Here is a 56,714-nt window from a genome sequence, read left to right as displayed (position 1 = left end):
CCCGCACCGGGCCGCTCTACGACCACGTGGACACCATCAGCGCCGCCCGCGACCTGGACGCGATCCGCGCCGCGCTCGGCGAGCGGCAGTTGACCTTCCATGGCAGCTCGTACGGCACCCTGCTCGGTGAGCAGTACGCCGAACTGTTCCCGCACCGGGTCCGGGCCATGGTGCTGGAGGCCGCGGTGGACCACAGCGTCGGCACCCGCGCGTTCCTGGACACCCAGGCCGTCACCTCGCAGGACGCGTTCGACGAGTTCGTCGCCTGGTGTGACAGGTCCACCGCCTGCGCCCTGCACGGCCGGGACTTCCGGGCGCTCTGGGAGGGATTGCGCGGCCGCGCCGAGGCAGGCACGCTCACCGACCCGAAACGGCCCGGGGTCGTGCTGACCCCGTTCGAGTTGAGCCGGCTCACCCACCGGGAGTTCTACGACACCTCGCGGTGGCCGGGGCTCGCCGAGTGGTTGCAAGACCTGGAAGCCCCAACCACCGGGCGAAGCGCCGGACCGTCGACCGGCGACGCCGTGGCGGCGTACCCCTTCGCGGTCTTCTGCCAGGACTGGAGCCTGCCCGTCCGGGACTACCGGGAGTACGACGGACACCTGCGCCGGGTGGCCCGGCTCGCGCCCGACCTGCGGTATCCGACGGCGGTGTTCGCCCTCGCGACCTGCCTGGGCACCCCGACGCCGGTCGCCAACCCGCAGCACCGCCTGCGGGTACGCACCGACGTGCCGCTGCTGATCGCCGCCACCGTGCACGACCCGGCCAGCGGGTACAACTGGGCCACGAACGTGGCGCGGCAGTTGGGCCGGCACGGCGTGCTGCTCACCTACGAAGGGTGGGGGCACGGCAGCTACACCACCAGCCCGTGTGTCGAGCGGGCCGTCGACGCCTACCTGATCGACCAGAAGGTGCCGGCCCGGGGCACCACCTGCCCGGCCGTCGACCCCGACGAGTGACCGCGCCGCCGCCGGCCGCCGGGGTCAGAGCTGCCCGGCGGTCGGCGGCCGTCGCACTCCCGCCAGTCGAGCGGCCTTCAGCTCCAGGTACCGCTGCTCGGGCCGACTCGTGGTGCCCCGGGCCGCCGCCAGGTACGCGTTCCGCGCCGCGCCAGCCTCCCCGGCCAGCTCCAGCAGGTGCGCCCGGACGGCGGCGAGCCGGTGGTGCCCGGCGGTGCGGTCGTCGGCGTCCAGGGACGTGAGCAGGGCCAACCCGGCCCGGGGCCCGTCCACCATGGCAACCGCCACCGCCTGGTTGAGGGTGACAAGTGGGTTCGGCGAGATCCGGGCCAACAGCCGGTAGAGGGCGACGATCTGCCGCCAGTCCGTCTCCGCCGCCGTCGGCGCCTCGGCGTGCACCGCGGCGATCGCGGCCTGGAATTGGTACGGGCCGGGCGGCGACCAGGTCAACGCATCGGTGATCAACGCGATCCCCTCCGCGCTGGCGGCGGCGTCCCACCGGCTGCGGTCCTGCTCGGCGAGCGGCACCAACTCACCGTCCGGGCCCAGCCGAGCCGCCCGGTGCGCATCGGTGAGCAGCATCAACGCCAGCAACCCGGCCACCTCGCCGTCGTCGGGCAGCAGCCCGTGCAGGACGCGCGTCAGCCGGATCGCCTCGCCGGTCAGCTCGGCCCGGTGCAGGTCCGGGCCGCTGGACGCGGTGTAGCCCTCATTGAAGATCAGGTAGAGCACCCGGAGCACCGTGCGCAGCCGCTCGTCCCGCTCGGCCGGCCCCGGCATGGTGAACCGGGCCCCCGCGGCCTCGATCCGCTGCTTCGCCCGGCGGATCCGTTGACTCATCGTCGCCTCCGGCAGCAGGTGCGCCCGGGCGATCTGGGCGGTGCTGAGACCGCCGACCGCCCGCAGGGTGAGCGCCACCTGCGCCGACCCGGTCAACGCCGGGTGGCAGCAGAGGAACAGCAGGGTGAGGGTGTCGTCGGCGTCCGCCGCCGCGGGCTCCGCGTCGGCCGGTGGCGCCACCGCGGCGTACGCCGGCTCGCGCAGCGCCACCGCCAGCTCGCGGTCGCGGCGGGCGCTCTCGCTGCGCCACTCGTCGGTGAGCCGGCGGGTGGCCACGGTGAGCAGCCACGCGCGCGGACTGTCCGGTACGCCCTGCGCGGGCCACTGTGTCGCGGCGGCGAGCAGCGCCTCCTGGACCGCGTCCTCGCACCTGTCGAACTGGCCGTGCCGGCGGACCAGCAGGCCGAGGACCTGCGGCGCGACAGTGCGCAGCAGATCCTCGACCGTCCGGTCGTCTGTCACATCTCTGCTCCGGCCTCGTCCATGATCGGGCGGACCTCCATCGCGCCGCCGAAGCGCACGTCCGGCCAACGGGCGGCGATCTCGGCGGCCCGCTGCGGGCTGTCGCAGTCGACAGCCAGGTAACCGGCGAACTGCTCCTTGCTCTCCATGAACGGCCCGTCGATGACCTCGGCCCGGCCGTCGACGGCCCGGACCGTCAACGTCTGCGACGGATTGGCCAGCGCCTGGCCGCCGATCAACTCGCCGGTCTCGGTCAACTCCTTCATGATCTCGTCGACCTCCCCGAACAGGGCGGTGCGGTCCTGCTCGGAAAGCTCCTCGGTGAAGCCGGGCCGGTTCCAGATCAGCAGCATGTACTTCACGGCGACGCTCCTCAGGCTCTGGTCGCACCCCGGTCGGGGCGGGACTCACCGGAGGGTCGGAGCCGACAACCCGATCCCTACGGCGTACCGAAGGAAATCGCAGATATCTCCGCCGGTGGCGGTCCCACGCCGGGTGGCTCGGCGCCGATCGGTTCGGCGCGAGGTGGCTCAGCGCCGATCGGGTCGGCCGGGCACCTGGCGGGGCTTGCGCCCGCCGCCGACGTCCAACGACGCCCGGTCGGCGGCCGAGGTGCCCGACGACCAGCCCTCGGCGTCGCGCACGCTGAGTCGGTGCCGGGTGACGCCCGGGAAGAGCGTGTCCAGCCGCTCCCGGACCGCCTCGCCCCGGGCGGCGAGCACCGGCAACAGCCGCTCCGCCCCGGCCGTCTCGGCCGCCGCCCGGTCCGCCGCGTCGGTGGCCGCCTCGGTTGCCGCGCGAAACCGCTCGCCGATCCGCAGCGCGAACGCGTTGAGGAACGACTCGTCCCAGACCTTCGTCCGCCGCCCCGACCCCGCCCGCCGCTCGGCCCGACCCCGCAACATGGCCGCGGTGGCCTGCACCAGCAGCGAGGTGTAGAGCAACTCCACCGCCACCAGATCGGCCGGCCAGCCCAGCACGGTGGCGAAGCCGAGATCGTCGGACCAGACCGCCTCACACCTGTTCGCCGCCGCCACCTCCTGCACCAGCAGTGCCTTCGCGCCCGCGTACGGGGTGTCGGTGCTCAGGCGTACCCCGCCGGGCACGTCGCCGCGCTCCGACCCGGCGGCCAGCAGCGCCTCGTCGATGCTGTGCCGGGCGATCAGCTCCTGCGCCTTACCGGTCAGCGCCTCCGCCTCGGCCGGGAAGGTCGTCGACTCGGCCTTGGCCAGCAGCGCCCGTACCCGGTCCAGCATCGGCGACCCGCTGCGCGCCGTACCGGCCGTGCGGGGGAGCGCCGCCCCGCTCGACCCGGGTGGCGGGCGCAGCACCGCGATCGGCGGCAGGCTCTCCACGAGCGCGAGGACGTCCACGGCCGCGCGGAGCGCGTCGACCCGGTCCAGCGCCTCGCGGGCGGACCAGCCGGACAGCACCTTTTCGTCGTCCGCCCGCACCTCGGCGGCCAACGCCCGCAACTGCTCGTCGAACCAGGCCGGGACCGGATCCGACTGCGCGCGCCGCTGCACGGCCATCGCGTCGCGGACCAGCCGCGCCGCGCGGGCGTCGAGCCGCCGCGCGGTGATCCGGTCCACGTCGACCGGCTGCCAGCCGCGCGGCCAGAGCCGCGCCAGGCCGCGGACCAGGCGACGCACCAGCGCCGCGTCCACCGCCGTGGTGCCGTCCGCCGCGCCGGTGCCGACCATCAGCTGGTCCAGCTGCCGTTCGGCCTGCCGTACGTCGGTGCCGCGCACCGCCGCGAGTGCGTTGGCGACAAGTTCGTCCGCGTCCGGCACGGGCACCTCCTTCTCGGGTTCCGCTGCCGGCGAGGCTGCCCGACCCGCCCCAGCTCCATGATCATGCCGCGCGAGGCCCCGGAAGCACGAAACGGCGATGTTGCCGCCGCGCCCGCCGCGTGCTTGATCAACACGGGTTTCTTGAAACCGGGGCATCCGGCGGGGCTGGACACCCCGGTTTTGCCAATCTCGTGTTGACCTTGGCGTGGGCACGTCGCCACGCGGGCCGTGGTGGCCGCGACTCGTCGGTTTGGGGTATTTTGGGCCTTGGCTGGCGGATGTGAGGTGTGTGGTGGTCGGTTCGAGCCTGCCGAGTGGGCGCACCGCCGACGTGCCGGACGTACGTGCCTCGGCGCTCGCCGGCGTCCTGCTCGGCATCGCGACCATGGCGGCGGTGGACGAGATCGTCTTCCACCAGTTGCTGGCCTGGCACCACTTCTACGACCGGTCGACCCCCGCGGTGGCGCTGCTCTCGGACGGGCTGCTGCACGCCGCCGAGGTGATCGCCCTGGTCGGTGGGTTCTTCTGGTTCGCCGACCTGCGCCGGCGGCACGCCCTGTCGGCCCGGCTCGCCTGGGGTGGCTTCCTGCTCGGCGCCGGCGGGTTCCAGCTCTTCGACGGGCTGATCGACCACAAGGTCCTGCGGCTGCACCAGATCCGTTACGGGGTGCACCTCGTGCCGTACGACGTGGTGTGGAACGTGGCCGGCGCGGCGCTGTTGCTGGCCGGCGCCCTGCTGGTCCGGCGCGCCCGAAGGCGCGAGCGCCGCCGATGACGGTGGCCGTGCCGCCCGCGCTCGCGCACGGCGGGCACGCGGCGGGTGGGCCGGCCTGGCTCCCGCTGTTCCCGGTCGCCTTGCTGGCCGGCGGCTACCTGCTGGCCGCCGTGCGTGACCCCCGGGGTTGGGACCACCGGCGTACCGCCGCCTGGCTGGTCGGGTGCACAATGCTGGCGGTCGCCGTCGGGCCGTTGGCGCAGCTCCCGGACGACCCGCGCGGGCACGTGACGCAGCATCTGCTGCTCGGCATGCTGGCCCCGCTCGGGCTGGTGCTCGGCGCCCCGGTCACCCTGCTGCTGCGGGTCGCGCCCACACCGGTACGCCGGACGGTGGGCCGGTCGCTGCGCGCTCGCCCGCTGCACCTGATCGCGCACCCGGTGACCGCAGCGCTGCTCAGCACGGGTGGGCTGGCGCTGGTGCTGCTCACCCCGCTGTACGCGGCGGCCGAGCGGCAGCCCGTGCTGCACCACGCCGTACACCTGCACTACCTGGCCGCCGGCTACCTCTTCGCCTGGTCCCTGGCCGGGCCGGATCCGGCGCCGCGCCGGCCGGGGCTGGCGGTACGGGTCGGCGCGTTACTCGGTGCGGCGGCCGGCCACGCCGTGCTGGCCAAGTACCTGTACGCGCGGGCCGGCATCCTTCCGCCCGGCCTCGACAACCCGGATCCGGAGGCGTTGCGGGCCGCCGCCCAGCTCATGTACTACGGCGGTGACCTGGCTGAGCTGCTCCTGGCGGTAGCCCTCTTCGCCACCTGGTACCACCAGCACCCGCACCGCCTCCGTCCGTTGGCCAAGAGGTTTGCGGGAAGCTCTTGATCAACGGGGCCGGGGGTCGGAGATGCGCGATTGGAGGGCGGCGGAGAGGCGCTGGATGAACGTGCGGATGCTCTCCTCGCTGTGCCGGGTTTCGATCTCGTCGTTGAGCGGGACCTCCGAGCGCAGCGCCTGGTCCAGTGCGTCCAGCGTCGCGGTCCGGTCGCCCGGGTAGCGCCCGTCGATCACGCCACGGGCGACCCAGGCCACCACCGAGTCGTCGAGCACCTGCTCGAACTGGATTCCGTAGAGGATTCCGTTGATGTGGCCCTTCCACAGGTCCGTGGCCATGCTCGTCGACTCCCTGGAAGAGGTGGCTGCCGTCCCGGCCGGGATCCGGCTCTGCCGAGCCTGCCATCACTTTCCGGGACCTGCAGAGCCGTCAGGTCCGTCGCGGCCAGGTGTCGAGAATCGCCGCCGCCGGCTGGACGTCCCTCGCCGGGTCCGGAGCCGGGGTTGGTCGGTCGGCCGGCGTACGGTCGAAGCGAGGTGCCGGGGCCGGTTGGATCTCGCCGCCGACCTCGACGAAGGTGCCCCGCGCGGCGTTGTGCGGGTGTTGGTGCGCCGCACCGGGGGCGAGCACCGGCGCGACGCAGGCGTCCAGGTCGGTGAAGACCGCCGTCCACTCGTCCCGGGTCCGCTCGGCGAACCGTTCGGTGAAGCGCCGGCGCAGCTCGTTCCAGCCGCTCGGGTCGTACTGGGCGGGCAGGTCCGGGTCGTCGGCGAGGTCGAGGCCACTGAGGAGTACGGCGTAGAAGGCCGGTTCCACCGCGCCGACGGCCATGAATCCACCGTCGGCGGTGGCGTACGTGTCGTAGAACGGCGCGCCGCCGTCGAACAGGTTGCGCCCGCGCGGCGCGGACCACAGGCCACTGCCGAGCAGCCCGTGCAGGAACGACGTGAGCAGCGCCGACCCGTCCACCATGGCCGCGTCGATCACCTGGCCGACGCCGGAGCGTTCCCGTTCCAGCAGCGCGGCCAACACGCCGACGGCGAGCAGCATGCCCCCTCCGGCGAAGTCGGCGAGGAGGTTCATCGGCGGGTACGGGCGCTCGCCGACCCGACCCAGCGGCTCCAACGCCCCCGCCACCGCGATGTAGTCGATGTCGTGCCCGGCGCGGGCCGCCAGCGGGCCGTCCTGACCCCAGCCGGTCATCCGCGCGTACACCAGTCGGGGGTTGCGGGCCTGGCAGACCTCCGGGCCGAAGCCGAGCCGTTCGGCGACCCCCGGCCGGTACGCCTCGACCAGCACGTCCGCGCGCTCGGCGAGGCGCAGCAGGTCCGCCACGCCGGCCGGGGACTTCAGGTCCAGTGCGGTCACCCGCCGGCCGCGTTGCAACGGCCCACCGGTCGGCGCGGCCAGCCGCCCCGCACCCGGGCCTCCCGGTCGGTCCACCCGCACCACGTCCGCGCCGAGGTCGGCGAGCACCATGCAGCCGAACGGCGCCGGCGCGAGGCTGGCCAACTCCACCACCCGCACCCCGGCCAACGGCCCACCGCGCGCCGCCGTCACGCGACGCCCACCGGTTCGACGGGGTGGGCCGCGAGTCGGTCGACCAGGTCGGCCGGGGGCGTGAACCGGTCACCGTACCGTTCGGCCAGCTCGGCGGCGCGGGCCGCGAAACCGGCGGGACCGCCCGCGTACTGCCGGACGTAGCGGATGACCCCGCCGGTCCAGGCGGGGAAGCCGATGCCGAAGAGCGAGCCGATGTTGGCGTCGGTCTCGGTGCGCAGCACCCCCTCGTCGAGGCAGCGCAGCGCGTCCAGCGCCTCGGCGAAGAGCATCCGCTCCTGGAGGTCGGTGAACGGCACCGCCCGGCCGGCGTCGGTGACCAGGTCGGCGAGGCCGGGCCACAACCGGCCGCGGGTGCCGTCGTCGTAGGAGTAGAAGCCCCGACCGGCGGTACGCCCCGACCGGTCGTACGCGTCGACGAGCTCGTCCACGAGCCGGTGCGCGGGCAGCGGCAGGTACTCCTCGCTGGCCGCCTCGAACTGGCGGCGGATCCGCTGGATCAGGGTGAGACTGACCTCGTCGGCCAGCGCGAGGGGCCCGGTCGGGTAGCCGGCCTGCAACGCGGCCTGCTCCACCGACGCGGCGGGGACGCCCTCGGCGACCATGCCGACCGCCTCGTCCAGGAACCGACCGATCACCCGGCTGGTGAAGAAGCCCCGACCGTCGTTGACCACGATCGGGGTCTTGCCGATCCGCCGGCCCAGGTCGAACGCCCTTGCCAGGGCGGCGTCGCTGGTTCGCGCGCCGACCACGATCTCCAGCAGCGGCATCCGGTCCACCGGGGAGAAGAAGTGCATGCCGATGAAGTCGGCCGGCCGGTCCACTCCCTCGGCCAGCCCGGTGATCGGCAGGGTGGAGGTGTTGGAGGCGAGCAGCGCGCCCGGTGCCACCACCGGCAGCACCTCGGCGAAGACCGCCTTCTTCAGCGCCGGGTCCTCGAAGACCGCCTCGATCACCACGTCGCAGCCGGCCAACGCGTCCACCTGGGCGGTGGTGGTGATGCGGTCCAGCACGGCTCGGGCGTCCGTCTCCGTCGCGCGGCCCTTGCGTACCGTGCGGGCCAGCAACCGCTCGGCGTGCGCCCGCGCCCGACCGGCGGCCTCCGGTGTGACGTCCTTGACCACCACGTCCAACCCGGCGCTGGCGCAGGCGTACGCGATGCCCGCGCCCATCATGCCGGCGCCGAGCACCGCCACCCGGTGTACCGGCGGGGCGTGCACGTCTGTCGGTCGGGCCGCGCCGCCGTTGACGGCCTTCAGGTCGAAGAAGAAGGCACCGATCATGTTCTTGGCGACCTGCCCGGTGAGCAGGCCGATCAGGTGCCGGGTCTCCACGGTGAACGCGGTCTCCAGGTCGACCTGCGCGCCCTCGACGGCGGTCGCCAGGATCGCCTCCGGTGCGGGTAGCCGGGCACCCTTGAGCTGCTTGCGCAGCGTGGCCGGGAAGGCCGGCAGTTGGGCGGCCAACGAGGGGCTGGCCGGGGTGCCGCCGGGCATCCGGTAGCCCGGCCGATCCCACGGCTGGCTGGCCTGCGGGTTGGCGGCGATCCAGTCGCGGGCCCGGTCCAGCAGCTCCGCCTCGGTGGCCACCACCTCGTCGACCAGCCCGGCGGCCAGCGCGTCGGCCGGGCGCATCCGTCGGCCGGTGAGCAGGACCGTGGTCAGCGCCGTGGCCAGGCCGAGCATCCGTACCGTCCGGGTGACGCCGCCGGCCCCGGGCAGCAGGCCCAGGGTCACCTCGGGCAGCCCGAGCCGGCTGTCCGGCACGTCCAGCGCGATCCGGTGGTGGCAGGCGAGCGCGATCTCCAGGCCACCGCCGAGCGCGGAGCCGTTGACCGCGGCGACCACCGGTCGGCCGAGCGTCTCCAGCCGACGCAGGTCCCGTTTGATGGTGTGGAGCAGCTCGGTCAGTTCGGGCGCGTCGGCGCGGGTGGCCCGGACCATCTCCGGCAGGTCGCCACCGGCGAAGAAGGTGGACTTGGCGCTTGTCACGATCACGCCGACGAGATCGCGTTCGGCCTCCAGCCGGTCCAGTGCGGCTCTCATCGACGCGGCGTACGCCCGGTTCATGGTGTTGGCGGACTGGTCGGGGTCGTCCAGGGTGAGCGTGACGATGCCGTCGGCGTCGCGGTCGTACCGAATGGTGTTGGTCATGGTCGTCCCCCGGGTCAGCAGCGTTCGAGAACGGTGGCGACGCCCATGCCGCCGCCGATGCAGAGGGTCACCACGGCGCGGCGCAGGTCGCGGCGCTCCAACTCGTCCAACGCCGTGCCGAGCAGCATCGCCCCGGTCGCGCCGAGTGGGTGGCCGAGCGCGATCGCGCCACCGTTGACGTTCACCGCGTCGGGGTCGAGGCCCAGGTCGCGGACGTACTTGAGCACCACTGCGGCGAACGCCTCGTTGATCTCGAACAGGTCGATGTCGTCGACTGTCAGCCCGGCGACGGCGAGCGCCTTGTGCGTGGCCGGGATCGGGCCGGTCAGCATCAGCGTCGGGTCCGCACCGGTGACCGCCGCGCTGACGATCCGGGCCCGCGGGGTCAGGCCGAGGTCCCGGCCCACCTGCTCCGAGCCGATCAGTACGAGCGCGGCGCCGTCCACGATGCCGGACGAGTTGCCCGCGTGGTGGACGTGGTCGATGGCCTCCAACCAGTGGAACTTCTGCAGGGCGACCGCGTCGAAGCCGGCGGCCTCGCCCATGGTGGCGAAGGACGGGGTCAGCCGGGCCAGCCCTTCCCGGGTGCTCTCCGGGCGCGGGTGCTCGTCCACGGCGAGGATGTCCAGCCCGTTGCCGTCACGGACCGGCACCACCGAGCGCGCGAAGTGCCCACCGGCCCAGGCCTTGGCGGCCCGCTCCTGTGACCGCAGCGCGTAGCCGTCCACGTCGTCGCGGGTGAAGCCCTCCAGGGTGGCGATCAGGTCGGCGCTGACGCCCTGCGGTACGAAGGAGGTGGCAAGCGCGGTCTGCGGATCGGTGGCCCAGGCCGCGCCGTCGGAGCCCATCGGCACCCGGGACATCGACTCGACCCCGCCGGCGAGCAGCAGATGCTCCCAGCCGGAGCGGACCCGCGCGGCGGCCGAGTTGACCGCCTCCAGTCCGGAGGCGCAGAACCGGTTGAGCTGCACCCCGCCCACCTCGTCGGGCAGCCCGGCCAGCAGCGCGGCGGCGCGTGCCAGGTCGCCGCCCTGTTCGCCGACCGGGGTCACGATGCCGAGCAGCAGATCCTCCAGACGGCCCACGTCCAGGCCGGGGTTGCGCTCGCGCAACGCGTCGATCAGGCCGACCACCAGCGAGATCGGCTTGACCCCGTGCAGCGCGCCGGTGTCCCGGCCGCGTCCGCGCGGGGTGCGGACCGCGTCATAGACGTACGCCTCAGAGGGCACGGGCGATCAACTCCTTCATGATCTCGTTGGTGCCGCCGTAGATCTTCTGGACCCGGGCGTCGGCGTACATCCGGGCGATCGGGTACTCCGTCGTGTAGCCGTAGCCGCCGAACAGCTGCAGACACCTGTCGATGACCTCGCACTGCCCGTCGGTGAGCCAGGACTTCGCCATGGCCGCGGTCGCCGCGTCCAGGTCGCCGCGCGTGTGCCGGACGATGCAGTCGTCCAGGAAGACCCGGCTGACCCGGGTGCGGGTGGCGCACTCGGCGAGCACCATCCGGGTGTTCTGGTGGCCCATCAGCGTCTTGCCGAAGGCGGTGCGCTCCTTGGCGTACGCGACGGTCAGCTCGACGGCCCGTTCCATGGCCGCGACCGCGCCGACGCCGATGACCAGCCGTTCCTGCGGGAGCTGCCGCATGAGTTGGATGAAGCCCAGCCCTTCGGCGTCGCCGAGCAGGTTGGCCGCCGGCACCCGGAACTCGTCGAAGAACAACTCGGCGGTGTCGTTGGCGTGCAGCCCGATCTTGGACAGCAGGCGGCCCCGACGGAAGCCCTCCGGGTCGCCGCTCACCTCGCAGACCAGCAGCGAGACACCTGCCGCCCGCTGCTCGGGGTCGGTCTTCACGGCCACGATGATCAGGTCGGCCAGGCCGCCGTTGGTGATGAACGTCTTCGCGCCGGTGACCAGGTAGTCGTCGCCGTCGCGGACCGCCCGGGTCCGCATCGCCTGGAGATCGGAGCCGCCGTCCGGCTCGGTCATCGCGATCGCGCCGACCAGTTCACCGCTGCACAGGCCGGGCAGCCACCGCCGCTTCTGCTCCTCGCTGCCGTACGCGACCAGATAGCCGGTGACGATGCCACTGTGGACGGCCAGCCCGAGGCTGCTCTCCCCGGTGTACGTCTGCTCGTGCAGCAGCACTGCCTCGTGGGTGAACCGGCCGCCCCCGCCGCCGTACTCCTCCGGGACGGACAGGCCCAGCAGCCCCAGCTCACCGGCGCGCCGGTAGTGCTCGCGGTCCGGATGGCCCTGCGCCAGCAGGCGGTCGGTGTGCGGCAGCACCTCCTTGGTGAAGAAGGTGCGGGCCAGGTCCGCAAGGTCGTCGTGCTCGGGCTCGCGCCAGGCTGAGGGAGATCCGTCGAGCGGGGGCGTCGGCATGTGCACCACCCTCGCGCGCTGTTGGCGGCATGTCAATAAGTCTCGATCAACAGCCCGCCAGCGACACTCGCCCTAGCTGCCGGTCGACTCACGTCGTCCGGAGGCCGCCAACCGCTCAGCGAGTGCGACGACACGGTCGCGGAGTTCGTCGGGGCGTTCGATGACGAACGGCAGGTCGAGCGCGGCGAGCACAGCGGGTAGCCAGTCGAGGCTCGCTGCCCGGATCTCCACGTCCTGCCAGCCTTCGTCCGCACCCTCTCGCACCTCGGCGATGCTGGCCGGTAGCTGCCTGCGGATCTGCTCACGTGTTCCCTGTATCCGCAGCGACACCGCATGCTGGTACGGCGCCTGTGCCATCGAGGTGAGGAGGTGTCCTGCGGGATCGTTCCCAACCGGCGGCTCGAACGAGCCGGACAGCGTTCTCGCGTCCGCGATGCGGTCGAGCCGAAGGGTTCGATCCTCACCGATATCCGGATCGACCCCGGTGACATACCACCGGCCCGCATGGTTGACCAGCCCGAACGGATGCAGCGCGCGGACGCTACGCCTGCCGTCGCGCGAGGTGTACTGCAGTGAAATGGGCCGGTGCTGGCGGACCGCCTCGGCGACCGTGAGTAGGACGTCTGTCTGCGGCGCAGGGAAGTCGCCAGGTTCGGTGGTGAAGGCGAGGGACTGGAGTACGGCGTCCAGCCGGTCCGCGATCCGCGACGGCAGGACGCGCCGGATCTTCGCGGCGGCGGTCTCGCCCGCCGTACCGGTGGCCGTCGCCAACCCGGCACGGCGGCCGGCAACCAGGCCGAGGAGGACGGCCACGGCTTCGTCGTCGCTGAACATCAGCGGCGGCAGACGATAGCCGGCGGCGAGCCGATAGCCGCCGTAGCGACCGCGCACCGACTCCACTGGCACGTCGAGGTCGACCAGGTGACTCACGTAGCGCCGCACTGTGCGCGGCTCGACACCGAGGCGCTCGGCAAGCTCGGCCATCGTCCGGACGCCGCCGGACTGCAGGAGCCCCAGCAGTGCGAGCACCTGGGCTGTCGGTCGTGCCACGTTCTGAACCTAACTCGAATACTGGACCAGACCTGTCCAGTATTCGAGTTAGCGTTCGGACGACAGACCAGTACCAACCGTACTGAGCAGGGAGAAGACATGGATTTCGTATCGATCCGCATCATCACCGGCGACATCAACCGCCTGGTCGGCTTCTACGAGAAGATCACCGGCGTGCAGGCGGCCTGGGGTAACGAGGACTTCGCCGAGCTGCGCACCGCCCACGGCACGCTGGCGATCGGCAGTACCCGCACCGTCGCACTGTTCGCGCCGGGATCGGCCCGCCCGGCCGACAACCACACCGTGATCATCGAGTTCCTCGTGGCAGACGTGGACGCGCTCTACGAGAAGCTGAAGGATGTGGTGGAGGACCTCGTGAACGAGCCCACGACCATGCCCTGGGGTAACCGAGCCCTGCTCTTCCGCGACCCCGACGGCAACCTGGTCAACTTCTTCACCCCGGTGACCCCCGACGCGATCGAGAAGTTCGGCCGCTGACCAGGTTGGCGCGGCCGTGGCTCGGGTTTCGGCGGGCAGGACGGGGCGCCGCCCCCCACCAGGGCGGTGGGCGCGCTGGAGGAGGGCGGCGTGGCAGGGCCGTGAACTAGCGCCTCGGCGGCCGGGGCGGCGGCGTCGGGCGCATCGCGGCCAGAGTCGCCACGTCCTGGCGCAGCTCGCCAAGGTACGGGTAGAAGTAGTCGCCCGGGCACTCCGTCGGATCGGCCCCGACGCTCGCCCAGTCCCGGTGGCCCGAGATGACCGCCACGTTGCCACCCGCCCCGCTGACCGGATTGACGTATCCGGTCCGACCCGTGGGGTTGAGTCGACTCGTGAGGCTGAGCCCCGCCAGGACGAGGGCCAACGACCGTTGCGCGGCGGGGCTGGGCAGGCGGGACGTGTACCGGCCCAACAGGCAGACGCCGATGTTGCCCGCGTTGAAACCGCCCACGTGCGCCGCGTTGACCATGAGTGGTCGACCGTCGCTGCCGACCCCCGGGCCGTAGACCGGCTGCGGCCCCGCGTCGGAGTAGCGACCCTCGTAGACCCGTCCGCCCTCGTCGATCAACAGGTGGTAGCCGATGTCGCCGAACTCCTGCAGTACGCACTGGTCGTAGTAGATGGCGCGAACCGTCGCCGCCGGATCGGGGTCCTCGTTGTGCTCGTACACCCCACTGTGGTGCACCGTCAGCGTCTGCACCGGGTAGAACTCGCCAGGCCACAGCACGCTGCCGTTCGGGCCGAGCCGCAGCGACTCGTCAGCTCCCCAGCCGGACCGGGGCAGGTACGTCGGCGGCCGCCGGGTGCCGGGCGGCAGCGGAAGGCTGTTCGTCTCCGCGTTCGCGACCGTCTGCCGAGCCCCGTCGACCATGTTCAGCTCGACAACCGTGGCCGCCGAGCCGTCGCCGACCTGGACCTCGTATCCGGTCGCGCCGTTGGCCACCACGATGTCCGACCGGGCCGACACCGCCCGACCGTCCCGGCCGTTCGGGCACGCGCTGATCTCCAACCAGTCGCTCCACCCCTTGCCGGTACGCAGGCGTACCGCCGCCGCCGGGCCGCTGTGCGCGACAGACAGGTGAGTCAACGGGATGGCCGGAGCGGTCACCACCGTTCGGCTCATCAGTCGACCACGGCGGGCCGCGAGCGGCGCCGTCACCGTGGAGGTGGACGGGGCCGCTGTCGCCGACCCGCCGAACGCACCGGCGGCCGACAGGCCGACGGCCGCACCGGCCGCGCCAGACAACAATCGACGTCGAGAAACCAAGACTTCGCTCCCTTACTCAGTTGATCCGGTCCGATGGCATGGACGTTTCGGCCGCACTGGTCGGACTGTCACTGATGCGTGGCAAGGGTAGAGCAGAAGGTGGATCACCGCAGGCCGCTCGATAGGGTCGGGCAGATGAACGTCGAGACGGCTCCGCGCCGCCGCCGTCTGGAGCCGGACGCCCGGCGTGGGCAGATCCTGGCCTGCGCGGTCCGGCTGTTCGGCGAACGCCCGTACGCGGACGTGTCGACCACCGACGTCGCCCGCGAGGCGGGTGTCGCTCGCGGTCTGGTCAACCACTACTTCGGCGCGAAGAAGGACCTCTATCTGGAGGTCGTCCGGGTCATGGTGACCATCCCGGAGGTCGCCCTCGAACGGTTGCCCAAGGGTGACCTGCGGACCCGGGTCGACGCGAGCGTCTCCTGGTTTCTCGACGTGGTCTCGCGGCACAGCACCTCGTGGTTGGCGGCGGTCACCGCCCGGGGAATGGGCGGCGACGCCGACGTGGAGCGGGTGCTCGCCGAAGCCGAGGAGGTCGCCGCGGACCGCATGCTCGTCGCCGTCGGCCTGGCCGGCGAGGCGGGGCACCGGGAGGAGTTGCGGGCCATGGCTCGCGCGTACGGCGGGCTGGCCACGTCGACCGCCCGGGAGTGGCTCCAGCGCGGCGCGTTGACCCGCGCCCAGGTGCACCTGCTGCTCGCCACCACCCTGCTGACGATCGTCGAACAGGTCATCCCGCAGGCCATCGCCGGCGGCGATCCGGCGCGACCGGAGGGCTGACGGAGCCCGCTCAGGCGGCGCGGCGTCCGCCGGCCTGCCCGGCACCAGCGGAGCGGTCGGTACGCGCCGCCGGTGCGGCCTGCCCGGCATGCGCCGCCGGTGCGGCCTGGTCGGTACGCGCCGCCGGGGCGGCATAGCGGTCGGCGGCCTGCGCCGGGTACGACTCGGGGCGAACCACCCGCAGCGGCCGGTCCACCTCGTCGGCCCCGAACCGCCAGCGTGACGGTGCCGGTTGCCGCTGCGGCGCGGGTCCACCGGGGCGCAGACCGGGCCGGGACAGCACCACCGTGATCAGGTAGCCGACCACCAGGAAGCCGTGACTGACCAACCGCTCCCCGCCCACCGAGCCGGTGGCCAGGTCGTTGACCGAGAGCAGCAGCAACGTGCCGACGAACGCGCTGAGCATCGGCAGTAGCCCGGCCGGCGGGCTGCGGCGTACCGCGACGAAGAGGAAGCCGGCGCCCACCGCCACGTTCCACGCGGCCGACTCGTGCCACAGGTGCTGGCCGGTCGGGTGCAGGTGGTCGGCTGTCGCGCCCCGGCCCACCTGGGCCAGACCGAGCACCAACTGCACCGCGCCGAGCAGCCCGAGCGCCGCGCGCAGCCCGGTGACCAACCGACCACGCCCGAGCGCCGCGCGCAGGCCGGCCACCAGCCGACCAGCGCCGCCCAGACGCCGCCACCGCGATCGGCGGGTCGGCTCGGCCGCGACGGCGGCCAGGATCGCCGCGGTGCGGTCGGGCACATCGGCGACCAACCGGGTACGGACCCGACGCGTCACCGCGGCCGCGGCCGTGAACCAGGCCCGGCACTCGGCACACCCGTCGAGGTGCCCCTGCACCGCCGCCAGTTCGGCGGCGGTCTCCTCCCCGTCCAACTGCGCGGACAGGACCTCCCGCCACTGCTCACACCCCATGTACCGGTAGTCGCTCCAGCGACCGCTCCGGTTCCCGGCGACCGTGGCGGGTTGTGGAATACTCGCCGGATCATGACGCGTTACGGCCTGCTGATCCTGCCCGCCACCAACCGGGTGTACGCCCGCTCCGCCGTCGACCTCACCCGGGCCGAGCTGGAGATCTTCGGCCGTTCGGCCCTGGACGGCCAGGTTGGTGAGCTGGACACCGAGGTCGTCGGAGGGGCGTCCTACGTCACGTTCACCGGCGACGGGCTGACCGAACGTGACCTGGCCGTCCTGGGCAACCTCTCCGCGGGGTACGCGCTGTTCGAGATCGTCGGTGAGCTGCTGCGGCCGATCGAGTGGAGCCGACTGGACCGCTACGACGACGACCTGCTGACCATCCAGAAGTACCCCGGCAAGACCAACGAGCAGTTCACCAAGCTGCTGCTCAACGTCACCCTGCTCGCCTCGGACTGGGCCGGCGAGCTGACCAGCCGACGGTTCCGGGTGCTCGACCCGCTCTGCGGTCGGGGCACCACTCTCAACCAGGCCCTGATGTACGGGTTCGACGCCGCCGGCATCGAGCGCGACCAGAAGGACGTCGAGGCGTACCGGACGTTCATCACCACCTGGCTGAAGCAGAAGCGGGTCAAGCACCGGGTGCTGGAGTCGGGGCCGGTGCGGCGCGAACGCAAGGTGGTCGGCCGACGGGTGCGGATCGAGCTGGCGCCGACCCGCGAGGAGCACAAGGCCGGCCAGACGCAGTTGCTGGACGTGGTCAACGCCGACACGGCCCGCTCGGGGGAGTTCTTCCGCCCGGAGACCGTGGACCTGATCGTCGCCGACGCCCCGTACGGCGTGCAGCACGGCAGCCGTACCGCAGACCATGGCCTGACTCGCGACCCGCTGGCGTTGCTCGCGGACGCCGCGCCGGTCTGGGCCCGGTTGTTGCGCCCTGGCGGGGCGCTCGGGATCTCGTGGAACACCCACGTCGCCAGCCGCGAGGACGCGGCGGCGGCGCTTGCCGACGCCGGCCTCACCGTGGTCGACGAGGAGCCCTACCGCGCGCTGCGGCACCGGGTCGACCAGTCGATCATGCGCGACGTGCTGGTGGCCCGCCGCCCGGCCTGAACGGCCGCGCACCTCCGCCCCACCGTGCCATGCGCCACCCCATCCGGGTCGCATGGCCCTCGTGCGTTCCCTTTGCTCTGCACCCGCGGAGGCGCCAGCGTTCTGCACCGCCGGTCACCTTTGCTCTGCACCTGCGGAGGCGCCAGCTACCGACCGTGAGCGTCGCCTCCGCGGGTGCAGAGCAAAGGGGGCGGGTAACTGGTCCTGAACCTCGCGGACCACCGAGGGGTCTGTGCCGCATTTCACCTGTTCAGTGGGCAGGTGTGAAAACCACGTCAAGAAAAGGTTCGCCGCCGTCATGGTCGCGTTATGACCCCTGCCGTGCGGCGGGTGGTGGGGCTTTGCTTGCCCGGCGCGACCGGAAGGCGGTCGCGACGAACCTTTCCGGCTGAGGAGTCAGCGTGTCTGACGTGGTGTTCGTGGTCCTGACGGTGGCGCTGTTCGCAGTGCTCGCCCTGGTGGTCCGGGCGGTGGAGAAGCTGTGAACGCGGTTAACGCCGTCGGTCTGGTGCTCGCGATCGTTCTGGGCGCGTTCCTGGTGTTCGCCCTGTTGTTTCCGGAGCGCTTCTGATGACCATGACAACAGCGGGCGTCATCTTCATCGTGACGCTGGTGGCGGCCCTTGTCGCCGTCTACAAGCCGTTCGGCGACTACATGTTCCGGGCCGTCGCCGGCACGAAGCAGTCGCGGGTCGAGCGGGGCATCTTCCGGCTGGTCGGGGTCAACCCGGCCGCCGAGCAGACCTGGGGCGTGTACGCCCGCAGCGTGCTCGCGTTCTCCGCGGTCTCGATCCTGTTCCTGTACCTGTTCCAGCGGGTGCAGAACCACCTGTGGCTGTCGCTGGGCTTCGACCCGGTGGTGCCGCACGGTGCCTGGAACACGGCCGTGTCGTTCGTGACGAACACCAACTGGCAGTCGTACTCGGGTGAGTCGACGATGGGCCACCTGGTGCAGATGGCCGGCCTGGCCGTGCAGAACTTCGTCTCGGCGGCGGTCGGCATCGCGGTGGCGGTGGCCCTGGTACGCGGCTTCGCCCGCAGCCGCACCGGGCAGCTCGGCAACTTCTGGGTCGACCTGACCCGGATCGTGCTGCGGATCCTGCTGCCGATCGCCGTGCTCGGCGCCATCGCGCTGATGATCGGCGGCGTGGTGCAGAACCTCTCCGGTGGCACCGACGTGAGCACGCTGACCGGCGGCACCCAGACCATCACCGGTGGCCCGGTCGCCAGCCAGGAAGTGATCAAGGAGCTGGGCACCAACGGCGGCGGCTTCTACAACGTCAACAGCGCGCACCCGTTCGAGAACCCCACCACCTGGACCAACTGGCTACAGATCTTCCTGATCTTCCTGATCCCGTTCAGCCTGCCCCGGGTCTTCGGCCGGATGGTCGGGCAGAACCGGCAGGGCTACGCCATCGCCGCGGTGATGGGCATCCTCGCGTTCCTCAGCGTCGCCATCACCAACATCTTCGAGCTGGCCGGCCACGGCACGGTGCCGCAGGCGGTCGGGGCGGCGATGGAGGGCAAGGAGGTGCGGTTCGACGTGTCGAACTCGGCCACCTTCGCCGCCGCCACCACGCTCACCTCGACCGGTGCGGTGAACTCGTTCCACGACTCGTTCACCTCGCTCGGCGGCATGATGACGATGGTCAACATGATGCTCGGCGAGGTTGCGCCGGGCGGCACCGGTTCGGGTCTCTACGGCCTGCTGATCCTCGCGGTGATCACGGTGTTCGTGGCCGGGTTGATGGTGGGCCGCACCCCCGAGTACCTGGGCAAGAAGATCGGCTCACGGGAGATCAAGTTCGCCTCGCTCTACTTCCTGATCACGCCGATCCTGGTGTTGGTCGGCACGGCTGCGGCGTTCGCCACCGGCAACAACTCCACGGCGCTCAACGTCGGCCCGCACGGCCTCTCCGAGGTGCTGTACGCGTTCACCTCGGCCAGCAACAACAACGGCTCCGCCTTCGGCGGGATCACGGTCAACACCACCTGGTGGGACACCGCGCTCGGGTTGTGCATGCTGCTGGGCCGGTTCCTGCCGCTCATCTTCGTGCTCGCGTTGGCCGGTTCGCTGGCCCGCCAGGCACCCACCCCCGCGTCCGAGGGCACCCTGCCGACCCACCGACCGCTGTTCATCGGCATGGTCGTCGGCGTCACGGTGGTCCTCGTCGCGCTGACCTTCCTGCCCGCGCTCGCGCTCGGCCCGCTGGCAGAGGGGCTCTGACCACCATGAGGAACGAAGCAATGTCCGTCACCTCCGCTCCAACAGAGCAACTCCCCGGCACGCCGGCCACCCAGGGCAACCGGATCGGCGGGGGCCTGCTCGACCCCCAGCAGCTGATCCGGTCCCTGCCCGACGCGGTCCGCAAGCTCAACCCCAGCACGTTGTGGCGCAACCCGGTGATGCTGATCGTGGAGGTCGGCGCGGCCTTCACCACCGTCCTGGCGGTGCTCGACCCGTCGGTGTTCGCCTGGGCGATCACCATCTGGCTCTGGCTGACAGTGGTCTTCGCCAACCTGGCCGAGGCGGTCGCCGAGGGCCGGGGCAAGGCCCAGGCCGCCACGCTGCGCCAGGCGAAGAAGGACACCATCGCCACCCGGCTGGTCGACTGGAAGCCGGGCGCGCGGGCCAACACCTACCGCGACGAGGCGGTGCCCGCGCCGGAGCTGCGCCAGGGCGACGTCGTGCTGGTCGAGGCCGGCGGCATCATCCCCGGTGACGGCGACATCGTCGAGGGCATCGCCAGCGTCGACGAGTCGGCCATCACCGGCGAGTCGGCCCCGGTGATCCGGGAGTCCGGAGGTGACCGCAGCGCGGTGACCGGGGGCACGAAGGTGCTCTCCGACCGGATCATCGTCAAGATCACGCAGAAGCCGGGGGAGAGCTTCATCGACCGGATGATCGCCCTGGTCGAGGGGGCCAACCGGCAGAAGACACCGAACGAGATCGCGCTGAACATCCTGCTCGCCGCGCTCACGGTCATCTTCCTGCTGGCCGTGGTCACCCTCCAGCCGCTGGCGATCTTCAGCAAGGCGTACCAGGCGGCCGCCCCGGACAGCGGGGCGATCACCGGCTCCGGCGTCACCGGGGTGGTGCTGGTCTCGCTGCTGGTCTGCCTGATCCCCACCACCATCGGCGCGCTGCTCTCCGCCATCGGCATCGCCGGCATGGACCGGCTGGTGCAGCGCAACGTCCTGGCCATGAGCGGCCGGGCCGTCGAGGCGGCCGGTGACGTCAACACCCTGCTGCTGGACAAGACCGGCACCATCACGCTGGGCAACCGGCAGGCCGCCGAGTTCGTCCCGGTCGAGGGGGTCGACGCCGCGACACTGGCCGACGCCGCGCAGCTGTCCAGCCTGGCCGACGAGACCCCGGAGGGGCGCTCGGTGGTCGTCCTGGCGAAGAACGAGTTCGGGCTGCGCGAGCGCGAGCCCGGCGTGATGCCACACGCCACCTTCGTACCGTTCACCGCCCAGACCCGGATGAGCGGCGTCGACCTGACCCCGGACGCCAGCGTGGACGCTGGCGCGGTGGGCACGGCCCGCCGGGTCCGCAAGGGCGCCGCCGCCGCGGTGATGAAGTGGGTACGCGAGAACGGCGGCCACCCGACCGAGCAGGTCGGCGAGATCGTGGACGCGATCAGTGGCACCGGCGGCACCCCGCTCGTCGTCGCCGAGCACGTCGACGGTGAACCCGCCCGCGCCCTGGGCGTCATCCACCTCAAGGACGTGGTCAAGTCCGGCATGCGCGAGCGGTTCGACGAGATGCGCCGGATGGGCATCCGGACCGTGATGATCACCGGCGACAACCCGCGTACCGCGAAGGCCATCGCCGACGAGGCCGGGGTGGACGACTTCCTGGCCGAGGCGACACCTGAGGACAAGCTCGCGCTGATCAGGCGGGAGCAGGAGGGTGGCCGGCTGGTCGCGATGACCGGCGACGGCACCAACGACGCGCCGGCCCTCGCCCAGGCGGACGTCGGGGTGGCCATGAACACCGGTACGTCGGCCGCCAAGGAGGCCGGCAACATGGTCGACCTCGACTCCGACCCGACCAAGCTGATCGAGATCGTGGAGATCGGCAAGCAGTTGCTGATCACCCGTGGCGCGCTGACCACGTTCAGCATCGCCAACGACATCGCGAAGTACTTCGCGATCATCCCGGCCATGTTCGCCGGCCTCTACCCGAGCCTGGACGCGCTGAACATCATGCGGCTGTCCAGCCCGGAGTCGGCGATCCTGTCCGCGGTCATCTTCAACGCCCTGGTGATCATCGCGCTGATCCCGCTCGCCCTGCGCGGCGTGCGGTACCGGCCGGCCGCCGCGTCGAAGCTGCTCAGCCGCAACCTGCTGGTCTACGGGCTGGGCGGCATCATCGTGCCGTTCATCGGGATCAAGCTCATCGACCTGCTCATCCAGTTCATCCCGGGGATTTCGTGATGCGCCTACCCACCTGGATCGCCCAACACCTCGCCGCGCTGCGCGCCGTACTCGTCTTCACGGTGCTGCTCGGCCTGGTCTACCCACTGGCACTGGTCGCCATCGGTCAGCTACCCGGCCTCCACCACCGGGCCGACGGCTCGCTGATCACCTCGGGCGGAACGACCGTCGGCAGCGCGCTGATCGGCCAGTCCTTCACCGACGCGGACGGCAACCCGATCGCCCGCTACTTCCAGTCCCGCCCCTCCGCCGCCGGCGACGGCTACGACCCGACGTCCACCTCGGCCAGCAACCTGGGCCCGGAGAGCGTGGTCGACACCCTCGCCACCGACCCGGAGGAGTCCAGCGAGAGCCTGCTCACCCAGGTCTGCGGGCGCAGCAGGGAGATCGGCGAGCTGAACGGCGTCGACGGTCGACGCCCGTACTGCACCGACGACGGGGTGGGCGCCGTGCTCGCGGTCTTCCGCGCCGACGGCCTGACCGGCCCGGTCACCCGGGTGGTGAGCGTCAACCAGGCCGCCCCGGCGACGCCGTTCGTCTCCTCGTATGAGGGGGTGACGGTGGAGCCGGCCCAACCCGGCGAGGACTACGTGGCAGCCGGCGGGGTGGTCACCCCGATCCGGGGCGACGCGCCCGCCGACCCGGCGGTCCCCGCCGACGCGGTCACCGCCAGCGCCAGCGGCCTCGACCCGCAGATCAGCCCGGCGTACGCCGAGTTGCAGGTGAACCGGGTCGCGCGCGAGCGCGGCGCGGACCCGGCGGCGGTCCGCAAGGTGGTCAAGGAGCACACCGGCGGGCGGGGGCTCGGGTTCATGGGTGAGCCGGGGGTCAACGTGCTGGAACTCAACATCGCCCTCGACAGGCAGTTCGCCGCACGTTGAGCGCACCTCGGGCGGGGCCGTGCCGACCGGCGCGGCCCCGCCCGCCGACCTGACCAGGGAGGATGGTCCCCGTGCCACGCGGAGAACTGCGCATCTATCTCGGGGCCGCTCCCGGCGTCGGCAAGACGTACGCCATGTTGGAGGAGGCCCGGCGAAGGGCCGCGCGCGGCACCGACGTGGTGATCGGCTTCGTGGAGACCCACGGCCGGCAACACACCGCCGCGATGCTCGGCGACCTGGAGCAGGTGCCCCGCCGCACGATGGACTACCGGGGCGCCGAGTTCACCGAGATGGACCTGGACGCGGTGCTCACCCGCCGGCCACAGATCGCGGTGGTCGACGAGCTGGCGCACACCAACGTGCCCGGCTCCCGGCACGACAAGCGCTGGCAGGACGTCCAGGAGTTGCTCGACGCGGGGATCGACGTGCTGTCCACGGTCAACGTGCAGCACCTGGAGTCGGTCAACGACGTGGTCGCCCAGATCACCGGCACCACCCAGCGGGAGACCGTGCCGGACGAGATCGTCCGCGCCGCCGAGCAGGTCGAGCTTGTCGACATGACCCCGGAGGCGCTGCGCCGGCGGATGGCGCACGGCAACATCTACCGACCCGACAAGATCGACGCCGCGTTGGGCAACTACTTCCGGGTCGGCAACCTCACCGCACTGCGTGAGCTGGCACTGCTCTGGCTTGCCGACAAGGTGGACGAACAGCTCGACAGGTACCGCAGCCAACAGGGCATCGCCGCCACCTGGGAGGCCCGGGAACGGGTCGTGGTGGCGCTGACCGGTGGCCCGGAGGGCGAGACGTTGATCCGCCGGGCGGCCCGGGTCGCGGCCCGCAGCAAGGGCGCCGACCTGCTCGCCGTGCACGTGGCCCGCAGCGACGGCCTGGCCGGCGCCGACCCGGCCCAACTGGCCCGCCAGCGGGTCCTCGTGGAGAGCCTGGGCGGCACGTACCACCAGGTGCTCGGCACCGACGTGCCGGCCGCACTGCTGGACTTCGCCCAGGGCGTGAACGCCACCCAACTGGTGCTCGGGGCCAGCCGGCGGGGTCGCCTCGCGCAGATCTTCGCCCGGGGGGTCGGGGTGACCACCACCGCGCTGTCCGGCGCGATCGACGTGCACCTGGTCACCCACAAGCAGGCCGGCAAGGGCCGCCGGGCAACGGCCATGCCGGCGGCACTGTCCCGACGTCGCCGGCTGCTCGGCTTCGGCCTGGCGGTGCTGGGCATGCCGCTGCTCACCCTGCTGCTGAGGACGCTGCCCGACCTGACGCTGACCAACGACATCCTGCTCTTCCTCGCCGGAGTGGTCGGGGTCGCGCTCGTCGGCGGGGTGTGGCCGGCCCTGGTCGCCGCGCTCGGCGGGTCGCTGCTGCTCAACTGGTTCTTCACCCCGCCGTACCGGACGCTGACCATCGCCGAGGCGGACAACCTGCTCGCCCTGGCCGTCTTCGTCGGGGTGGCCCTCGCGGTGAGCTGGATCGTCGACGTGGCCGCCCGCCGTACCCGGGAGGCCGCCCGCGCCGCCGCCGACGCGCAGACCCTCGCCGCCGTCGCCGGTGGCGTGCTGCGCGGTGAACGCCCCCTGCCCGCCCTGCTGGAACAGCTCCGGGAGACCTTCGGGCTGCGCGCGGTGAGCGTGCTGGAGTTGGCCGCGGACGCCAGCGGCCGCCCGGAGCGGGCCCGCGAGGAGCACGCCTGGGATGTCGTGGCCAGCGTGGGCGACCAGCCGCCCTGCACCCCCCAAGGTGGTGAGACCGCCGTACCTGTCGACGACCGGATCACCGTCGTGCTCTGCGGTCGACGCCTGGAGGCCGCCGACCGGCGCATCGTCGAGGCGTTCGCCGCCCAGGCCGCCGTCGCGCTGCGCCAGGAACGCCTCGCCGAGGAGGCCGCCACCGCCCGGCCGCTGGCCGCCGCCGACCGGATGCGCACCGCGCTGCTCGCCGCGGTCAGCCACGACCTGCGTACGCCGCTGGCCTCGGCGAAGGCGGCGGTGACCAGCCTGCGCAGCCACGACATCGAGTTCGACGAGTCCGACCGCGAGGAGCTGCTGGAGACCGCCGAGGAGTCACTGGACCGGCTCGCCCGGCTGGTCGGCAACCTGCTGGACATGAGCCGGCTCCAGGCGGGCGTGCTCGGCATCTCGGCGAGCGCGATCGGCCTGGAGGACGCCGTACCCCTGGCGCTTGACGAACTTGGCCCGGCGGCCGCGACGGTCGGCACGGACATCCCGGCCGACCTGCCGGCGGCCACCGCCGACCCGGGCCTGCTGGAACGGGTGCTCGTCAACATCATCGCCAACGCCCTGCGCTACAGCCCGCCCGACCAACCGCCCACCGTGACCGCCAGCGCGCACGCCGGCCAGGTCGAGCTGCGGGTGATCGACCGGGGGCCGGGCATCCCGGAGGACCAGTGGGAGCACGTCTTCCTGCCGTTCCAACGCCTCGGCGACCGCGACAACCAGACCGGCGTCGGTCTCGGACTCGCGCTGTCCCGGGGGTTGGCCGAGGCGATGGGTGGCAGCATCACCCCGGAGACCACCCCCGGCGGCGGCCTCACCATGGTGCTGCGGCTGCCGGCCGCCGCGCAGACCAGCTCGGAGGGGCCGCGGGAATGACGCGCATCCTGGTCGTCGACGACGAACCGCAGATCCTGCGCGCGCTGCGGATCAACCTGCGGGCCCGCCGGTACGACGTGGACGTCGCCGCGACCGGCGCCGCCGCGTTGAAGGCAGCCGCCAGCCACCCGCCCGACCTGGTCGTGCTGGACCTCGGCCTGCCCGACATCGACGGCGTGGAGGTGATCCGCGGCCTGCGCGGCTGGACCACCGTGCCGATCATCGTGCTCTCCGGCCGGGCCGGCAGTGCGGACAAGGTCGCCGCCCTGGACGCGGGCGCGGACGACTACGTGACGAAGCCGTTCGGGGTCGAGGAGCTGCTGGCCCGCATCCGCGCGGTGACCCGTCGCCTCGGCGGGCCCAGCGAGGCGGTGCCGGCGCTGCGGATCGGCCAGCACACCGTCGACCTGGCCGACCACCGGGTACGGCGCGACGACGGCACCGAGGTCAAGCTGACCCCGATCCAGTGGAGCGTGCTGGAGAAGCTGCTGCGCCACCCCGGCAAGCTGGTCAGCCAGCGTCAGCTCCTGCAGGACGTGTGGGGGCCGGAATACCAGAACGAGACCAACTACCTGCGGCAGTACCTGGCCCAGTTGCGGCGCAAGCTGGAGGACGACCCGGCCCGCCCCCGCCACCTCATCACCGAGCCGGGAATGGGCTACCGCTACCGCCCCTGACCCGTTGACACCTGCCGGCAGAGATTGAAGAATTTCGTTAGCAGCGGCAGCGGCGTGCTTCTGTAACCGTCCCCTCCACCGGTTACCCCTCGGGAGCCCCGCCGTGTCCATGCCCCTGTCCCGTCGTCGGCTGTTGACCGCCGGCGGCGCCGGCCTCGTCCTGGCCGGCCTCACCGACCCGTTCCGCGCCGGCCCCGCCCGAGCCGCGGTCACCACCGCCGACCTGGTCGTCTACGGCGCCACCTCCGGCGGGTTGGCCGCCGCGATCACCATGCGCCGGCTCGGTCGCACCGCCGTGGTGGTGGAGCCCACCAGCCACATCGGCGGGCTGAGCACCGCCGGGCTGGGCGCCACCGACACCGGCGTCCAGGCATCCATCGGCGGCCTCGCCGCCGAGTTCTACCGCCGGGTGTACGTCAAATACCACGGCGGAACCCTCACGCCGACGTCGCCGCTGCGGATGACCTTCGAACCGCACGTCGCCGCCGACGTCTTCGCCGACCTGTTGGCCGAGGCGGGCGTGCCGGTGATCGTCGACGCCCGGCTCAACGGCGTCGGCCGCAGCGGCGACCGGATCACCGAGCTGCGCACCGAGGACGGGTCGATCTACCGGGGCGGGGTGTTCGTCGACGCCACCTACGAGGGTGACCTGCTGGCCATGGCCGGGGTGAGTTTCACCGTCGGGCGGGAGTCCAACGACACGTACGGCGAGACGATCAACGGGGTGCAGTCCGGCAACACCCACCAGTTCGCCTACCCCGTCGACCCGTACGTGACGGCCGGCTCGCCCGCCAGCGGCCTGCTGCCGGGCATCTCCGCCACGCCGCTCGCCCCGCGCGGCAGCGCCGACGACCGGATCCAGGCGTACTGCTTCCGGATGTGCCTGACCCAGGCGGCCAACCGGATCCCGTTCGGCAAACCGTCCGGCTACGACCCGATCCGGTACGAGCTGCTGCTGCGCCACATCCAGGCCGGCTACGTCGGACCGTACTTCACCACGCACTCGATCGGCGGCGGGAAGACCGACTCCAACAACAACGGTGCCGTGTCCACCGACAACATCGGCTTCAACCACGCGTACCCGACGGCGAGCTGGGCCGTACGGGAGAGCATCATCGCCGAGCACCGCACCTACCAGCAGGGGCTGATGTGGTTCCTGGCCAACGACCCCCGGCTGCCGGCGTCGGTGCGCGACTCGACCGCCCGGTGGGGGCTGCCGGTGGACGAGTTCACCTCCACGGGTGGCTGGCCGCCGCTGCTCTACATCCGCGAGGCCCGCCGGATGGTCTCCGCGTACGTGCTGACCGAGGCCGACTGTCGGGGCCGGGTACGGGCCGCCGACTCGGTGGGGCTGGCCAGCTACACGATGGACTCGCACAACTGCCAACGGGTGGTCGTCGACGGAAAGGTGCGCAACGAGGGGGACGTGCAGATCGGGGTGCCCGCGCCGTACCCGGTGAGCTACCGGGCGATCGTGCCGCACCGGGCGCAGTGCGCCAACCTGGTGGTGCCGGTCTGCCTCTCGGCGAGCCACATCGCGTACGGCTCGATCCGGATGGAACCGGTGTTCATGATCCTCGGCCAGGCGGCGGCCACCGCCGCGTCGCTGGCCCTCGCCGGGAACCTCGCCGTGCAGGAGGTGCCCGTGCCCACCCTCCAGGCCCGGCTGCGGCAGGACGGCGCGGTGCTGGAGTGGGGCTCGACGAGCGAGGTGATCCTGGACAACGCGGCGAGCAGCGGCATCACCCGGGCCGGCACGTGGCTGCGCAGCACCAGCGTCGGCGGCTTCTACGGCCCGGACTACGAGCACGACGGCAACACCGCCAAGGGCGTCAACCGGCTGCGGTTCCGCCCGACGCTGCCCGCCGCCGGCTCGTGGACCGTGCACCTGCGCTGGACCGCCAACCCGAACCGGGCGACGAACGTGCCTGTCGACATCGAATACTCCGGCGGGCTGGTCACCCGCACGGTGGACCAGCGGCAGGCCGGCGGCCAGTGGGTCGCGCTGGGCACCTACCCGTTCACGGCGGGCAGCGACGGCAGCGTGCTGATCCGTACCGAGGACACCGACGGCCACGTGGTCGCCGACGCGGTCCGCTTCGTCCGCGCCTGACCGGCGGCCGGTGCGCGGGCCGGCACTGTCGGCGCGGCCCGGTCGCCGCTGCTCGGGTCGAGCGGCGGTGCCACCAGCAGCGGATCGACCTGGATCACGTCGATGCCGAGCGGGCGCAACATGCCGCGCAGCGCGGACTCGCACAGCTCTTCCCAGTGCTGATCCGCGCCCATCGCGGCGACCAGAAGCTCCGGTCGGGTGAAAGCGATGCCCACCCGCTGCCCCTGTGGCGAACGGCCGGTTCGCACCGTCCGCACCAGCCGTCCCGGCAGATCGCGCACCGGAACGGCAAGGATTATCGGGACGTGTCGGCTCATGCGGCGGACACCACCCAGGCCGAGGTGCCCTTCGCGGTACGCGGGTCGGCCGGCGTGGTCAGGTCGAGCGCGCGGAGGACGTAGTTGGCCTCCGCCACTTCCACTCCGGCGCGCAGGCGCAGATCGGCCACGGCACGGTGCAGCACTGTCATGCGGTCGGCGGAGAGGCGGACCACGGCGTCGACGTCGGCGGCGATCCACCACGCGGCGACGGCGCACGGCTCGTGCCGCAGGTACTCCACCAGGTGACTGCCGGGCGCGGACGGGCCGAGCCGGACGCTGACCAGCGCCTCGTGCCGACGCTCCGGCTCGTCCGCCCAGGTCGCGGGTTCGCTGGGGCTGCTGTCGGTGTCGGTGCCGGGTGGCAGGTCTCCGCGTTCCCAGCGTGTCATCCGCCAAGGACTCATGGGCCCATCGTCACCACCGGGCGACGCCGCAGCACCCCCTCGATACGCCGTTTCGACGGGCCACCGCCATTTCTTGACGCCCCGTTCACGCTGGGGCGCTTCCGGCTCAGAACTCGACGCCCACCAGCCGCTCCGACACCGTCCACAGCCGTGCCGCGTCACCAGTGCCGCGCGCGGAGCGGTACACGGCCAGCTCGGTCGGTTTGCCGGTGAACTGCCCCAGCCCGTCCGGGCCGTAGAACGCCCCGCCTTGCGCCTGTGGGCTGGTGGCGGCGTAGAGGGCGGGGAGCAGGCCGGCGTCCACCGAGTGCACCAGGACGCCCCAGCGGGCCAGCCGGCTCATGATCGAGTGGTGCAGTGAGGGTCGGCTGCGGCCCAGGTTGGGACCGGACGCGTACAGGTTGGTCATCGTCGTGCCCGGGTGGGCGACGTTGCTGACGATGCCCCAGTCGCCGGCCCGGCTCCGTCGGTCCAGTTCCAACCCGAAGTGCAGGGTGGCCAGCTTGGAGGCGTTGTAGGCGCGGATCGCCGCGTACCGGTGGGTGCTCTGCAGGTCGTCCCAGTCGAGCCGGCCGGAACGGGCGGCGCTGCTCGACATGGTGGTGACCCGGGCCCGTCCGGCCCGCAGCAGCGGCAGCAGCCGCCCGGTCAGCGCGAAGTGCCCGAGGTGGTTGGTGCCGAACTGCAGCTCGAAGCCCTCGGCGGTGGCGTGCCGGGTCGGCGGCGTCATCACGCCCGCGTTGTTGATCAGGAGGTGGATCGGTCGGCCCTCGGCGAGCAGCGTGTCGGCAAGCGCGGCCACCGAGTCCAGCGAGGCGAGGTCCAGCTCCCGGGTCGAGACGACGGCACCCGGCGCGGCGGCCCGGACGGCGTCCAGCGCGGCGGCGCCCTTGGCCGGGTTGCGGACCGGCAGCACCACCTCGGCCCCGGCGCGCGCCAGCCGGGTGGCCAGGCCGAGGCCCAGGCCGTCGCTGCCGCCGGTGACCACGGCGATCTTTCCGGTCAGGTTCGGAACTGTCAGGTCGAGCACAACATCTCCCAGGTCGACGGTGTCCCTCATCGGTCACCGCCAAGCCTGGGTCGTTCGCCGACCACCACCCAGGGTCGGCCTATCCAGGGAGCGACGGTCCCCGGGTCGGCTGCCCGGCGGGTAACGTTCCTGACGATCAAGGACTTTCGGACGAGGAGGCACGGTGCGGACGACGACTGTGGACATCCCGACCGGCGACGGGGTCGCGGACGCGTCCCTGACCCGGCCGGACGGCGACGGCCCCTTCCCGGCGGTGCTGCTCTTCATGGACGCCTTCGGCCCGCGCCCGCGCCTGGTCGAGATGGCGGAGCGGATCGCCGCCCGGGGCTACCTGGTGCTGACGCCTCACCTGTTCTACCGGGCTGGTCGGGCACCGCTGTTCGACCTGTCCCGACTCGCTGAGCCGGACCAGCGCGGCGCGCTCTTCGAGAAGATCATGCCGCTGGTCGGCGCGTTGACCCCGGACGTGTTCGACCGGGACACCACCGCGTACCTCGACTTCCTGGCCGCCCGCGACGACGTCCGGCCGGGCCCGGTCGCCATCACCGGCTACTGCCTGGGCGGCACGAACGCGCTGCGGGCCATCGCGGCGCACCCGGACCGCATCGCCGCGATCGCCAGCTTCCACGGCGGGTACCTCGCCACCGACGCGCCGGACAGCCCGCACCTGGGCGTCGGCTCGATCACCGGCGAGGTGTACTTCGGGCACGCCGACGCCGACCGGTCGATGACCCCGGAGCAGATCGCCACGCTGGAGAAGGCCCTCGACGCCGCCGACGTGCGCTACCGCTCCGAGGTGTACGAGGGCGCGCACCACGGCTTCACCATGGCCGACACCCCGGCGTACGACGAGCAGGCCACCGAACGCCACTGGGCCGCCCTCTTCGACCTCCTCGACCGCAACCTGCCGACGAGCTGACCGAAGACGTCCGGCCCGGTCAGCGGCGCAGCAGCACCGGGCCGGCGTCGATGCGGGTGCGGAACAGCGCGTACGGCTTGCGCCGCAGGTCCTGGCCCCGCTGGTACTGGGCCTGCCGGTGCAGCTGGTTGGCGGTGACGTAGAGGTACCCGTCGGTGGCCACCGACATGGTGTCCGGCCAGAGCAGCCGCGGGTCGTGGACCAGCGTCTCGTACTGGCCGTCCGGGTGCCGCCGCAGCACCGCGTTGTGCTCGTACGACGTGCAGTAGAGCCGCCCCGCGTCGTCGGACTCCAAGCCGTCCGACCCGGTGGCCTTGTCCCCCTCGTCCACGACAGTGGCCGCCACCGCCTCCTGGGTGACCGACGGGTCGGCCAGCGCCTCGGCGGACACGCTGTGCAGGCGTCGGGAGATCAGCGGCGAGTAGTACAGCCGGCTGCCGTCGGCCGAGATGGCGATGCCGTCGGAGCCCATCGCCAGCGGCTTCGCCGGCCCGTCCTTCGGGCGGGACAGGAGCGGCCGGCCCTCGACGAAGGGTCGGTAGTTCTTCAGCGGCTCCGCCTTCGTGGACGGGTGGTCGTGCAGCCGCCGCCAGGAAGCCCCGCTGGCCAGGTCCACCACGATGATCCCGTTCGGCCCGGAGTCCGTCGAGTCGGTGATGTACGCGACCCCCGCCTCGCCCCGCCGCAGGTCGAAGCGGACGTCGTTGAGGTACGTCGTCGGCGGCGCCACGTCCTGCGGGAAGGTGATCACCTGGGCGACCGTGTCGGTGTCCAGGTCGATCCGCACCAGCTTCGGCCCACCCGGCTTCGTGGGCTGGAACATTGGGCTGCCGGTGTCCACCACCCAGAGCCGGTCGGCCGGATCCACCACGATGCTCTGCACCGACACGAACGCGCCCGCGTCGTCGTCACCGGACGGGGTGTTCCACGCCTGGTCGGGGTAGGGCACCTCCCGGCCGTCGCGCAGCTCCACGACGGTGGCCGGCACGTCGTCGCCCCACCTCGGGAAGTTGACGAAGATCCGGCCCCGGTGCGAGACGCTCACCCCGGTCGGCATCGGGCCGGTGAAGGTGTGCACCAGCTCCAGCTCGCCCACCGGCTCGTCGCCGACCGGCCCGTTCATGACGCCCACCCCACGATGCCCATCGTCTCGCCTCCTGCCGCCGGGTCCGACCCGCGCCGGCCGCGGGCTCCCCGCGCGCTGCTATTCCCGCCCGGGCGTCCGGTATGCCTGCGTCAGCAGCTATGCCTCCGTCAGCCCAGCGGTGCGGCGGCGTACGCGGCGGGCAGGCCGGGGACCTCGACGTCCACCGCGAGCAGCGCGCCGTCCTGCGGGCCCGCCGAGTCCAGCCCCACCCGAGCCGTGCCGATGAAGAGTCGGCGCAGGTCGGGGCCGCCCAGGCAGATGCCGGCCGGTTGCGTCGCCGGCAGCCGGATCTCCCGGTCCAGGGTGCCGTCCGGCCGGTAGCGGCGGACCGCCGAGCCGCCCCAGAACGCGATCCAGAGGTGACCCGCCGCGTCGACGGTCATGCCGTCCGGGCCGCCGTCGGCGGGGGACAACCGCAGGAACGGCTCCCGCCCGTGCAGGTCACCGGTGCCCGGGTCGACGGTGAACCGGTCGACCTCGCCCCGCGGCGTGTCGGCCAGGTACATGGTGGTGCCGGCCGCGTCGAACGCCGGCCCGTTCGGGATGGTCAACCCGGTCACCGCGGGGACCGGCTCGGCGCCCGGGGTCAGCCGGAACAGCGTGCCCCCGCCCGGCACCATCGCGTACGTCATGCTGCCGGCCCAGAAGCGGCCGTGCGGGTCGGCGACCGCGTCGTTCATCCGGGTCGGCTCGGGTGCGTCCGCGACCAGGTCGGCGACCGGTCGGGGGTCGTCGTCGGCGGGCAGCAGGGTGACGCCGGTGCCGGCGGCGGCGAGCCAGTCACCGGGTCGGTCGGCCACCGGGGCGACCGCGCCGAGCGGTACGTCGAGGCGGCGCACCTCCCGCAGCGGGGCGGGGGCGTCGCCGTCGGTCTCCAGCAGGCGTCCGGCCAGCAGGTCGACGAGGACCAGCCGGTCGTCGACCCAGCGCAGCCCTTCGCCCAGCTCCAGCCGGTCGCTGCTCCAGACGGTCGGTTCGGTCAGCTCCATGGTGCTCCTCCAAGGGATCGTCAGCGGACCGTACCGCCGGGGCCGTGGTCGAGCAGCGCCAGCTCGGCCCGGTCGGGCAGGCCCTCCCAGTCGCCCCGGGTGGCCACCGCGAACGCGCCGGTGGTGACCGCCCGGTCCAGCCGGGTCGGCGCGTCGGCACCGTCGAGCCAGGCGGAGAGCAGCCCGGCCACGAACGCGTCGCCCGCGCCGACGGTGTCCACCACCGGCACCGTCCGGGCCGGCCGGTGCACGGTGCCGGCCGCGCGGTGGCTGGTCGCCCCGTCGGCGCCGTGCTTGACCACGACCTCGGTCACGCCGGCCGAGAGGAGCGCCGCGACCGGGTCGGCCGCGTCGGTCAGGACGGCCAACTCGTCGTCGGAGGCGACGACCAGGTCGAGCGCGGGCAGCAGCGGTCGAAGCGCGGCGGCGGCCTCGGCGACCGACCAGAGCCGCTGCCGGTGGTTGACGTCCAGGCAGACGGTGCTGCCGGCCGCGCGGGCGCGCCGCACGGCCTCCACCACCGCCTGGTACGGCTCGGCGCCCAGCGCGCAGGTGATGCCGGTGACGTGCAGCAGCCGGGGTGGTGGCCCGGGCGCGTCGAAGGCACGTGTCACGTCGGCCGGGCGCAGCCGGGAGCCGGCCGACCCGGCGCGGTGGTAGGTGACCCGGTTGATGTCGGCGACCCGGTTCTCGAAGAGGATCAGCCCGGTGGGCGCTGTCGCGTCGATCCGGGACCAGGTCAGGTCGACACCCTCGGCGCGCAGCGTACGGCGGACCAGCTCACCGGGCTCGTCGGCGCCGGTGACCCCGACCCAGGCGGCCCGGTGGCCGAGCCGGGCCACCCCGATCGCCACTGTCGACTCGGCACCGGCGACGGAGATCCCGGCGGTGCCGCCCAGCCGCAGCGGGCCGCTGCTGCGGAACGCCGCCATCGTCTCGCCGAGCGTGAGCAGGTCGGTCACCGCTGGACCGCCGCCCGGAAGCTGGCCGCGCGCTCGCGGAGCGCCGCCAGGTCGCCGCCCCGGACGGCGTCACCGAGCAGCGGCGAGCCGACGCCGACCGCGACGGCACCCCGGTCGAGGTAGTGCCGCGCGCCGTCCGCGTCGATCCCGCCGACCGGCACGAACGCGGTGCCGGGGAACGGGTCGCGCAGCGCGCCGAGGTAGTCGGGGCCGCCGAGGGAGGCCGGGAAGAGTTTGACGGCGGTGGCCCCGCCACCGGTGGCCTGCACCACCTCGGTGGGGGTGAGTGCCCCGGCCAGCACCGGCAGCCCGAGCCGGCCACCCTCGGCGAGGCTCGGTGCGATCGCCGGGGTGACCAGGAAACCGGCGCCCGCGTCCGCCGCCGCGCGGGCGTCCTCGGCACTGAGTACGGTGCCCGCGCCCAGGGCGTAGGCGGGCCCGAGGGCGGCCCGGGCGCGTCGGATGACGCCGAGCGCGTCAGCGCTGGTCAGCGAGACCTCGACCAGGGCGACGCCGCTCTCGGCCAGGGTGAGTACGGCGGCCAGCGCGGCGGCCGGGTCCGGGCCGCGCACGATGGCCAGCAGCCGGTGGGTACGCAGCTCGTCGAGCAGGTTCATCGCGGTTGTCCTTGGTGGATGCGGTGGGCGGAGATAGTGAGTCGCCAGGTGACCTCACCGGCGGGCGGAACTGTCGCCGCGTCGGCGGGGCCGGCGTCGGCCAGGTCGAAGGCCGCGCCGAGCATCGGTTCGACGCCGATGCTGCGGTAGGGGTGGCCGGCCGGCCAGCCGCCCAGGTTGCGCCAGAGCGCGGTGCTGCGGGGCTGGCCCGCGCACTCCAGCGCCATGGTCAGCCGGTCGTCGCCGTCGCGCACCTGGACCCGTGGGCAGTCGAGCAGCACCGCGCCGAGCGCGGTCCCATCGTCCGGGCCGAGGGTGTCGAGCGTCAGCCCGGCCGGGGCCGGCCACGGCCCGGTCAACCACGGGTCGCCGGTGGGCCAGGTGCCCGGCGGCAGGAACGCGGCGGCCTCCGGGTGCAGCCGGGTCGGTGTGCCGGCGGGTGCGTCGAGGCGGGCTGAGGGGGACAGGTCGAGCAGGGCGTGTGCGGCCCAGATGAACCGGTGCCCGGGTTCGGCGGCCAGCCGGTAGTCGACCACCACCACACCGCCGGAGTCGGTGATCCGGCGGCTCAGGGTGAACGTCGGCCGCTCGATCACCACGGTGCCGGGGCCGGCACTGCGCCACGGCCGCGACCACACCTCGCCGTGGTCGGGCTCGCCGCGCACGGTCGGCAGGCACTCCTCCAGCCCGCCGGCGTCGACGAAGGCGTCGTCGGGGCGTACCTCGTCTCGGCCGGGCTCCGGGCCGCGCCAGAGCCACTCCCGGCCACCGCCGCGCAGGCTGGTCCACCGGCCGCCGTGCGTCGCGTCGTACGCCACCCGCAGCGGCACCGACGTCGCGCCGGTCACCATTCGGCGAACGACCCGTCGGCGTGCTGCCAGACCGGGTTGCGCCAGGCGTGCGGTGTCCGCGCGGCCTTGCGGACCGCAGCCTCGTCCACGGTGATGCCCAGGCCGGGCCGGTCGAGACGGGCGATGTGCCCGTCCACGAACCGGAACGGCTCCGGGTCGACCAGGTAGTCCAGCAACTCCGAGCCGGCGTTGTAGTGGATGCCGATGCTCTGCTCCTGGATCAGGAAGTTCGGTGTCGCGAAGGCCACCTGGAGGCTGGCCGCCAGGGAGATCGGGCCCAGCGGGCAGTGCGGGGCGAGCAGCGCGCCGTACGTCTCGGCCAGCGTGGCGATCCGGCGGACCTCGGAGATCCCGCCGGCGTGCGACAGGTCCGGCTGGACCACGGCGACCCCGGCCTGCAACGGGCCGAGAAACTCGGAGCGGCCGTAGAGGCGCTCGCCGGTGGCCACCGGGATCGGTGTGCTGGCGACGATGTCGCGCAGGTGGTGGGCCTGGTCGGGCAGGACCGGCTCCTCCACGAAGAACGGGCGCAGCGGCGCAAGCTCCGGCAGGATCCGGCGGACCGCGGCCAGCCCGGCCCGGCCGTGGAAGTCCACCGCGATGTCCCGGTCTCCGCCGAGCACCTCGCGGGCGGCGGCGACCCGGCCGATGACCTCGTCCACCTCGGCGGAGGTGGGGATGGGGGAGAGTCGCCCGCAGGCGTTCATCTTGACGCCGGTGAGGCCGGCGGCGACCTGCGCGGCGGCGGCGTCGGCGACCTCGTCGGGCTCGTCCCCGCCGATCCACGAGTAGATCCGCACCTTCTCGCGGACCGGCCCGCCGAGGAGCGCGTGCACCGGCGCGCCGTACGCCTGCCCGGCGATGTCCCAGAGCGCCTGGTCGAGGCCGGCGACCGCGCTGGAGAGGATCGGGCCACCCCGGTAGAAGCCGCCCTTGGTGAGCACCTGCCAGTGCTGCTCGATCCGCAGTGGATCGGCACCGATCAGGTATTCGGAGAGCACCTGGACCGCGGCGCGCACCACCTCGGCGCGCCCCTCCACCACCGGTTCACCCCAGCCGACCAGCCCGTCGTCGGTCTCCACCCGGCAGAACAGCCACCGTGGCGCGACCAGGAAGGTCTCGATGCGCTCGATCTTCACTGACTGCCCCTTCGTCCCCGTGCCTTCTCGACGTCGCGGACGGCCTTGTCCAGCAACTCACGCATGGCGGTCTCCGCCGCCGTCTCGTTCCGCTCGCGCAGCGCGTCGACCACGGCGCGGTGGCTGGGCACCGGGTCGTCGTGCGCGGCGCCGCCGTGCACCAGGCGGTCCCGTTCGGCGAGCCCGGTCTCCATCACCACCTCCATCCGCTCCAGCAGCTCGTTGTGCGTGGCGGTGAGCAGCGCGCGGTGGAAGGCAAGGTCGGCGGCGACGGCGGCGGCGGGATCACCGTCGGCCTGGGCCATCTCGGCAAGCGCCCGGTCGAGGGCGGCCAGGTCGTCCTCGGTCGCCCGGGTGGCGGCCAGCCGCGCGGCGGCCGGCTCGATGATCGCGCGTACCTCGTGCAGCTTCTCCAGCAGGCGCTCGTCGGGGCCCTCGGCGAACTGCCAGCGGATCACGTCGCCGTCGAGCAGGTTCCAGTCGGCGCGGGGCCGGACGAAGGTGCCGCGCTTCTGCCGGGCGTCGACGATGCCCTTGGCCGAGAGGACCTTCAGCGCCTCGCGGAGCGCCGTCAGGCTGACGTCGAACTCCTCCTGCAGGGCGACGATGTTCAGGGTCGCGCCGGCGGGGATCTCGCCGGTGAGGATGCGACGCGCGATCGCTTCGACGGTCTGCCCGTGGACACCGCGGCGTGCGTACTGTGCCAATGCTCCTGGCCTTTTCGCTGGTTGGTATCGATCTCTCAGGCCGAGGCTTTCACCGCTGTCCAGCCACCGTCCACCACGAGGCTCGCACCGGTGACGTACGCGGCGTCCGGTGAGGCGAGGAAGGCTACTGTCGAGGCCACCTCGTCCGGCGTGCCGAAGCGTTTCGCCACGGTCTCCGCGACGCTGCGGTGACGGTCCTCTTCGGACACGTCCGCCCAGGCCGCGGTGAGGATGGGACCGGGCAGCACGGTGTTGACCCGCACCTGTGGGCCGTACTCCACGGCCAGTTGGCGCCCGAGCGCGACCAGGCCGCCCTTGGCCGCGGCGTACGCGGGCCGGCCGGGCAACCCGACGAGCGCGTGCACCGAGGAGATCAGCACCACCGCGCCGTTGCGCGCCCGCAGGTCGTCCAGGCAGGCGCGGACGCCGAGGAACGAGCCGGTGAGGCTGACGCCGAGTTGGTGGTCCCAGGACTGCCGACTGGTCTGGTGGGCCGGAGCGACCCGCACGGCGTACGCGGTGCTGACCAGGATGTCGATCGGGCCGAGGTGGGCGCGTGCGGCCGAGACCGCCGCTGTCCAGTCACTCTCGTCGCTGACATCGCCCACTACGGAAAGTGCTCGGTAGCCACGCGCGGTCAGTTCGTCGGCCAGCGGGGTCGGGTCGTGCACGTCGAGCAGCGCGACCGCAGCGCCCTCGGCGGCGAGCCGCCGGGCGGTGGCCGCGCCGATCCCGCCCATCGCACCGGTGACCAGCGCGTTCTTGCCTTCAAGCCGGCGCATAGGCTGATCCACCTGACCCTCACCTTGGTCTCGTCTAATCATTAATTACGAAGATATCTTGACAGCCGGCGACGGCCGATGCAACCTTCTCGGCACAGCATTCACATGGACGACACATCGCGCGGTGACGCTACGTGTCGTAGAGGAAGGGATACCTCCGTGAGCGACTTCGACCCCGGTCGCCGGCGATTCCTTGGCCACCTCGGGCTCGCTGGCCTGGGTGCCCTCGGCGCCAGCTCGTTCCTCAGCGCGTGCGCCAGTTCCGCCAGCGGGCCGACGACGAGCGGCGGCTCGGGTGCGGTCACCATCCAGTCCAACCTCTCCTCGCCGCAGGCCAAGGCCGCGATGGAGAAGCTGATCGAGACCTTCAACGCGCAGGGCAAGGGCACGGCGAGCCTCAACACGATCGCCTCCGAGACCTTCCGGACCCAGCTGCCGACGTACCTGACCTCGGCGAACCCCCCGGATCTCTACACCTGGTACGCGGGCTCGGTCGCCAACGACTACGCCAGCAAGAACCTGCTGCTGGACGTCTCCGACGTCTGGAAGTCACTCGGTGACTACCCACAGTCGCTGCGCACCCTCTCCACCGACGCCAGCGGCAAGCAGGTCTTCGTGCCGATGAACAACTACTGGTGGGGCTTCTTCTACCGCAAGTCCAACTTCGCCAAGTGGGGTGTGCGGGAGCCGAAGACCTGGACCGAGTTCCTGGCGGTCTGCGAGACGCTGAAGAGCAAGGGCGTTCCGCCGATCGGCATCGGCCTCGGCGACACCCCGTGGGTGGCCTCGGCCTGGTTCGACTACCTCAACATCCGGATCAACGGCGCGCCGTTCCACCGCGAGCTGCTCGCCGGCAAGCAGCGCTTCGACGACCCCAAGGTCAAGGCGGTCCTCACCCGCTGGCGCGAGGCCCTGCCCTACTTCGACCCCAAGGGCAAGGCGTACCCGTTCCAGGAGGCGACCACCGCCCTGCTGGCCGGCAAGACCGGCATGTTCCTGATCGGCACGTTCTTCGCCGACGCCGCCCCCAAGGACGCCCTCGGTGACCTGGACTTCTTCCGGTTCCCGATCATCGACCCGGCGGTGCCGCTGGCCGAGGAGGCGCCCACGGACGGCTTCTTCGCCAGCGCGAAGACCGCCAACCCGACCGGCACCAAGGCCCTGCTCAGCTACCTCTCCGGCGTCGAGGCCCAGGAGGCGTACGTCAAGGCCAGCTCCGGCATCGTGCTGCCGGCCAACCCCAAGGCCAAGGCGTCCGACTCGCCACTGGTGGCCAAGGGCAAGGCGATGCTCGACGAGGCCAAGGAGCTGACCCAGTTCTTCAACCGCGACTCCAGCGACGCACTCCAGCCGACCGCGGACACCGCGCTCACCAAGTTCATCGACAAGCCGGACCAGATCGACGCGATCCTGCGGGAGTGGCAGGCCGGCGCCGAGAAGGTCTTCAAGGGCTGACGTGACAGCAACGATCTCCCCGACTTCGGTCACACCCACCCGGCGGCGGCGGCGGTCGGCTCGACTGTCGCCGCTGCTGGTGGCGTTCGTCCTGGTGCCGTTCGCGGTCGAGAGCATCTGGGTGTTCTGGCCGGCGTTACAGGGCTTCTGGTTCTCGCTCACCCGCTGGGACGGGATGTCGTCGCCGACCTTCGTCGGCACGGACAACTACGTCGAGCTGGCCGGCGACGCCACCTTCCGGGGTGCGCTCGTCAACACGGTGATCTGGCTGGTGCTCTTCGGCGGCCTCTCCGTGCTGGGCGGCTTCGGCATGGCGCTGGTGTTGCAGAAGGAGCGACGCGGCGTCGGCTTCTACCGGGCCGCGCTGTTCACCCCGGTGGTGTTCTCGCTGGTGGTGACCGCGCTGGTCTGGCGGGTGTTCTACCAGCCCGACGGCATCGCCGACACGATCCTGCGGGCCGTCGGCCTGGAGAGCCTGATCCGGCCCTGGCTCGCCGACCCACAGACCGCGCTGTACGCGGTGATCCTGCCCGCCCTGTGGCGGCAGATCGGCTACGTGATGGTGCTGTTCCTGGCCGGCCTCAAGGCGATCGACCCGGCGTTGCACGAGGCGGCCCGGATGGACGGCGCCAACGCCTGGCAGCGGCTGCGGCACGTCACCATCCCCCAGCTCAAGGGGGTCAACGCCGTGGTGCTGTCGGTCATCGTGATCGACTCGCTGCGCTCGTTCGACATCGTCTGGTCGCTGACCAAGGGCGGGCCGTACCACTCGTCGGAGCTGCTCAGCACCTACATGTACTCGACCGCGTTCCAGAGCCTGCGGCTGGGCTACGCCTCCGCCATCGCCGTCGTGATCTTCGTGCTCGCGCTGGCCGTCATCCTCGGCTACCTGGTCCGCGCGTTCCGGGAGGAAGCCTGATGAACAAGCTCCGCACCGGCGCCTTCCACACCGCCATGATCCTGCTCTCGCTGCTGTGGCTCGGGCCGGTGCTCTGGGTCGTGGTGATGTCCACCCGATCGTTCGACGACATCGCCGCGCACGGCGTGGGCAGCCTGCCCCGGTCGTTCACCCTGGACACCTACCGACAGGCGTGGACCGACGGCGGCGAGCTGCGCGCGTTGATCAACAGCATGCTGGTCACCGTCCCGTCGGTGGCGTTGAGCCTGGCGCTGGCCGCGATGGCCGCGTTCGCGCTGAGCCGCTTCCGGATCCCGGGGCGGCGCACGATCCTGCTGCTGATGCTCGCCGGCAACCTGCTGCCACCGCAGATCCTGCTCATCCCGGTGGCCAAGTTCAGTGAGCTGACCGGCCTGTACGACACGCTCTGGGCGCTGATCGCGGTGCAGGTCGGCTTCGGGCTCGGCTTCTACACCTTCGTCCTGCACGGTTTCATGCGGGACCTGCCGGGCGAGATCCAGGAGGCGGCCACCATCGACGGCGCCGGCACGGCCCAGATCTTCACGAAGGTGATGCTGCCGCTGACCCGGCCCGCGCTGGCCGCCCTCGGCGCGCTGTCCTTCACCTGGATCTTCAACGACCTGCTCTGGGCGATCACCGTGCTGCGTACCGATGACAACATGCCGGTCACCCCGGCGCTGCTCGGCCTCCAGGGGCAGTTCGTCTCGTCCTGGAACGTCATCGCCGCCGGCACGGTCATCGCGGCCGTGCCCACCGTCGCGGTCTTCCTGCGCTTCCAACGACACTTCGTCTCCGGCCTGGCGCTCGGAGCGGTCAAGTGACCGCCCCGCGGGGGCAGCGCTGGACGCTGCGCGGCGCGCACACCGAGTACACGGTGACGGTGCCGGCGCACGGCCGCTGGCTGGAACTCGTCGCGTGGGGGCCGCACGGCGTCACCGACGGGCCGTCGCCGGTCGCCTACGACGGCCCGGTGCCGTTCCTCACCGCCGGTGACGGCGCCCCCATCGAGTACGCCACCGACGCCGATCGCCCGTTCACCGGCGCCGACCTGGTGATCGAGACCCCCGGCGGGCAGCGCCGGGTCGGCTTCGGCCACACCGGTGTACGGGCCGACGCCGACGGGCGGGAGCTGGCCGTCGACTTCGCCGACGCGGTGACCGGGCTGCGCGCCACCGTGCACTACCGGGTGCCCGAGGGCACCGACGTGGTGCAGCGCTGGGTCGAGCTGAGCAACGACGGCACCGGCCCGCTGCGAGTGGTCCGGGCCGGATCGGGCGGGTTCTGCGTACCCACGCCGCACGGCGCGCTGCTCAGCCACCAGTGGGGGCAGTGGTCACAGGAGTTCCAGCTCTCCCACGTCGAGTTGGGCCACGGCACGTTCCGCATCGGCAGCTCCCAGGGCGTACCCGGGCATCTGCACGTGCCCTGGCTGGCCGTGCGGGACACCGCCGACCCGGCCGGTCCGGCGTGGGGGATGGGGTTGGCCTGGACCGGCTCGTGGGAGATCAGCGCCGAGCGGGACACCGGCGGCCTGACCCGGGTTCGGGTCGGCCGTCAGCTTGTCGACGGCCCGCTGGAGCTGGGCCCGGGCGAGCGGCTGAGCCTGCCGGTGGCCACCGGCGCGTACAGCCCGGACGGCCTGGACGGGCTGGCCCGGGTCTGGCACACCCACCAGCGGCTGCTGGCCGGGGACCGGCTCACCCCGCGCCCGGTGCTCTACAACTCGTGGGAGGCCACCTACTTCGCCGTCGAGGCGCAGAGCCAGTTGGCGCTCGCCCGGATCGCCGCCGAGCTGGGCGTGGAGACGTTCGTCGTGGACGACGGCTGGTTCGTCGGCCGCAACGACGACACCGCCGGGCTGGGCGACTGGACACCCGACCCGGCGAAGTTCCCGGCCGGGTTCGACGCGTTCATCGCCGACGTCCGCGCGCTCGGGCTGAAGTTCGGGCTCTGGGTCGAGCCGGAGTGCGTCAACCCGAAGTCGACCCTCTACGCCGAGCACCCCGACTGGGTCTACTCCGTCGACGGCCGGCCGCTCACCCCGGTGCGCAACCAGTACCTGCTCGACCTGGGTCGGCCGGAGGTCGCCGAGTTCGTGCACTCCACCGTGGATGGTCTGCTCCGCCGGTACGACATCGACTACCTGAAGTGGGACTTCAACCGGCCGCGTACCGAACCGGGTCGGCCCGGCGGGGTCGGCCCGGTCGACCTGGACGGCGCGCACGTCGCCAACCTGCACCGCGTCTACGAGCGGCTGCGCCGGGACCACCCCGGCGTGCTGATCGAGGCGTGTGCCGGCGGCGGCGGGCGGACCGACCTGGCGATGGCCGCCCGCGCCGACGTGTTCTGGCCCAGCGACAACACCGGCCCGCTGGACCGGCTGGCCATCCAGTACGGCTTCCTGCACGCCAACGCCCCGCACCTGCTCAGCTCCTGGGTCACCGACGCGCCCGGCCTGTTCGACCCGCGACCGCGAACGCTCGCGTTCCGGTTCGTGCTGGCGATGGCCGGCGTGCTCGGCGTCGGCGCGGACATCCGGGCGTGGACCCCGGCGCAACGGGTCGAGGCGGCCGGCTGGATCGCCCGCTACAAGGAGATCCGGGACGTCGTCACGCACGGCGAGGTGCACCTGATCGGTGGCCCCGGCCAGGCCCGCTGCGCGGTGCAGTACACCGCGCCGGACCAGCGCCGGGTGGTCGTCCTGGCCTGGCACACCGGCCGACTCGACGGCGCCGGCCTGCTCCCGTCCCGCCCGGTCCGGCTGCCCCTGCGCGGCCTCGACCCGGCGGCCCGCTACTCGCACGGCGACCGGCACTACTCCGGCAGCCACCTCGCCGCGGTCGGCCTGCCCGTGCACTGGAGCGCGACCCACGACGCCGACCTCATCGTGCTGACCCGCGACTGAGGCCGGCGCACCAGGGCTTCGGCCTCGGTGGCGATCCCACCGGGGCCGAAGTCAGGTCGACGCCGCCACCCGCACCAGCCGGGGCGGCTCAGGCGGGGACGAGTTCCCGGCACCGGCGCAGGGCGGCCAGGGCGAGCGGCGCGTCGCGGCCCGCGATCCCGACCTCCAGCTCGGTCACCGCTGTGGCGGCCCGCCCCGGGTCACCCGCCGCGGCGGCGGCCTCGGCCAGCACCAGCACCGCCTCGGCAGCCCACGCCAGGATGCCCTTCCCGCGTACCAGGGTCAGCGCCTCCGTCGCGTGCCGGACCGCCTCGTCCGGCCGCCCGGCCAGGGTCAGCCGGGCCAGCGCCGAGAGCGCCTGCACCAGCGGCCAGATCGCGCCGACCCGCCGGGCATCGGCCACCACCTCCCGCAGCGCCCGCCGCGCCACCTCCCGCTCGTCGTCGTCGACTGCGGTACGGGCCAGCACGGTGGCCAGTTCGGCCCGTGCGTCGAGCAGGGTGACCGGCATCCGCCGAGCGGAGGCGACCAGTCGGGTGAGCCGCTGGGCGAGCCCGTCCAGCCGCCCGGCGGCACGGTCCAGGGACAGCTCGGTCGCCTCCACCAGGGCCCTCAGCCGCTCGTACCCGGTCTCGTCGACAAGCGCCCGACCGGCCGCCAGGAGCGCTTCGGCCTGCTCCGGGTGCCCGGCGTGCAACGTGCCCTGCGCCCAGTTCAGGCAGGCCCGGGCATGCTCCCGGGGCCGGTCGGCCAACTCCGCGGACGCCCGCAGCTCGGTGATGATCGCCCAGGCGGCCGGGTCGCCCACCTCCAGGAGCAGCGAGGCGCGGGCGATCCGGACCGCGAGGTGCGCCCCCGGGTCCCCGCTGGCCGCCGCGGCGCTCTCCGCCGCCGCGCAGCGGGCCAGGTGGTCGTCGACGTGCCGGCCGACCACGGTGTCCGGGGCTGCCAGCACCGCGAGCGCCGGGGCCTTGCGTCGCGGTGCGCGCAGGTACGGCACGGCGCGCTCGATCTCGGTGTACCCGCGCAGGGCCTCGCCCTGCTGGCGCAGCATCCGCCCGAGCACCAGGCCCAACTCGCCGCGGGCTCCGGGCGGCAGTCTCCGGTCGGCGAGCAGCCGTTCCAACACCGGAATCGCCTCGGCCTGGCTGAGCCCGTCGATGGCCGACCGACCCAGCTTGGCGGCCAGCCGCACCCGAACCGGTCGGGGTAGCTCGGCGACGTCCATGGTCTGGAGCAGAAAGCTGGCGGCTGTCGCGTCGTCGCCACGTTCGGTGGCCAGGTCGGCGGCGGCTTCGGCGTTGCGGACGAAGTCCGCGCCGCTGCCGGCCCGGCGGTAGTGGTGGGCCAGTTGGGCGACCGGCCGCGGCAACCTCTGCTCCAGCACCCGCGCGACGCGGAGGTGCAGCCACTCCCGGCTCTCCCGGGGCACCAGGTCGTACACCACCTGGCGGGCCAGGTCGTGCCGGAAACGCCTGCCGTCTCCGGCGTCGTGCAGCAGGCCGGCCCGGTGGGCCGCGGTCAGTGCCGCGCCGACCGCCGACCGGTCCAGGCCGAGCACCGCGGCGAGGATGTGCTGGTCCGGTGCCAACCCCAGCACGGCGGCGGCACCCAGCACCTCCCGGGTGGCCTCGTCGAGCGGACGCAACCGCCAGAGCAGCACGTCCCGCAGGACGAACGGGACGCTGTCGTCCGCCAACGGGTCGCCGCCCCGCTCGGCGAGCGTCCGCAACACCTCCTCGACGACGAACGGGATGCCGGCGGTGCGGTCGAGCAGGGTGGCGACCAACCGCTGCGGCGGGTCGTCGAGCCGCAGGGTCCGGGCGGCCAGCCGGCGTACGTCGTCGGCGTCCAGCGGGCCGAGCGCCATCCGCGTGACGCTCCACGGTGGAGTACGCGCCAGGGCGTCGTGGATCGGCGTGCTGCCTCCCGGCGGCACCGTGCGGGTGGTCAGCACCACCGCCAGCCCGTCGACCGGGTGGGTGCTCAGATAGCCGAGGAACTCGCAGGTCGCCGGGTCGGCCCAGTGCAGATCCTCGAGCAGCAGCGTGGCCGGGCTCAGTGCGGCCAGCACCGCCGCGACGGCGCGGAACAGGCGATGCCGCTCGGCCGCCGGATCGGTCAACGGGGGTGGCGCGGCGGGCAGTGCGTCGGCCAGTTCGGGCAGCAGCGGCGCGAGGGCACCGGCGACCGGGCTGACGGCACCGGCGTCGAGTCGGTCGGCGCTGCCCCGGATCGCGTCCAGCAGTACGCCGAGCGGAAAGGGCTCCGGGACGTCGTCGCACTCGCCGACCAGGTGACTCCCGGGCAGTTCGGCGAGCAACTCGGTGACCAGCCGGCTCTTGCCGATCCCGGGCTCGCCCTCCACCAGGATCAGGCACGGCGGAGCTTCGACGAGCCGGCGTAGCCGGGCCACCTCCGCCGCTCGTCCCACGAACTCGACGGGTCCGCGCAGACGTTCGGGGCGGACGGGAGATGGGCCCCCGCCGCCCCGCGTCCTGTCCTCGTCGCCGTCGATCACCGTGGGGCCGAGCAGATCACCCCCGCTGGTACGGACGGCCGGCCGGCGTACCGCCGGTGACCTGGGTCACGCGGCGGCCCGCCGGCCGGTGGTCACGCGGCGGCCCGCCGGCCGGTCGCCACCGTCAGGACGTGACGGTGACCGGCACGGTCTTCAGCGAGCCGTCACCATTGCGGAACTCCAGCACCCCCAGGTAACGCTGACCCGGCGCGAGGCCGAACCAGCGCAGGGTCAGGTTCGCCGTCGCTCCCGGCCGCACGCTGCGCTGCTTCGGATCGATGGTGAACCGGCCGGTCGAGGTGCCCGGCGCGCCCGGCAGGTAACTGGTGATGGTGTACGCGTTCGCGCCGTCCTTGATGTTCTCGGTGAACTCCTGCTCCACGACCACGATGTAGTCCCCGGCACCGTCCGGCAGGGTCACCTTGGCGCCGTCCCGACCGCTGGCCGTGGCGGTGACGAACTTCCCGGACTTGTCGTAGACGTTGAGGCTGAACTCGGTGCACTCCATCACCCCCTCCTCGTCGTCCCAGTCGATGTGGGAGCAGGTGGGCCGCTTCGACGTCACCTGGACGAGTGGGCTGCGGGTCCCGGCCGGCACGTGCAGGGTGGTCCGGCTGATCGACGCGGGCAGCGGCACCGGCAGGTTGTTCGACGTGCTCCAGTCCCAGCTCGGCCCGTCGCCGGTCAGGGTGGCCACGTTGCTGGTTCCCGAGGTCAGGCCGGAGAGCTGGGAGATCAGCTGACCCTGGTAGCCGACCTCGGCGGCGATCCGGACGCTGCCGAAGGTGCCCTTGCCGGTGATGGTGTCGGGGGCGACAAGGCCGGAGTTGTGCACGACCACCGGGCTGCGTACCTCGTGCTTGAACTGGTCGCGCCAGGTCAGCGAGCCGTCGGCCCAGGTGTCGAACGCGCCACCGGTGTTGGTGACCTCGACGCTGAAGCGGGCCGACCTGCCTGCGGGGATCTGCAACTTCTTCGGGGTGACCTTGACCTGGTAGCCCGGCGGGGCCTGCACCGACGACGTGTAGGTGCTGGCCCTGTCGCTGACGTTGGTGACCGTGCGGGTCACCGTCTGCTTGCCGACCATCCGGCCCAGCGAGATCGACGGGTAGTTGAGCTGGGCGGTGTCGATGGCACCGATGGTGTCGCAGCCGTCCAGGTCGCCGAGCCCGTAGTCGCCGCCCCGGTCGGCGGACACCCCACACAGGTAACGGATCCAGTCCTGCTGGTTGGAGTCGTAGACCAGGCCCGGGTCGAACGCGCTACCCGGCTTCACCTGCCCGGCGCCGTAGTTGAGCGGAGTGGCGTCGTACGTGCCGATCTTGATCGGGTTGCCCCTGTCGGTCTTGTCGACCGCGCTTGTCATCAGCGCCGAGCGGACCGCCGCCGGCGACCAGCCGGGGTGCTTGGCCAGCAGCAGGGCCGCGATGCCGGCGATGTGCGGCGCCGCCATCGAGGTGCCCGACTCCAGGGCGAAGTCGTTTCCGCCGATGGACGGGGAGAACGCCGCGACGATGTCCTGACCGGGTGCGCTGATGTCCGGCTTGAGCAGCTCACCGGCGTTCAGGTTGGACGGCCCGGCCGAGGAGAACGCGGCGACCGCGGGGGCTTCGACGGTCTCCAGGCTGCTCGGCGAGATGGTCGCCGTGGCGTTGCCCTTGGCGACGTACGCGCTGACCGTGGCCAGGTCGACCTCGTTGATGTGCACGGTGGGCACGGCCTGCACGTCCGCGTTCAGCGAGTTCAGCTCGTCGTTGTACAACACCATGCCGACGCCGCCGGCCCGTGCCACCTCGATGCTCTTGTCGGTACGCGGGATCTCGCCGCGCAGGCAGGCCACGATCGCGCCCTTGACCTTTGCCGGATCCAGGGTGTCGTCGGCGCAGAGGCCGGCGCCGTAGGCACCGTCCGGGTCGAGTGCGCTGTCCTTCGCGAAGACCAGTCGGGCCGGCCCGACGCCGGTCTCGCCCATGCCCACACCGGCGATGGTGGTGCCGTTGCCGAGGGTGAGCTTGCGGGTGTTCTGCCGGTCGGTGGTGCTCGCGGCCACCGTGGTCAGCCACGGCGTCGAGTTGTCGACCGTGTTGGCGAACGGGCCGGAGTTGCCGGCGGCGGCGGAGACGAACACGCCCGCCGCGGCGGCGTTGAAGAACGTCGCGTCGACCGCCCCGAACTGCTCGGTGTCGTCACCGATCGAGTAGTTGATCACGTCGACACCGTCGGCGACCGCGTCGTCGATGGCGTGCACGATGTCGATGTCGGTACCTGTCGCGCCGCCCGCACCGTTGTCGTACAACGCCTTGTAGATCGCCAGGCGCGCGGCCGGCGCCATCCCGGAGATCATGCCCAGGTCCTGGGTGCCCGACGTCGCCCGCACGCCGTGGATGCCGGCCGCGGTGCTGGCCGTGTGGGTGCCGTGGCCGTTGCGGTCACGAGGCGAGGAGTAGTCGTCCGGGAAGGCGTCGGCGATACCGCTGTCGTTGTACCAGCGCGCCCCGATTACCTTGTTGTTGCAGGTGACCGGTGCCTCGATGCCGACGTCGCAGGTGCCCTTCCACTTGGCGTCGATGACGGCCTGGTCCGGGCGGGGGCTGGGCAGCGGCGCGAAGCTCGCGCTCTCCGGCCAGTACCCGCTGTCGATGACCCCGACGATGACGCCCTCGCCGGCGTGCGAGTCGCCACCGAACTCCTTCTTCCACACCCCGCCCTTGCCGGTCAGGCCCAGGTAGTCCGGGGTGTGCGAGGTGGTCGCGTGGACCTTCCGGCTCTCGTAGACCGCCCGTACACCTCGGATGGCACGCAGCCGGGCGGCCTGCGGCCCGGTCAGGTCGGCGGCGAAGCCGTTGAACGCGGTCTCCATCGTCACGCGGGTGCGCTCGGCCGGCACGCCGACGTGGTCCAGCACGGACGTGCGCTGCTGGCGCAGGTGATCCCGGTACGCCCTGGCGCTGCCCGACGTGCGGTTCAGCTTGGCACCGTCGGTCGGCTTCGTCGCCGCGATCCCGGGAACACCGCCGGTGTACGTGGCCAGCGGCTCCTCGTCGAGTTGGACAAGGTAGCGGGCGGTCGGGCCGCTGCTGCTGGTCGGCGCGGCGGTGGCGCTGTCGGGCAGGCTGGTGAGGCCGGCCGCGGTCAGGCCGGCCGCGGTCAGCGCCACGGCGGCCAGCATGCTGACCCCGCGCCTGGCCCGTCCGGTCCGATGTGTGTTCGGTTGTGGCACGTCGTTGCCTCCACGTTCGGTGCCGGCCGCCACGACTGATGACGGTGGCCGAAACCTAGGATCGGTATAGATCATCGAGAAGCACTCGTAACCTGGCCGTCATCTTGGAAACAAGCTCGTAACGCAACGGGTACTTTGCGCGTCATTTACGCTGCCGACTTGGGGGTGCCCATGCCATTTCGGCGGGTTTCCGTGCCGTCGATCGATTCGGCCTTCGCGGTCTTCGACGAGCAGGACTCCGGTTGCCTGTCCTACGGGGTCGAGGAGGCGGGCCGGCGGTGGCTCGTCAAGACGGCCAGCACGGCCGAGGGCAGAGCTTCCCTCGACCGGGCCTGCGTGGTGCATGCCGCAGTCCGCCACCCAGTGATCGCCCGTCCAGAGCGGACGGTCCACGGACCGGCCGGGCCCACGCTCGTCTACCCCTGGTACGACGGCGACGTGTTGAACCACGCCACCGTGCACGGCGCGGACCGCAGCGGGCTCACCCGGTTCCAGCAACTCCCGCTGCCGCAGGTCGAGGCGGCCCTCGCCGCGATCCTCGACGCCCATCTCGCCGTCAGCGCCGCCGGCCTGGTCGCGGTCGACCTCTACGACGGTTGCTTCCTGTACGACTTCTCCGCCGGCCGAATGCGCTTGATCGACCTGGACGAGTACCGACCCGGACCCTTCCTGCTCGACGCCGAACGGCTGCCCGGCTCGCGGCGCTACATGGCACCGGAGGAGTTCGTCCGTGGCGCGGTGATCGACGAGCGGACCACCGTGCACCTGCTCGGCCGCACCCTGCACCACCTGCTCGGCTCGGAAGAGGGCTGGCGGGGCAACGACGATCAACGTCGCGTCGTGGACCGAGCCACCAAGGCCGCCCCTGCCGCCCGCTACGCGGACGTGCCCGCGCTGGTCCGCGCCTGGCGGCAGGCTCGGTGCCTCCCGGGATGCTCTTGTCGCCGGTCCGCGACACCCCGGCGCTGATCCTGCCGCTGCCGCTGCCGCTGCCGCTGCCGCTGCCGCTGCCGCTGCCGCTGCCGCTGCCGCTGCCGCTGCCGCTGCCGCTGGCGCTGCCGCTGGCGCTGGTGGCCTGGTTGTCCGCGGTCGGGAATACCGCCCGCAGTTTTCCGGGTCACGCCCAGTGCCGGCCTGCGGCGCGGCGGCGTACCCGCGTACCCGCGTGGCGGCGTGGCGGCGTGGCGGCGTACCAGCGCGGCGGTGCGGCGGCGTGGCGGTGCGGCGGCGGCGCGGGGGCATCCAGGGTCTCGGTGGTGGAGGGCGGAGCCGTCGCGTGGTACTGCCTGGATCCGGCTGCACGGCGACGGGGCGTTAAGCGCCGGCAGGTCGTTCCTATGTTCGCCGGTGGTAGTGGTTGCGGCGGGGGATCTGGTCGGGGTCGAGCCAGGCGGGTGGGATGAATTCGGGGTGGCCGTCGCCGCCAAGTCGCACGACCCAGTCGCTGTGGTGTAGGTGTCGGTGGTGGTGGCCGCAGAGCAGGACGGCGTTGGCCAGGCTGGTGGTGCCGCCGTCGGCCCAGTGTCGGATGTGGTGGGCGTCGCACCAGCGTGGTGGGCGGTCGCAGCCGGGGAAGGCGCAGCCCCGGTCGCGCAGGACGAGGGCGCGGCGCAGCGGGCCGGTGACGAGGCGGCGTTGTCGGCCGACGTCGAGTGGTTGGCCGGCGCTGCCGAGCACGGCGGGCAGGATCGCGGCGTCGCAGGCGAGTCGGCGCACCGTGTCGGGGGTGAGGTGCAGGCCGGTGTCGAGGGTGCCTGGGCCGAGTTGCCCAGCGAGGGTGTCGAAGGTGGTGGTGACGACGATTTGTGCGGGGTCGCCGCCGTGTTCGGGTAGGTCGGTGGTGCGCAGGGTGAGTCGGCAGAGGTCGGCGAGGGCGTCGTGGCGGCGTTGCCCGGCGCAGCGGGTGTCGTCGGGGCCACTGGGTGCGCTCAGTGGGTCGATGGCGGCGCGGAGCAGGCCTGCGGTTTCGGTGTCGAGGATGCCGGCGAGTCGCAGGCGGCCGTCGCTCAGCTCGGAGAGGGTGAGGTGGCGGTCGCGGTTGGCGCGGCGGGCCTCGGCTTCCAACGCGGCTTGGGCGGCGGCGTCGGCGACCTCCGGGGCGACGTGGTCGAGGATGCGGGTGCCGAGCTTGCGCAGGAGGGTGGGGTCGAACTGGCCGGCCCACTCGATGAGCACGCCGACGGCCTTGTCCGCTGCCTGCGCGTCGGCGCTCGTGTGCACGGTGGCGACGGTGTCGCCGATGACCCGGGCCTGGTCCACGGTGATGTCCCCGTTGGCCAGCGCCGCGCGTATCCCCGGGTTGCCGGTGTCCAGAGCGGCGGCGAGGTCGACCAGCCGGCGGGCGGTGGAGATGGTGAGGCGAAGTCGCTCGCGCAGCCAGACCGCTGTGCTGGACGCGCCCTGCGCGTGGGCGGTGCCGCGACCGTCGATCTCGCGGACCAGGGCGAGCTTCACGGCGGCGAGCCGTTGCTCCAGGCGGTGCGTAGCGTCGAGCGCGGCGATCAGCTCGTCCTCGGCGAGGGCCCAGACGGCGTCGTCGACACAGGCGGCAACCGCCTCGTCTGCCAGCGCCAACGCCTCAACCATGCCCAAAGACTAGAACGCCTGTACGACACTTTAGTCATCATGATCGATTGATGCGGGCGCCAGTGGGAGTCGTGCGGGCGGGCTCCGCTGCGGCTCGGGGCGCGCTGCCTGCCGGAGACAAGCGACGTGTGGGCTACTCCTGCGGCCGCTCGGGGTTGTGTTGCGGTATCAGCGCGAGCGGGCGTCCGTCCCGTCCGGACACGCGGACACCTAGACAGGCGCGGACAACGGAGCGGCACGGACAAGGAGCGGAACGGACAACCGGACCGGCGCGGCGGACAACGGAGCGGCACGGACAACCTCTGCGTTGTCCGGGCCGGCGTCCAGGTCCGCGCCTACTCGTGTCCGTTGTCCAGCCTGTCCGTGCGCGGGTTGTCCAGCCTGTCCAGCCTGTCCGCCGCTGACGCGGAAGCGCTTGGGCGGTCGGGGGCGCTGTCAGCCGCGCCGGATGAGGCCTGGGCCGGCGGCGATGTCGATGTCGCCGTCCTCTACGTCGTGGCCGGCGGCGCAGCGGAGGACCGCGCGGACCGGCTGGCCGCAGCCGTGGTGGGTGGCGACGACGGACGGGCCGGCGTCGTCGGCGGTCCAGGTGTCGCCCCAGTTGCGCAGGGCGGTGATGACGGGCAGGAGTTCGCGGCCCTTGCGGGTGAGCTGGTATTCGTGGCGGGTGCGTTGCCCCGGCTCGCGGTAGGGGATTCGTTCGAGCAGGTCGGCGGCGACCATTTCCTTGAGTCGGGCGGCCATGGCGGGTTCGCCGACGCCGACCCGGCGGACGAAGTCGTCGAAGCGGCGCGTGCCGAGCAGGGCCTCGCGCATGATCAGGACCGTCGACCTGCTGCCCACGATGTCCATGGCTCGGGCCACCGAGCAGTTCTCACTCGACCAGGAGTCGCGGTCGTCCCGGAGATCCTCCATGCCGTCAAGCCTACCTGACTTGCATAGTGGTTAGTCAGGTGCTTCACTGGAAGGCGCTGGCTTCGGCATGAGCAAGTCAGCTCGACGAGCCCCTGAGGAAGTGCAGTGACCAGCGACACCGCAGCTCCACCCGGATCGGCCGGCGCCGTCCGTTCCGCCGTCCGTGGCTCCCGTGCGGTGACCCTGATCGCCATGTGTCTGGGCGCGATGATCACGTTCCTCCAGATCACCGCGACGGTCTCCGCCCTGACCACGATCCAACAGGACCTGCGGGTCGACCCGACCACCCTGATCTGGGTGCCCAGCGCCTACACCCTGATGGTGGCGAGCGTGGTGCTGTCCGCCGCCACGCTGGGCAACCGCTACGGACGCAAGCGCATGTTCGGCGCCGGAGTCGTCGCGATGATCGTTGGCGCCGCCGTGGTGGCCGGCGCTCCGACCGTGGCCTGGGTGATCGCCGGCCAGCTGGTCGCCGGCCTCGGCGGGGCCCTGATCCTGCCGAACAGCCTGGCGATCCTCGGTGCGACATTTACCGACCCACACCGACGTACCGAGGTCATCACCGCATGGTCGGCGGCCTCCGGCGTCGGCCTCGCGATCGGCCCGCTCATCGCCGGCGCGCTGCTGCGGCACCACTCGTGGCACAGCGTCTACCTGTCGACGATCGTGCTCGGCGTGATCACCCTCGTCGTGGCCGCCATCGGGGTGGCCGAGTCCAGGCCGAGCGCCGACCGACTCGACGTACCCGGCCTGGTGCTGGGCACCGTCGCCATCGCCGCCGCCGTCTACGCGATGATCCAGGGCGGCAAGGACGGCTACGCCAGCCCGGTGGTGCTGGCGGCCTGGATCGCCGCGCTTGTCGCGCTTGTCGGGTTCGTGCTTGTCGAGCGGCGGGCCAGCGCGCCCATGCTCGACGTACGGCTGTTCCGGTCCGCGTCGTTCAGCGCCGTCACGGTCGTCGCCGCGGTGTCGCTGTTCGGCTTCACCGGCGTGGCGATCCTGCTGGTCCTCTTCCACGAACGTGCCCAGGCACTCAGCCCGCTGGACACCGGCTGGCGGATGCTCGTGCTCTTCGGCGCCTACGTGCTCGTCGCCTTCGGTGCCGGGCGAGTGATCCGTCGTACCGGCTTCAAGGCGCCCATCGCCCTCGGCCTGGTCCTCGGTGCGGTGGCCAGCTTCGGTCTGGCGACCCAGGGGCCGACCGCGTCGTTCGGTCACCGCTGGGCGCTGTTCGCGTTGTTCGGTGCCGCCAGCGGTCTGGTGGTGGCCCCGGCGACGGCGGCGGCGTTGGCCAGCGTCGCGCCCGCTCAGGCCGGCATGGCCGCCGGAGCGGTGAACGCCGCGCGCCAGGTCGGCTCGGTGCTCGGCTCGTCCCTGCTGGGCACGCTCCTGACCACCACGATGCTTGCCGACCTGCCCGACCGGCTGGCCGCGCACCAGGTCGGCGAACCCACCCGGACCGCCGTGCGGGCCGCGGTGGCCGCCGGTGCCACCGGCGACCAACCACTGCCCGATCCGGTACGCGCGGCGCTGGCCGAGGCACTGACCGCCGGCGTCCAGGCCGGGTTGCGCGTCAACGGCATCGTCTTCCTCGTCACCGCCGTGCTCACCCTCGCCCTGGTGCGCAACCGGCCGCACCAGCACTGAGGCCAGCCCGCCGACCCGCGCCGACCCGCGCTGCGAAGATCAGCCGATGGTGGTCAAGCCGTGGTCACGGCCGCGGTGACCTCGACCTCCAGCACCGCGCCGTCGAGGAAGAGCCGGCTCACCTCGACGGTGGTGCTGGCGGGCCTGGTCTGCCCGAAGTAGCGGTTGCGGACGTCCGCGTAGTCGGCCAGGTCGCCGAGGTCGGTCATGAACGTCCGGACGTGCAGCACGTTGGCGAAGGTGGCGTCGTGCGCCGCGAGCAGTGCGCTGATCAACTCGAAGATCCGTTCGGACTGCGTCCGCACGTCGCCGGGTGCGACCACCGCGCCGGCGTCGTCCACCCCGACCTGACCGGAGAGCATCAGCAGCGCGCCCCCCGGCAGGTCGAGGCGGGCGACGTGCGCGAACCGGTCGCCGAACGGCGCGGCGACAGTCGTCGGATTGTCCAGGGTCAGGTTCACTACTTCTCCTCGGCTGCGGCGGTGTCGGTGAGACGGGCGATGTCGTCCTGCGGATGGCGCGCGGCCGCCAACGCCGACGCGGCGGCGCGCAGCAGGGGCGCCGGCGCGTCGCCGAGCACGTCGAGGGCGAGCCGGGCGTCCTTGGCGGCCAGGGCGGCGGCGAACGCGGCGTCCGTGGCGGTCGCCCGGGCGACCGCGCCGCCGAGTGGCCCGGTGCCAAGTGCATCGATCGCGGTACGTCTGTCGACGCCGACGGCGTCCGCGACGGTGAGCGCGTCCGCGACTGCGGTGACCGCGGTGACCAGCGCGGTGTTGAGCACCAGCTTCAACGCGGCGCCCCGGCCGGAGCCGCCGCAGCGACGGACGGTGCCCAACGTCCCCAGCAGCGAGGCGACCCGCTCGACGACCGACTCTTCCCCGCCGGCCAACACCACGAGTCGGCCCGTCTCGGCAGCTACGGCACTGCCGGCGACCGGAGCGTCGACAAGCGGGACTCCCGCCGGCAGCAGCGTGGCCAGTTCGGCCACGGCCCGGGGGCCGATTGTGGACATCTCGATCACGGGGGTGCCCGGCCGCAGCGCCAGTGCCGCACCGGAGTCGACAAGCGTGTGCCGGACGGCTACCGCATCGGTGAGCATGGTGATCACCACGTCGGCGTCGCGGACCGCCTCGGCTGGGCTGCCGGCGGCGCGCGCCCCGGCGTCGACGAGCGGTGCCGTGCGGGCGGCCGTGCGATTCCAGACGGTGAGCCGATGCCCGGTGGCCAGCAGCCGACGGCCGATCGCGGTGCCCATCGTGCCCGTACCCAAGAGGGCGATCTCGTTCATATCGCCAACGCTAGGGGGCACTGAGCCATGCCACCAGCGACTGTTACGCATCGCTGCCATGCTGGGGAAGGATGGCAAGATGCAGCTGAACGCGCTCCAGGTCTTCCGTGCCGTCGCCGAGCACGGCTCCATCACGGGTGCGGCCCGCAGCCTGCGCTACACCCAGTCGGCGGTGTCCCGACAGATCGCCGCGCTGGAAGCCGAGACCGGGTCGCCGTTGCTGGACCGGCTGCCGCGCGGCGTCGCCCTGACCGAGCAGGGCCGTTGTCTGCTCGGCCACGCCGAGGCGGTGCTCGACCGGCTGGACACCGCCCGGCGGGACCTGGCGGCGCTGCGCGACCTGTCCGCCGGCCGGTTGCGGGTCGGCGCGTTCCCCACGGCGGTCGCCGCGCTCGTGCCACGTGCGCTGGCCAGCTTCAAGGCCGAGCATCCCGAGGTGGTCCTGTCGCTTGTCGAAGGGCTCACGCCCGGGCTGCTGGAGCGCCTGGTCGACGGCGACGCCGACGTCGCCGTGGTGAGTGCCGCGTCGGACCAGCCGCTCGACGGCGACCAGTTCGACCTGCACCACCTCGTCGACGAGACGCTTCTGGTGGCCGTACCCCGGACGCATCGGCTCGCCCACCGGCGGACCATCCGCCTGCGCGACCTGGCCGACGAGTCGTTCATCGCCGGCTCGGCGACCGCCGAGGAGACGCTGCTGCGAGCGACGCTGCCGGCGGGTTTTCGCCCGCGGATCGACATCGTCGCGGCCGAGTGGACCGGCAAGCTGGGCTGTGTCGCGGCCGGTCTGGGCGTCGCGCTGGTGCCGGCCCTGGCCGTACGCGCCGCTCCATCCGACCTGACTCTGCTCCGCCTGCACCCCGACGACGTCTCCGTCCGGCGGATCTTCGCCGCGACCGTCGCTGGGCGGAGCCGACCACCGGCGGTGCGGCGGTTCCTCACCCATCTGGACCGGGCGGCGGGCCTGAGCGAAGCGGGCGGATGACGCGGGCCGCCGTGCGGCGGCCCCCGTCCCGACGTCACCCGCCGATGGTGTCGAGTTCCTCGATCGCGTCGGCCGGCAGCTCCAGGTCGGTGGCGGCGAGGTTCTCCCGCAGGTGCGCCAGCGTCGAGGTGCCGGGGATCAGCACCGTGGTGGGGGAGCGCTGCAGCAGCCACGCCAGGGCGACCTGCTGCGGCGAGGCGCCCAGCCGGGTGGCCACGTCGTTGAGTGTGTCGGACTGCAACGGCGTGAACCCGCCGAGCGGGAAGAACGCGGCGAACGCGATGTTGTCCGCCGCGCACCTGTCCACCAGGGCGTCGTCCTGCCGGTTGGCGAGGTTGTAGAGGTTCTGG

Annotated in this window: 51 protein-coding genes (2 of these 51 cut by a window edge); 22 read left to right on the top strand and 29 right to left on the bottom strand. The window is 72.5% G+C overall.

Annotation, left to right across the window (positions count from 1 at the left end; translation table 11 throughout):
- Window positions 1-959: the 3' portion of an alpha/beta hydrolase gene (locus tag AB0B57_RS21675; RefSeq protein WP_357072503.1), read on the top strand. Its footprint begins 490 nt before the window's first position; 959 of the gene's 1,449 nt are visible here — the last part of the coding sequence; its start codon lies beyond the left edge, outside the window; the stop codon is at window positions 957-959.
- A 24-nt stretch (window positions 960-983) separates the two neighbouring features.
- Here the strand turns inward: AB0B57_RS21675 and AB0B57_RS21670 are convergent, their stop codons facing one another.
- The 3 genes from AB0B57_RS21670 to AB0B57_RS21660 all read right to left on the bottom strand — a co-directional run bounded on the left by AB0B57_RS21670 (window position 984) and on the right by AB0B57_RS21660 (window position 4,054).
- Window positions 984-2,261, bottom strand: coding sequence for a DUF6596 domain-containing protein (locus AB0B57_RS21670; RefSeq protein WP_357072500.1), 1,278 nt, complete (start codon window positions 2,259-2,261; stop codon window positions 984-986).
- Window positions 2,258-2,614: a YciI family protein gene (locus AB0B57_RS21665; protein ID WP_355027449.1), complete on the bottom strand. Its 357-nt coding sequence runs from the start codon at window positions 2,612-2,614 to the stop codon at window positions 2,258-2,260. The genes AB0B57_RS21670 and AB0B57_RS21665 overlap by 4 nt, the downstream gene beginning before the upstream one ends.
- Before the next feature lie 177 nt (window positions 2,615-2,791).
- Complete coding sequence (locus AB0B57_RS21660; RefSeq protein WP_357072497.1) at window positions 2,792-4,054, bottom strand: DUF2786 domain-containing protein; 1,263 nt, start codon at window positions 4,052-4,054, stop codon at window positions 2,792-2,794.
- Between the two features lie 292 nt (window positions 4,055-4,346).
- Between AB0B57_RS21660 and AB0B57_RS21655 the strand changes: the two genes are divergently transcribed.
- Both AB0B57_RS21655 and AB0B57_RS21650 read left to right on the top strand, forming a co-directional pair.
- Window positions 4,347-4,829, top strand: coding sequence for a DUF2243 domain-containing protein (locus AB0B57_RS21655; RefSeq protein WP_357072494.1), 483 nt, complete (start codon window positions 4,347-4,349; stop codon window positions 4,827-4,829).
- Window positions 4,826-5,647 carry a cytochrome c oxidase assembly protein gene (locus AB0B57_RS21650; RefSeq protein ID WP_357072491.1) on the top strand — a complete coding sequence of 274 codons (822 nt, stop codon included), beginning with the start codon at window positions 4,826-4,828 and terminating at the stop codon, window positions 5,645-5,647. Before AB0B57_RS21655 ends, AB0B57_RS21650 begins: the two co-directional genes overlap by 4 nt.
- Here the strand turns inward: AB0B57_RS21650 and AB0B57_RS21645 are convergent, their stop codons facing one another.
- From AB0B57_RS21645 to AB0B57_RS21620, 6 genes are all read right to left on the bottom strand, one after another.
- A complete protein-coding gene (locus tag AB0B57_RS21645) occupies window positions 5,648-5,935 on the bottom strand; it encodes a hypothetical protein (protein ID WP_357072488.1) in 288 nt (95 codons plus the stop codon). It lies immediately after the preceding gene.
- 91 nt (window positions 5,936-6,026) lie between these two features.
- Complete coding sequence (locus AB0B57_RS21640; protein WP_357072485.1) at window positions 6,027-7,157, bottom strand: CaiB/BaiF CoA-transferase family protein; 1,131 nt, start codon at window positions 7,155-7,157, stop codon at window positions 6,027-6,029.
- Window positions 7,154-9,310 (bottom strand): 3-hydroxyacyl-CoA dehydrogenase NAD-binding domain-containing protein, encoded by a 2,157-nt coding sequence (locus AB0B57_RS21635; RefSeq protein WP_357072481.1) that lies wholly within the window; start codon window positions 9,308-9,310, stop codon window positions 7,154-7,156. Before AB0B57_RS21635 ends, AB0B57_RS21640 begins: the two co-directional genes overlap by 4 nt.
- A 14-nt stretch (window positions 9,311-9,324) precedes the next feature.
- A complete protein-coding gene (locus AB0B57_RS21630; protein WP_357072478.1) occupies window positions 9,325-10,539 on the bottom strand; it encodes an acetyl-CoA C-acetyltransferase in 1,215 nt (404 codons plus the stop codon).
- Window positions 10,529-11,695 (bottom strand): acyl-CoA dehydrogenase family protein, encoded by a 1,167-nt coding sequence (locus AB0B57_RS21625; RefSeq protein WP_357072475.1) that lies wholly within the window; start codon window positions 11,693-11,695, stop codon window positions 10,529-10,531. The genes AB0B57_RS21630 and AB0B57_RS21625 overlap by 11 nt, the downstream gene beginning before the upstream one ends.
- Before the next feature lie 72 nt (window positions 11,696-11,767).
- A complete protein-coding gene (locus tag AB0B57_RS21620; protein ID WP_357072472.1) occupies window positions 11,768-12,745 on the bottom strand; it encodes a YafY family protein in 978 nt (325 codons plus the stop codon).
- A gap of 99 nt (window positions 12,746-12,844) precedes the next feature.
- Between AB0B57_RS21620 and AB0B57_RS21615 the strand changes: the two genes are divergently transcribed.
- Window positions 12,845-13,243, top strand: a complete 399-nt coding sequence (locus tag AB0B57_RS21615) for a VOC family protein (RefSeq protein WP_357072469.1) — start codon at window positions 12,845-12,847, stop codon at window positions 13,241-13,243.
- Between the two features lie 106 nt (window positions 13,244-13,349).
- On the opposite strand, the gene AB0B57_RS21610 is transcribed toward AB0B57_RS21615, so the two are convergent.
- Window positions 13,350-14,510 carry a peptidoglycan recognition family protein gene (locus tag AB0B57_RS21610; RefSeq protein ID WP_357072466.1) on the bottom strand — a complete coding sequence of 387 codons (1,161 nt, stop codon included), beginning with the start codon at window positions 14,508-14,510 and terminating at the stop codon, window positions 13,350-13,352.
- Between the two features lie 135 nt (window positions 14,511-14,645).
- Between AB0B57_RS21610 and AB0B57_RS21605 the strand changes: the two genes are divergently transcribed.
- On the top strand, window positions 14,646-15,290 hold the full coding sequence (locus tag AB0B57_RS21605) for a TetR/AcrR family transcriptional regulator (protein ID WP_357072463.1): 645 nt from the start codon (window positions 14,646-14,648) through the stop codon (window positions 15,288-15,290).
- A 10-nt stretch (window positions 15,291-15,300) separates the two neighbouring features.
- On the opposite strand, the gene AB0B57_RS21600 is transcribed toward AB0B57_RS21605, so the two are convergent.
- Window positions 15,301-16,206, bottom strand: coding sequence for a zf-HC2 domain-containing protein (locus AB0B57_RS21600; RefSeq protein WP_357072460.1), 906 nt, complete (start codon window positions 16,204-16,206; stop codon window positions 15,301-15,303).
- Window positions 16,207-16,278: 72 nt separating this feature from the next.
- Between AB0B57_RS21600 and AB0B57_RS21595 the strand changes: the two genes are divergently transcribed.
- The 8 genes from AB0B57_RS21595 to AB0B57_RS21560 all read left to right on the top strand — a co-directional run bounded on the left by AB0B57_RS21595 (window position 16,279) and on the right by AB0B57_RS21560 (window position 28,056).
- Window positions 16,279-17,319 carry an SAM-dependent methyltransferase gene (locus AB0B57_RS21595; RefSeq protein WP_357072456.1) on the top strand — a complete coding sequence of 347 codons (1,041 nt, stop codon included), beginning with the start codon at window positions 16,279-16,281 and terminating at the stop codon, window positions 17,317-17,319.
- A gap of 481 nt (window positions 17,320-17,800) precedes the next feature.
- Entirely contained in the window at window positions 17,801-17,890 is a 90-nt protein-coding gene (gene kdpF / locus AB0B57_RS21590; protein ID WP_036390805.1) for a K(+)-transporting ATPase subunit F, read from the top strand.
- The gene (gene kdpA, locus AB0B57_RS21585) at window positions 17,890-19,545 is read left to right on the top strand and encodes a potassium-transporting ATPase subunit KdpA (RefSeq protein ID WP_357072451.1); all 1,656 of its coding nucleotides are present in this window, start codon (window positions 17,890-17,892) and stop codon (window positions 19,543-19,545) included. Before kdpF ends, kdpA begins: the two co-directional genes overlap by 1 nt.
- A 20-nt stretch (window positions 19,546-19,565) precedes the next feature.
- Complete coding sequence (gene kdpB, locus AB0B57_RS21580) at window positions 19,566-21,761, top strand: potassium-transporting ATPase subunit KdpB (RefSeq protein WP_357072448.1); 2,196 nt, start codon at window positions 19,566-19,568, stop codon at window positions 21,759-21,761.
- Window positions 21,761-22,642 carry a potassium-transporting ATPase subunit C gene (locus AB0B57_RS21575; protein WP_357072445.1) on the top strand — a complete coding sequence of 294 codons (882 nt, stop codon included), beginning with the start codon at window positions 21,761-21,763 and terminating at the stop codon, window positions 22,640-22,642. The genes kdpB and AB0B57_RS21575 overlap by 1 nt, the downstream gene beginning before the upstream one ends.
- A 71-nt stretch (window positions 22,643-22,713) precedes the next feature.
- The gene (locus tag AB0B57_RS21570) at window positions 22,714-25,266 is read left to right on the top strand and encodes a DUF4118 domain-containing protein (RefSeq protein ID WP_357072442.1); all 2,553 of its coding nucleotides are present in this window, start codon (window positions 22,714-22,716) and stop codon (window positions 25,264-25,266) included.
- Entirely contained in the window at window positions 25,263-25,943 is a 681-nt protein-coding gene (locus AB0B57_RS21565) for a response regulator (protein ID WP_357072439.1), read from the top strand. Before AB0B57_RS21570 ends, AB0B57_RS21565 begins: the two co-directional genes overlap by 4 nt.
- A gap of 109 nt (window positions 25,944-26,052) precedes the next feature.
- The gene (locus AB0B57_RS21560) at window positions 26,053-28,056 is read left to right on the top strand and encodes an FAD-dependent oxidoreductase (RefSeq protein ID WP_357072743.1); all 2,004 of its coding nucleotides are present in this window, start codon (window positions 26,053-26,055) and stop codon (window positions 28,054-28,056) included.
- Here AB0B57_RS21560 and AB0B57_RS21555 read toward each other — a convergent pair.
- The 3 genes from AB0B57_RS21555 to AB0B57_RS21545 form a co-directional block, all read right to left on the bottom strand.
- Window positions 27,957-28,373: an SAV_915 family protein gene (locus AB0B57_RS21555; protein ID WP_357072436.1), complete on the bottom strand. Its 417-nt coding sequence runs from the start codon at window positions 28,371-28,373 to the stop codon at window positions 27,957-27,959. The two genes, AB0B57_RS21560 and AB0B57_RS21555, sit on opposite strands and share 100 nt — an antisense overlap.
- A complete protein-coding gene (locus AB0B57_RS21550; protein ID WP_357072433.1) occupies window positions 28,370-28,780 on the bottom strand; it encodes a hypothetical protein in 411 nt (136 codons plus the stop codon). Before AB0B57_RS21550 ends, AB0B57_RS21555 begins: the two co-directional genes overlap by 4 nt.
- Window positions 28,781-28,886: 106 nt before the next feature.
- Complete coding sequence (locus AB0B57_RS21545; RefSeq protein ID WP_357072430.1) at window positions 28,887-29,840, bottom strand: SDR family oxidoreductase; 954 nt, start codon at window positions 29,838-29,840, stop codon at window positions 28,887-28,889.
- 133 nt (window positions 29,841-29,973) lie between these two features.
- Between AB0B57_RS21545 and AB0B57_RS21540 the strand changes: the two genes are divergently transcribed.
- On the top strand, window positions 29,974-30,729 hold the full coding sequence (locus AB0B57_RS21540; RefSeq protein WP_357072427.1) for a dienelactone hydrolase family protein: 756 nt from the start codon (window positions 29,974-29,976) through the stop codon (window positions 30,727-30,729).
- A gap of 19 nt (window positions 30,730-30,748) precedes the next feature.
- Here AB0B57_RS21540 and AB0B57_RS21535 read toward each other — a convergent pair whose 3' ends face one another.
- From AB0B57_RS21535 to AB0B57_RS21500, 8 genes are all read right to left on the bottom strand, one after another.
- The gene (locus AB0B57_RS21535) at window positions 30,749-31,852 is read right to left on the bottom strand and encodes an L-dopachrome tautomerase-related protein (protein WP_357072424.1); all 1,104 of its coding nucleotides are present in this window, start codon (window positions 31,850-31,852) and stop codon (window positions 30,749-30,751) included.
- Window positions 31,853-31,983: 131 nt separating this feature from the next.
- Entirely contained in the window at window positions 31,984-32,865 is an 882-nt protein-coding gene (locus AB0B57_RS21530) for an SMP-30/gluconolactonase/LRE family protein (RefSeq protein ID WP_357072420.1), read from the bottom strand.
- Window positions 32,866-32,885: 20 nt separating this feature from the next.
- Complete coding sequence (locus AB0B57_RS21525) at window positions 32,886-33,827, bottom strand: sugar kinase (RefSeq protein WP_357072415.1); 942 nt, start codon at window positions 33,825-33,827, stop codon at window positions 32,886-32,888.
- The gene (locus AB0B57_RS21520; protein ID WP_357072412.1) at window positions 33,824-34,444 is read right to left on the bottom strand and encodes a bifunctional 4-hydroxy-2-oxoglutarate aldolase/2-dehydro-3-deoxy-phosphogluconate aldolase; all 621 of its coding nucleotides are present in this window, start codon (window positions 34,442-34,444) and stop codon (window positions 33,824-33,826) included. Before AB0B57_RS21520 ends, AB0B57_RS21525 begins: the two co-directional genes overlap by 4 nt.
- A complete protein-coding gene (locus tag AB0B57_RS21515; RefSeq protein ID WP_357072409.1) occupies window positions 34,441-35,295 on the bottom strand; it encodes a hypothetical protein in 855 nt (284 codons plus the stop codon). Before AB0B57_RS21515 ends, AB0B57_RS21520 begins: the two co-directional genes overlap by 4 nt.
- On the bottom strand, window positions 35,289-36,434 hold the full coding sequence (dgoD, locus tag AB0B57_RS21510) for a galactonate dehydratase (protein ID WP_357072406.1): 1,146 nt from the start codon (window positions 36,432-36,434) through the stop codon (window positions 35,289-35,291). Before dgoD ends, AB0B57_RS21515 begins: the two co-directional genes overlap by 7 nt.
- On the bottom strand, window positions 36,431-37,141 hold the full coding sequence (locus tag AB0B57_RS21505) for an FCD domain-containing protein (RefSeq protein ID WP_357072403.1): 711 nt from the start codon (window positions 37,139-37,141) through the stop codon (window positions 36,431-36,433). Before AB0B57_RS21505 ends, dgoD begins: the two co-directional genes overlap by 4 nt.
- Before the next feature lie 35 nt (window positions 37,142-37,176).
- Entirely contained in the window at window positions 37,177-37,935 is a 759-nt protein-coding gene (locus AB0B57_RS21500; RefSeq protein ID WP_357072400.1) for an SDR family oxidoreductase, read from the bottom strand.
- Window positions 37,936-38,082: 147 nt separating this feature from the next.
- On the opposite strand from AB0B57_RS21500, the gene AB0B57_RS21495 reads away from it, so the two are divergent.
- From AB0B57_RS21495 to AB0B57_RS21480, 4 genes are read left to right on the top strand one after another with little or no spacing between them, the layout of a single operon-like run.
- A complete protein-coding gene (locus tag AB0B57_RS21495) occupies window positions 38,083-39,378 on the top strand; it encodes an extracellular solute-binding protein (protein WP_357072397.1) in 1,296 nt (431 codons plus the stop codon).
- A 1-nt stretch (window position 39,379) separates the two neighbouring features.
- The gene (locus tag AB0B57_RS21490) at window positions 39,380-40,297 is read left to right on the top strand and encodes a sugar ABC transporter permease (protein WP_357072394.1); all 918 of its coding nucleotides are present in this window, start codon (window positions 39,380-39,382) and stop codon (window positions 40,295-40,297) included.
- On the top strand, window positions 40,297-41,118 hold the full coding sequence (locus AB0B57_RS21485) for a carbohydrate ABC transporter permease (protein WP_357072391.1): 822 nt from the start codon (window positions 40,297-40,299) through the stop codon (window positions 41,116-41,118). The genes AB0B57_RS21490 and AB0B57_RS21485 overlap by 1 nt, the downstream gene beginning before the upstream one ends.
- Complete coding sequence (locus tag AB0B57_RS21480) at window positions 41,115-43,202, top strand: alpha-galactosidase (RefSeq protein WP_357072388.1); 2,088 nt, start codon at window positions 41,115-41,117, stop codon at window positions 43,200-43,202. The genes AB0B57_RS21485 and AB0B57_RS21480 overlap by 4 nt, the downstream gene beginning before the upstream one ends.
- Before the next feature lie 88 nt (window positions 43,203-43,290).
- On the opposite strand, the gene AB0B57_RS21475 is transcribed toward AB0B57_RS21480, so the two are convergent.
- Together AB0B57_RS21475 and AB0B57_RS21470 are read right to left on the bottom strand one after the other, a co-directional pair.
- Window positions 43,291-45,636 carry an AAA family ATPase gene (locus AB0B57_RS21475; RefSeq protein WP_357072384.1) on the bottom strand — a complete coding sequence of 782 codons (2,346 nt, stop codon included), beginning with the start codon at window positions 45,634-45,636 and terminating at the stop codon, window positions 43,291-43,293.
- A gap of 211 nt (window positions 45,637-45,847) precedes the next feature.
- On the bottom strand, window positions 45,848-48,880 hold the full coding sequence (locus AB0B57_RS21470; RefSeq protein ID WP_357072381.1) for a S8 family serine peptidase: 3,033 nt from the start codon (window positions 48,878-48,880) through the stop codon (window positions 45,848-45,850).
- Window positions 48,881-49,135: 255 nt separating this feature from the next.
- Here AB0B57_RS21470 and AB0B57_RS21465 point away from each other — a divergent pair, with 255 nt between their 5' ends.
- Window positions 49,136-49,912, top strand: coding sequence for a serine/threonine protein kinase (locus AB0B57_RS21465; protein ID WP_357072378.1), 777 nt, complete (start codon window positions 49,136-49,138; stop codon window positions 49,910-49,912).
- Window positions 49,876-50,346 carry a hypothetical protein gene (locus AB0B57_RS21460; protein WP_357072761.1) on the top strand — a complete coding sequence of 157 codons (471 nt, stop codon included), beginning with the start codon at window positions 49,876-49,878 and terminating at the stop codon, window positions 50,344-50,346. The genes AB0B57_RS21465 and AB0B57_RS21460 overlap by 37 nt, the downstream gene beginning before the upstream one ends.
- Here AB0B57_RS21460 and AB0B57_RS21455 read toward each other — a convergent pair.
- Complete coding sequence (locus tag AB0B57_RS21455) at window positions 50,279-51,529, bottom strand: DUF222 domain-containing protein (protein ID WP_357072375.1); 1,251 nt, start codon at window positions 51,527-51,529, stop codon at window positions 50,279-50,281. The genes AB0B57_RS21460 and AB0B57_RS21455 overlap by 68 nt on opposite strands.
- 435 nt (window positions 51,530-51,964) lie before the next feature.
- Window positions 51,965-52,444 (bottom strand): helix-turn-helix domain-containing protein, encoded by a 480-nt coding sequence (locus AB0B57_RS21450; protein ID WP_357072372.1) that lies wholly within the window; start codon window positions 52,442-52,444, stop codon window positions 51,965-51,967.
- 105 nt (window positions 52,445-52,549) lie between these two features.
- On the opposite strand from AB0B57_RS21450, the gene AB0B57_RS21445 reads away from it, so the two are divergent.
- Window positions 52,550-54,091 (top strand): MFS transporter, encoded by a 1,542-nt coding sequence (locus tag AB0B57_RS21445; RefSeq protein WP_357072369.1) that lies wholly within the window; start codon window positions 52,550-52,552, stop codon window positions 54,089-54,091.
- A gap of 53 nt (window positions 54,092-54,144) precedes the next feature.
- Here AB0B57_RS21445 and AB0B57_RS21440 read toward each other — a convergent pair whose 3' ends face one another.
- Both AB0B57_RS21440 and AB0B57_RS21435 read right to left on the bottom strand, forming a co-directional pair.
- On the bottom strand, window positions 54,145-54,552 hold the full coding sequence (locus AB0B57_RS21440) for a RidA family protein (RefSeq protein WP_357072366.1): 408 nt from the start codon (window positions 54,550-54,552) through the stop codon (window positions 54,145-54,147).
- The gene (locus AB0B57_RS21435; protein WP_357072363.1) at window positions 54,552-55,379 is read right to left on the bottom strand and encodes an NAD(P)-dependent oxidoreductase; all 828 of its coding nucleotides are present in this window, start codon (window positions 55,377-55,379) and stop codon (window positions 54,552-54,554) included. The genes AB0B57_RS21440 and AB0B57_RS21435 overlap by 1 nt, the downstream gene beginning before the upstream one ends.
- A 79-nt stretch (window positions 55,380-55,458) precedes the next feature.
- On the opposite strand from AB0B57_RS21435, the gene AB0B57_RS21430 reads away from it, so the two are divergent.
- Window positions 55,459-56,364, top strand: a complete 906-nt coding sequence (locus AB0B57_RS21430; RefSeq protein WP_357072360.1) for a LysR substrate-binding domain-containing protein — start codon at window positions 55,459-55,461, stop codon at window positions 56,362-56,364.
- A 34-nt stretch (window positions 56,365-56,398) separates the two neighbouring features.
- Here AB0B57_RS21430 and AB0B57_RS21425 read toward each other — a convergent pair whose 3' ends face one another.
- Window positions 56,399-56,714: the end of an oxidoreductase gene (locus tag AB0B57_RS21425; protein ID WP_357072357.1), read on the bottom strand. Its footprint extends 551 nt past the window's final position; 316 of the gene's 867 nt are visible here — the last part of the coding sequence; its start codon lies beyond the right edge, outside the window; its stop codon occupies window positions 56,399-56,401.

The sequence above is a fragment of the Micromonospora sp. NPDC049101 genome, assembly GCF_040648675.1.
In the GTDB taxonomy this organism is placed as follows: domain Bacteria; phylum Actinomycetota; class Actinomycetes; order Mycobacteriales; family Micromonosporaceae; genus Micromonospora.
Note: the sequence above shows the minus strand (reverse complement) of the source record. Positions and strands in the feature narration are given on the sequence as shown.

What these genes read in the sequence shown, in the direction of transcription:
- AB0B57_RS21535 (WP_357072424.1), bottom strand. Translation starts at nt 31,852, where the DNA reads ATGAACGGGCCGGTCGGCGACGAGCCGGTGGGCGAGCTGGAGCTGGTG.
- AB0B57_RS21595 (WP_357072456.1), top strand. Translation starts at nt 16,279, where the DNA reads ATGACGCGTTACGGCCTGCTGATCCTGCCCGCCACCAACCGGGTGTAC.
- AB0B57_RS21435 (WP_357072363.1), bottom strand. Translation starts at nt 55,379, where the DNA reads ATGAACGAGATCGCCCTCTTGGGTACGGGCACGATGGGCACCGCGATC.
- AB0B57_RS21645 (WP_357072488.1), bottom strand. Translation starts at nt 5,935, where the DNA reads ATGGCCACGGACCTGTGGAAGGGCCACATCAACGGAATCCTCTACGGA.
- AB0B57_RS21635 (WP_357072481.1), bottom strand. Translation starts at nt 9,310, where the DNA reads ATGACCAACACCATTCGGTACGACCGCGACGCCGACGGCATCGTCACG.
- AB0B57_RS21575 (WP_357072445.1), top strand. Translation starts at nt 21,761, where the DNA reads ATGCGCCTACCCACCTGGATCGCCCAACACCTCGCCGCGCTGCGCGCC.
- AB0B57_RS21455 (WP_357072375.1), bottom strand. Translation starts at nt 51,529, where the DNA reads ATGGTTGAGGCGTTGGCGCTGGCAGACGAGGCGGTTGCCGCCTGTGTC.
- AB0B57_RS21600 (WP_357072460.1), bottom strand. Translation starts at nt 16,206, where the DNA reads ATGGGGTGTGAGCAGTGGCGGGAGGTCCTGTCCGCGCAGTTGGACGGG.
- AB0B57_RS21545 (WP_357072430.1), bottom strand. Translation starts at nt 29,840, where the DNA reads ATGAGGGACACCGTCGACCTGGGAGATGTTGTGCTCGACCTGACAGTT.
- AB0B57_RS21520 (WP_357072412.1), bottom strand. Translation starts at nt 34,444, where the DNA reads ATGAACCTGCTCGACGAGCTGCGTACCCACCGGCTGCTGGCCATCGTG.
- AB0B57_RS21605 (WP_357072463.1), top strand. Translation starts at nt 14,646, where the DNA reads ATGAACGTCGAGACGGCTCCGCGCCGCCGCCGTCTGGAGCCGGACGCC.
- AB0B57_RS21430 (WP_357072360.1), top strand. Translation starts at nt 55,459, where the DNA reads ATGCAGCTGAACGCGCTCCAGGTCTTCCGTGCCGTCGCCGAGCACGGC.
- AB0B57_RS21565 (WP_357072439.1), top strand. Translation starts at nt 25,263, where the DNA reads ATGACGCGCATCCTGGTCGTCGACGACGAACCGCAGATCCTGCGCGCG.
- AB0B57_RS21530 (WP_357072420.1), bottom strand. Translation starts at nt 32,865, where the DNA reads ATGGAGCTGACCGAACCGACCGTCTGGAGCAGCGACCGGCTGGAGCTG.
- AB0B57_RS21460 (WP_357072761.1), top strand. Translation starts at nt 49,876, where the DNA reads ATGCTCTTGTCGCCGGTCCGCGACACCCCGGCGCTGATCCTGCCGCTG.
- AB0B57_RS21615 (WP_357072469.1), top strand. Translation starts at nt 12,845, where the DNA reads ATGGATTTCGTATCGATCCGCATCATCACCGGCGACATCAACCGCCTG.
- AB0B57_RS21560 (WP_357072743.1), top strand. Translation starts at nt 26,053, where the DNA reads ATGCCCCTGTCCCGTCGTCGGCTGTTGACCGCCGGCGGCGCCGGCCTC.
- AB0B57_RS21555 (WP_357072436.1), bottom strand. Translation starts at nt 28,373, where the DNA reads ATGAGCCGACACGTCCCGATAATCCTTGCCGTTCCGGTGCGCGATCTG.
- AB0B57_RS21625 (WP_357072475.1), bottom strand. Translation starts at nt 11,695, where the DNA reads ATGCCGACGCCCCCGCTCGACGGATCTCCCTCAGCCTGGCGCGAGCCC.
- AB0B57_RS21450 (WP_357072372.1), bottom strand. Translation starts at nt 52,444, where the DNA reads ATGGAGGATCTCCGGGACGACCGCGACTCCTGGTCGAGTGAGAACTGC.
- AB0B57_RS21550 (WP_357072433.1), bottom strand. Translation starts at nt 28,780, where the DNA reads ATGAGTCCTTGGCGGATGACACGCTGGGAACGCGGAGACCTGCCACCC.
- kdpA (WP_357072451.1), top strand. Translation starts at nt 17,890, where the DNA reads ATGACCATGACAACAGCGGGCGTCATCTTCATCGTGACGCTGGTGGCG.
- AB0B57_RS21485 (WP_357072391.1), top strand. Translation starts at nt 40,297, where the DNA reads ATGAACAAGCTCCGCACCGGCGCCTTCCACACCGCCATGATCCTGCTC.
- kdpB (WP_357072448.1), top strand. Translation starts at nt 19,566, where the DNA reads ATGTCCGTCACCTCCGCTCCAACAGAGCAACTCCCCGGCACGCCGGCC.
- AB0B57_RS21650 (WP_357072491.1), top strand. Translation starts at nt 4,826, where the DNA reads ATGACGGTGGCCGTGCCGCCCGCGCTCGCGCACGGCGGGCACGCGGCG.
- AB0B57_RS21515 (WP_357072409.1), bottom strand. Translation starts at nt 35,295, where the DNA reads ATGGTGACCGGCGCGACGTCGGTGCCGCTGCGGGTGGCGTACGACGCG.
- AB0B57_RS21665 (WP_355027449.1), bottom strand. Translation starts at nt 2,614, where the DNA reads ATGCTGCTGATCTGGAACCGGCCCGGCTTCACCGAGGAGCTTTCCGAG.